Genomic DNA, 57,671 nt, shown 5'->3' with positions numbered 1-57,671 from the left:
TGGTCCAAAGTTGGATTTTGTCCAACTGGCGAGGTCAAAGAAATAGCTGGAAAAACAATCGTCATAGCAGAATATGCATTAGATGAATAATAATCAAAAAACTGCCTATTTCATAAAGAAAATAAGGCAGTTTTTTATCTGTCTGACAGTTAAAAAATGGAATTTTTTTAAAGGTGAAGTTTATGAGATTTTAGAATGTTTTGGAACATGTTGATGAGAAATTTCTTGTTTGATAGCACAGTCACAAGAACAATCATTGCAGGCACCTTTACTTTTGACCAAGCTACGGATAGCTAGGACGAACAATACAACAATGAGTGATATCAGGATGAAGTTAGCCATTCATTTGCTCCTTTTGAATGTTTTTTAGAGTGACGATGGGTAAGGCGGAAGCAGGTTTTCGAACGATACTATACACCATTGCAGATAGTAAAATCAGTGCAATACCGGTCCAAATAGTTGGTTGATGATGATAGAGAAAAACAGCTCCGAATTGATAAATGATGAGGCTGACAGCATAGGCTAGTCCTGTTTGGAAACCTACAGCAATCCAGGTCCATTTTGCATTTCCCATCTCACGATGTATGGCTCCAATAGCAGCAAAGCATGGTGCACAGAGCAAGTTAAAAATGAGGAATGAGTAGGCGGATAAAGCGGAATAATCTTGCTGGAGCAATACCCACAATTCACGATTGCTCTCGGAAGTTTCTCCCAGTTTGTAGAGAATACCAAAACTAGCAATGACTGTCTCTTTAGCTAGGAGACCAGTAATCGCTGCGATTGTAGCTTTCCAGTTCCCAAAACCAAGTGGTTGGAAGAAAAAGGCAAAACCATGGCCGATTGAAGCCAGGATGCTTTGATTTGTCTCGACTGGTGCCAAAGCCCAGCTGTATGAACTAGCAAACCAAATGATGATATTGGTTACGAAGATAATGGTCCCCGCACGTTTGATAAAGCTTATTGCCTTATTGGAAGAATAACGAAGAACGGTTTGAATTTGCGGAAGATGGTAGGAAGGCAATTCCATGATAAATGGACTCGCAAAGCCACCGAGTTGCTTTGTTTTTTTCAATGCCAAACCAGAAAGAATAATGGCTCCCATACCAACGAAATATGCGCTGGGTGCAATCCAAGGGTTGCCAGGGAAAAAAGCACCTGCAACGAGTGAAATAATCGGAAGTTTGGCTGAACAAGGCATAAAAGTAGCTGTCATAATGGTGATTTTTCTGTCTTGTTCATTCTCAATTGTTCGACTAGCCATTACTCCAGGAACACCACATCCTGTGGCTATCAGCATCGGGATAAAGGATTTACCTGATAGGCCAAACCGTCTAAAAATTCGGTCCATGACAAAGGCAATTCGACTCATGTATCCAATATCTTCTAAGATTCCTAGACAGAAGAAGAGTACAAAAATCTGTGGCACAAAGCCGAGTATAGCTCCACAACCAGCTACAATTCCATCAAGTACTAATGATTGTAACCAGCCAGCAATTCCAAAGGTATCAAGGAGATTTTGAATAATAACTGGAACAAATTGGCCAAACAATACATCGTTGACCCAGTCAGTCCCAATAGTTCCTACGGTTTGGATAGCAAGAAAGTAGGTTAGCCACATAACGAGTGCAAAAATAGGAAGTGCGAGAAAGCGGTTGGTTACAATTTGGTCCACTTTATCAGAAATATTAAGGCCGTTTCCAATTTCTTCTTGGACGGAGCTCGAAATGGTTTCAATTAATTGGTATCGCTGATTGACAATTATGGCTTCGATATCATCCGAATAGATTTTCTCCAAAATCATGATAATTTCAGATAAATCTGCTTTTTCAGTTTCTCCGAAATTGAGTTGATGTAAAATGTCTGGATCTTGTTCTAAAGACTTGATAGCATAAAAGCGTTGTTGTCTTGTAGGGATTGTTTGAGGTAACAATTCAATAACTTGAGCAATAGCTGCTTCAAATTGTTTCTCATATTGCGGAAAATAATGTGTGCTAGATTGTGTGCTCATTCTTTCAACTTCGCTAAGCAGTTGAGGGATTCCCATCTTTTTTAATGCACTAATTGATTGAATGGGGCAACCTAGCTGGTGAGATAACTGATCTACTTTAATACTCCGTCCCTGTTGTTTCAAAGTATCGGTCATATTCAGTGCAATAACAGTTGGGATACCCATCTCGAGTAATTGGAGAGTTAGATATAGATTGCGTTCCAGATTCGTTGCATCTACAACATTTAAAATGGCTGCTGGTTGAGCAGTTAGGAGGTAGTCTCTAGCAACCATCTCTTCGGAAGTGTAGGGTGAGAGGGAATAGATTCCGGGAAGATCTTGCAGATCCAAGTGTGGTCGTTTTTTTATGTTTCCTGATTTTCTTTCGACCGTTACACCTGGCCAATTTCCAACTCGTTGGTTGGTTCCTGTCAGTAGGTTGAAAAGGGAGGTCTTCCCGCTGTTCGGATTACCCACTAAGGCTATCTGTTTTTTCATTTATTCACCTAGCTTGCAACTTGAACGAGAATCATTTGTGCTTCCGATTTCCGGAGAGTTAAATGGTAGCCACGAAGTGTTATTTCTAATGGATCGCCTAAAGGAGCAACATTTTTTAGAAGAAGTTGTGTATGTTTTGTTATACCCATATCCATGAGACGACGGCGTAGAGCGCCTGTCGCACAGATTTCAATAACTTTAGCGCTGCTACCAATTGGAAGATCTGATAGGGCCAAGGATCGCCCTTGTTCTGATTTTTCTTCTAAAACCAAGCTATTGAGAACAGATTGATCCAAAGCTAAACGACTGGCTTTGACCTGGATAATTGCATTGTCCTTTGTTTTTGAAATGATTCGAATTTCTTGCCCTATCTTTAACCCAAGATGGTTCAAATGTTTGCGAACATCTTCTTGTAATTGAATGTCTTTTACAAGATAAATTTGTCCAATTTGCAGTGTTTGCATGTTCATTATGCATCCTTTGTGATTTTTATAACAATAATATAACACAAATACTTAAAAATGTCAGATAATTTTTAGATATATATTAGCTTTAATGATACTGGAATATATTTTGTTCACGTGCTTACTTCATCGCTTTCTTCATCGTGCTCTCTCTTAATCATTTTTTATAAAAATCCATTGACATATTTTGGAGGTATGATATACTAGTCAAGTACGCTGGTTTAGCTCAGTCGGTAGAGCGCATCCATGGTAAGGATGAGGTCGCCGGTTCAATCCCGGCAACTAGCATAAAATAATCCAAAAAACCCTTGATACACAGGGGTTTTTGTTATGCCTGCCCCAAATCTTTCGAATATCTTTTTGAACTTGTCATTACTCTTTTCTTTTAATGATTCCAGTTGATGGGCATAGACTTTGAGTGTTATGTTTAAATTTTCATGTCCTAATAATCGGGAAATGGAAATCAATTCGACTCCTTGAGTAATCAAGTATGATGCGTGGGTATGTCTTAGTGAGTCTATGTGGACATTTCGCCCAACTATTTTCTAAAGGCAATTCTATTAAATAGGGGGTAAATAGGGAATATTTTACCAACAAAACCCCTTGACATATATGTTTATTGTGTTAAAATAGTGGATAGAAAGCTGAAAGGAGTAAGACAAATGAACAAAAAACTTATTGTCAAACAAGCTGTTTTTTATTATATACTCCTTTCTAAGCGGGAAAACAGATTTTAGAAATCATTCATGAGTGTGGTCTCGATGAAGAGTAGAGGTTGAACGGCAGTTCAGCTAGATAAGTTTATTGACTTATTGAGTGATTTTTGAAAAACAACGGGTCTATTTTTGTGGACTAAAGCAAGCCTAGGAGGAGTGAAATGCTTCCCTGGGCTTTTTTGTGCGCTTAGAAAGGTAATACTCTTCGAAAATCAAAATTATCCGTTGTCAACTTGCCTTGATGAGTGAAAAGCTCCAGTGGAGCTTTTCAGCCTGTTACCTTGAAACAAGAAAGTAACAGAGTTCCATCTTCGACTTCGTATCCAAGGCTACTTTTGATTTTCATTGAGTATAACGTCTATCAATTGTTGCTTATTGAATAAAGTGGCAAATGGCAGGCTGGAGATTTGTAAAGGAGATATATGTTTCGATTAATTTTTGATTATATCAAGCGTCATAAGTGGCTCTATTTATTGGTTGCCGTGACCTTGATTATTTATGATGCCACGCTTTTGGTACCGACGCAAATGATTCAACGGATGGTTGATATACTAACAAAAAATGAATTAACGCAAGCAATTTTAGTTCAGGATATGACGCTCTTGTTGCTCGTGACTTTGCTGAACTATGCTATGGCATTTATTTGGCACCTTAAACTATTTCAGGCTTCCGTTAACTTCAAGTTTGATATGCAACAACGGGCATTCAAAAAATTGGTCACCATGCGAACACCATTCTATGAGAAATTTCGCTCAGGAGATGTAATGACCCGTTTTTCAACGGATGTGGATGGCTTGATGGAGATGGTCGGCTACGGTCTCATGATTGTCGTCTATGCAGGCGGCATGCTAGCCTTTATCATCCCAACCATGTTCTTCATTGACTGGAAGATTTCTACGGTTGCTTTGCTTCCGATGCTGTTCATGACACTTTGTATATTTTTTATCGGAAGAAAACAAGATAAGGCGATTGACGCGAATAGGGACGCTGTAGCTCAACTCAATAATGAAGTTTTGGAAGTCATCGAAGGGATTCGAGTGACTCGGGCTTATGGTAAGAAAGAGACTCAAAAAGCTCAATTCCAAGCACGCACCAAACAATTAGCACAAGGTGGTGATCGTATCACCTCACTTCAATCTATATACAATCCACTAGCGACTGTTTGTTTAGGTTTATCAACGATTATAGTACTTGTAATGGGAGCACAGGCCGTGAAGACAGGGCAATTAACACTCGGACAAATCATTGCACTGCAACTCTATGTCAGTTCGCTCTTAGAGCCCTTCTGGACACTGGCAGATTTTATCCTCGTTTATCAAACTGGCAAGACATCTTTCGAAAAATTGCAAGAGCTAATAGAGACTGGTGATGATTTGGAAGTGGATGGGGCTAAGGAAATAGCAGAGCTGGCGAGTATTGCTTTCAAGGATTACAGCTTCCGATATCCTCAGGCGGAAAGAGCCAGCCTACAGGACATTAATTGGACCCTACTAGCTGGACAGACCGTTGGAATCGTCGGAAAAACAGGATCTGGAAAAACGACCTTAGTCCGCCAATTCCTCCGTCAATATCCTATTGGTCAGGGTGATTTCACCATAAATAATCAATCAGTATTGGACTATAAACGCGCTAGCCTTGAAGAAAAAATTGGTTATGTTCCACAAGAACACATTCTCTTTTCTAAGTCTGTCGGAGAAAACATTGCACTCGGTAAAGTAGATAGTAGTTCTGAAGAGATTGAACAAGCCATTGTTACGGCTGCATTTGATCAAGATTTAAAACGGATGAGTGATGGGCTTAACACTATGATAGGTGAACGTGGGGTGTCTATTTCGGGTGGTCAAAAGCAACGGATTTCTATTGCGCGTGCATTCTTACGGGAGCCAGATTTGCTAATCCTAGATGATTCCTTATCTGCAGTGGATGCTCGGACTGAACGCCAGATTATCCAAAATATTCAAAAAGAACGTGCCGGTAAAACCAATGTCATCGTGACGCATCGTCTATCTGCTGTCAACCATGCTGATTGGGTGTTGGTTCTGGATGAGGGCCGTATCGTTGAAGAAGGGCGTCCCGCTGATTTGCTTGCCCAAAAAGGTTGGTATTATGAACAATACCAGCGACAACAAAGCCAGGAAGGAGGAGAGTAATGACTATTTTAGGATTTTTATTAAAACAAATCAAACGCATCAAATGGATATTTATTATAGCAGTAGTTTTCTATTTACTAGCTTCAACCCTGGTTCAATTGGCTCCTCTGTTGATTCAGCAGGCTATCGATGGGCCAATTACAGATTTGAGCAAGGGTTTGCCATTTGATGAAACTGTTTTTTTGACTCAGTCAGCTCAATATATGGGGATGACAGTCCTAGGAGCCATTGGTTTTTACCTGTCCATGCGCTTACTCATGCATTGTGCCAATCGGATTGCAGAAAATCTTAGAAATCAAGCCTATGATGTGATGCAGCGGTTGCCTATTTCATATTTTGATGATAAACCAGCAGGGAAGATTGCAACTAGAATTGTCAATGATACAGAGACACTGCGAACTCAATTTTATGGTACTTTAGTTTATGCCTTTAACAATTTCGTTCGACTGGTATTTACATATGCTGTTCTTTTCTACATGAATCGTAGTTTGGGTTGGCTGATGTTGCTGCTGATTCCTCTATATATTGGAATTCAATTTGCTTATAAAAAAATGACTGACAAGCCCATGAAGGACTTCTATGATGCCAGGAGTGATGTGAATACTCAGGTAAATGAAACCATGAACGGTGCTAGTTTGATTCAACTCTTTGGACAAGAAGAAAGAAGTATGCAAGAGTTTGAAGCTACTGCTGACAAGATGCGTCGTGCAGACAACAAGATGATTTGGGCTCAGTCTCTCGCAACTTGGAATTTGAGTGGCTTCTTACAAAATTTAGTGATTACAGGGATTTTGACGGTAGTTGGTTATCAATTTCTCAAGGGCCATCCTGGAGTTACAGCCGGGAGACTCTTTGTTTATGTTAATTACATTGAGGGAATCTTCATCGCATTAGGTGCCTTGGTTCAGCAATTTCCAAATATGCTTCGTTCTTTTGAAACTGGTAAGCGTCTAATGGCTCTTTTAGAAGAAGAGGCGGAACCTGATAGCGAGCATGATTTGGAAGTAAATCAAGGTCAAGTCGTGTTTGAAAATGTGAATTTTAGTTATGAAGAAAACAAACCAGTTTTGAGAGATATTTCTATTCGGGCTGAAAAAGGTGAAACAGTTGCTTTGGTGGGACATACGGGTTCTGGAAAGTCATCCATTATGAACCTCCTCTATCGTTTCTATGATCCACAGGCGGGTCGCGTATTGATTGATGGGAAAAATATTCGTGACTATTCTCGTGAAAGCCTTCGTAGTCACATGGGGATTGTTTTACAAGATCCCTATCTCTTTACAGGAACGATTGCAAGTAATGTTTCCATGAATGAGGAAACAGCAGACAAAACACGAATTTTGCAAGCCCTGGAAAAAGTTGGAGCAGGGCCGATGCTATCTCGTTTAGAGAAAGGGATTGATGAACCTGTAGTTGAGAAGGGAGCGGCCTTTTCAAGTGGAGAGCGCCAGCTGATTGCCTTTGCTCGGACGCTCTACTCTGATCCTAAAATCCTCATTTTGGATGAGGCAACTTCTCATATTGATACGGAGACGGAAGAAATTATCCAACATGCCATGGAAGTGGTGAAAGAAGGCCGAACAACCTTTATCATTGCACACCGACTCTCTACCATTCAAAAAGCAGATCAAATCTTTGTCTTGGATCAGGGTCGAATCATTGAGCATGGCAAACACGAAGACTTGATTGCGTTTGGTGGCACCTATTCTCAAATGCATGAGATTCAAGCAAGGGTGTAAGGACTAAAAATCTTTAGTTGGCAAAGACAGCCAGTCGAGGTGGGAATTTAGATCCTCAACCCAAATATGTTTATTCATTCAACTATGAAAGAATTGTCATACAACTCGAAATATCAAAGTGTTTCTACATTATGAAATCCAGTTTGGAACAACTGGATTTTTTTGAACCATTTTTTTAAAAGTGACAACCTAAAATGAAAAATAGATTGTAATGATAAATGATTTAATTATTTTTATCAATCTTATCATTTGATTTATTAGACGATCCGATAAATTTACATTATTTAATAAAAAAAATATATAGAAAAAAGTCTTTTAAAACAAGGGTTTTAGACTGTTTTTGTAAAAAAATATTAAAATAGTAGGCAGAAAACTTGCATAGTGCCAACTTAAATGATAAACTAACAATATAAAGTTAAACAAATGTTGTCACTCTTAATTATAAAACTACTTGAACGATTAAACAAGTGTTGGTTACTCTTAAAAGTGATAAATTGGTTTTTCTACTATTTTTAATTAAAGGAGAATACATTATGGGATTCATTTGGACACTTATCGTAGGTGGAGTAATTGGTGCAATTGCAGGGGCAATCACCAATAGAGGTGGCTCAATGGGCTGGATTGCCAATATTGTAGCCGGTCTCGTCGGTTCATCCATTGGTCAAGCAGTTTTTGGATCATGGGGTCCATCATTTGCAGGAATGGCACTTGTTCCATCGATTCTAGGTGCGGTTATCGTAGTAGCAGTTGTATCTTTCTTCGTGGGTCGTAAGGCGTAGACGAAGTAAGCACACAGTTTTAAAAGATATTAGATGTATTGAAAGAGGTTTATTATGGGATTCATTTGGACATTAATCGTAGGTGGAGTAATTGGTGCAATCGCAGGAGCGATTACAAATAAAGGTGGCTCAATGGGCTGGATTGCCAATATTGTAGCAGGACTGGTTGGTTCATCCATTGGTCAAGCAGTTTTTGGATCATGGGGTCCATCATTTGCAGGAATGGCACTTGTTCCATCGATTCTAGGTGCGGTTATCGTAGTAGCAGTTGTATCTTTCTTCGTGGGTCGTAAGGCGTAGACGAAGTAAGCACACAGTTTTAAAAGATATTAGATGTATTGAAAGAGGTTTATTATGGGATTCATTTGGACATTAATCGTAGGTGGAGTAATTGGTGCAATCGCAGGAGCGATTACAAATAAAGGTGGCTCAATGGGCTGGATTGCCAATATTGTAGCCGGTCTCGTCGGTTCATCCATTGGTCAAGCTCTTTTAGGTCATTGGGGTCCATCATTTGCAGGAATGGCACTTGTTCCATCCATTGTTGGAGCGGTAATCGTTGTAGCAGTTGTTTCCTACTTCGTGGGTCGTAAGGTGTAGACGAACTAAGCACACAGTTTTAAAAGATATTAGATGTATTGAAAGAGGTTTATTATGGGATTCATTTGGACATTAATCGTAGGTGGAGTAATTGGTGCAATCGCAGGAGCGATTACAAATAAAGGTGGCTCAATGGGCTGGATTGCCAATATTGTAGCCGGTCTCGTCGGTTCATCCATTGGTCAAGCTCTTTTAGGTCATTGGGGTCCATCATTTGCAGGAATGGCACTTGTTCCATCCATTGTTGGAGCGGTAATCGTTGTAGCAGTTGTTTCCTACTTCGTGGGTCGTAAGGTGTAAGCCTTCTAGAAAGAGTTGCCTATGACAAAGTTAGTTAAGTGGGGATATGTATTAGTGGCATTACCTCTGTTTGTTTTACTTGGCTTAATTGCCATCCGGTATTCGGAGGTTGTCACTTTGCCGAGTGAGGTAGCAGGATTCCTACCGCAATGGTATCTTCATGACCAATCTAATCATGTAATTTCACTATTCCTTTTCTGGGGATCACTTACTTTTATGCTTGCATTATTAATTGTCAGTCTAATATTCTTCTTGTGGCCAAAGCGTTATACAGAAATTGATTTGTCAGTTGAAAAGAATGGTAAGCTTTTATTGAAAAAATCTGCCATAGAAGGTTTTGTAAAATCAATTGTTTCAGAAAATGGAGTAATGGCTGATCCTTCAGTACATGTTTCTCTATATAAGAAACGCTTTAAGGTGAAAGTGGTAGGACAAATGCGTTCGAGAACTGCAGCTGTTCAACAAATGTCTAACTTGGAACAGGAGATTCGAGAAGGTTTAGAGAACTTTTTCGGCTTGACTCGTCCAGTACAATTCTCGGTTGCTGTTAACGAAATTCAAGATTCTAAGAGTAGACTGGTTTCTCGGGTAGAATAGTGGGGTGTGTATGAAAGAGATAAATCATTGGAAATATCCTATTTTGGGAGCTGGAACTGGTCTTTTATTGGCGGTACTTTTCCTTACCCTTGGGTTCCTTAAAACATTGCTTGTATTATTTTTAATGATACTTGGGGCACTGGTGGGTTCTCTCGTTCAACGATCAGGTATTTTAGAATATATTTTGAGAAAGTAATACAAAATTTTGGAGGATGAATATGACTGAACAAAAGAAAGTTTCTGTAATTCGTGGAGAATTAACATATGCTGATAAAGTCATTGAGAAAATGATTGGAATTGCCTTAGAGTCAGTAGACGGCTTGTTGGAGGTCAGTGGTGGATTTTTCGCAAACCTGAAAGATAAATTAGTCAATAGCGACCAGCCGACAACGGGTGTAAACGTTGAAGTTGGTAAAAAACAAGTTGCTGTAGACCTTTCTATTATTGCAGAGTATAAAAAACACTTACCAACTATCTATAAAGATATGAAAGCTATTATTGAGTCAGAAGTGAAAGCCATGACAGATTTGGATGTGGTTGAAGTGAACGTTGAAGTGGTTGATATCAAAACTCGTGAACAATATGAAGCCGATTCAGTAAGTTTAAAAGATAAAGTTACAGATGCTGCTAGTTCCGCAGTTGGATTTACGACAGCTCAAGTAGATAAAGCTTCAAAGGGTGTTGAAGACATTACAAGTGGCAAAGAACCACGTGTCATTTAAGTGAATAGAGGAGGAAAAAATTATGTCAGTAGATAAATTGAATGCAAAAAAAGATGAATTTGTTGGAACAGCAAAGAAAGTTGCTGGTAAAGTGACTGGAGATAAACACTTGGAAAATGAAGGTAAGATTGAAGAATTAGCAGGAAAAGCTGGTTCCATCTTAGCTGATGCAAAGGATACTGTAAAAGGTGCTCTTGATGGATTGAAGAATTCCAATAAGTAAGGATTACGAAAAAAGAAAGCAAGGTGTTACTCATGGCGGAAATTACAGAAGTAGAACAAACATTGATAAAGGGAACAGTGACATACGCAGATCAGGTCATTGAAAAAATGGTTGGTCACGCTTTGCAACATGTTCCAGGTTTATTGTCAATTAGTGGTGGATTTTTCACAGATATCAAAAATAAATTGATTAATAGCTCAGATGTCCGAGAAGGTATTAATGTAGAAGTCGGTAGCAAACAAGTTGCAACGGATTTGAAAATTGTGGTAGAATATGGAAAAGATATTCCTGAAATCGTCGAAACAATGAAGTCTATTATCGGTACAGAAGTGAAGAAAATGACCCACTTGGAAGTGGTTGAAGTCAATGTTGAAGTCGTGGATATAAAGACACGTGAAGAGTTTGAGGCAGAATCTGTGACCTTACAAGATCGTGTAGCTAGTGCTACTCAAGCTACAGGTGAGGTTATAGGCAATCAAGCTAGTAAAGCTGGCGATTTCGTCACGACTCAAACAGAAGTGGTAAAAGATAAACTTGAATCATCACGTGTTCAATAATCACGTGTTCAATAATCACGTACACATTTTCGTGCGATAAGAGACAACTAGCTAGGTAAAAGATGTGTTATCTAGCTAGACGATGGGAGTGAGATGATAGCATCTCGCTCTTTTTCTGTTTGTGAAAGGAGAACAAAAAAATGCCAAATCGTAAGATGGTAAAAACATCAAAATATCAGCAAATTGCAGTTGGAGTTGCTCAAAGAATCGTGAGCGGGGAGTATAAAGTGGGTGAACGAATCAAATCTCGTTCTACATTAGCCAGTATGTTTGCTGTTTCTCCTGAAACAACTCGGAAAGCTTTAAATATCTTGGCTGATTTGAATATTGTTTCCGTCAAACACGGTAGTGGAGCCATTGTCTTGTCCAAAGAAAAGGCTCAAGATTTTTTGGATAATTTTGAAATGACCAACTCATTGGTTACGCAGAAAGATAGAATTCTTGAGAAATTGGATCAACAGGAGCTCATGCTGAAAGAATTACGTGGTATGGTTTCTATTTACCTAGATCAGACCAAGCGTGTCCAAAAAAAGTATCCCCTTGACCCATATGGATTAAAGTTGACCTCGGATTCTGACTTATTGGGGAAACAATTAACAGAAATCCGAGTTTGGCATCATACAGGAGCTGTGATAGTAGGAATAGAAAGAAATGAAGACTTGCTAATTGCTCCCAGTCCGTATCAAACATTGGAAAAGGATGATTTGATTTATTTTGTTGGTGAGGAAGAAAGCTACACAAGGGTGAAGAATTTATTCAATTTGCATGAAAAACAAAAATCGGCGAAATAAGTTGATAGACCAGAAAGAAATTGTACATGAAAGCTTTAATTTTTGATGTAGATGATACCTTATATGATCAAATTCAACCGTATTATCAATTGATTAAAAACCAGTAGGTCTAGCGGGTATGAATTGTTCGGAATTATGGTTTACAGGAACTACCGATCCCATAGAAGTAGACGCGCTTGCTGTTGTCAATTAATTTTGCAATTTCTTCTAGCTTTTCTTCATCCACTAGGTTATTGGTAGCTGCCAATATTTGATCATAATCCATCAACACTTTCTTAGTTAGGCTACGCTGAATATGGTCGAAATGTTTTAACAAATACTGGTGATCTTTTTGATAGGTGAAAACAAATTCTCTATAACCTGAGAAACCGCATTTTTTAGCGAATCGTGTGAGCGCAGATGGTGAAAACGTGAAGAGTGGCTGTAGTGAACTCCATGTTAAATCTGCATCAACAGGATCCAATTGCGTGAAATAGCGGGCAATTTCTTGTTCCAACTCAGTCATTTCGTCCATGTTGGATTCAATAATGGCAATGATATTTTTTCCTGTTGCTATCATAGTGACTTACCCTTTAGTACGATGGTTTGTAATTAAAAATCCGCTTTATTCCCTTTTTTGGTATAATGGACTTGTATAGAAGGAATGTAATAAGATATATATTGAAATGGTAGATGAAACAGGAAAAGTTCCTGTGAAAATGCAAGAACAAATCATAGAATTGCTCCAATTTGCAGCTAAAAAAATCGGTAAACAAAACAAAGAAATGGCTGTGACATTTGTAGATAATGCCCGTGTGCATGAAGTAAATTTGGAATATCGAGGCATTGATCGCCCCACAGATGTGGTTAGTTTAGAGTACAAACCCGAATCAGAAATATCTGTAGCGAAAACTTCAAGATAGACAAAGATGCCACGAACAAGCTGTTTGATGCGATTGCAGCTTATTTTGGCAATGAGTATATGGAAGTTTTCGCTACAGATATTGGTGATTGGGTTATGGAACTGACCAATTCTGAAGGAATGACATACAAATTCAGAGGCTCTCTGTGTGCCGACTTCGACTATGAAGGTAAAGATTTATCCGACCTCGTCCGTGATACAGTGGGTATGGATGATTTGTATGTGTTTGATGGAAACTGCAAACCGGATGTGATAACAAAAGTCACCTTAGATTACCACAGGCTGACAAAAATTGAACCACGACACAAACCGGAAGATGCAGATTGGAAATTTGTAACCTGGGATTATACCGAGCATTTGTTTATCGACAGAGAAACGGAAACATTAGAGCATATTCAGAATATCGGTACAGGATGTAAGGTTTCACGTAAGTATGAAATCGAAGGCGGAATCGAGAGTCTGCTTGAGAATTTTGATGCAGAAGAGTTGTTTAGTCACATCGAAGGAAATCCTGATGATGTAATAGATACACCAAACGAAACCAAGGATTATACAATAACCATCGAGTATAAGAAAAATCCGAGCCGTACCATTGCGGGTAGCTACGATAAAAACGGTCTGCCGGAGGACTTCGCAGATTTTGCGGAAACGGTGTTTGAGTTCATTCGTTTCTATGGTTTAGGAGAAATACTTGACCCATCAGTTTATGGCAAAGTAAAACGGCGCAAATCAGAATACATCTTTTGCAGCGTTACTTTTGATGAAGGTTACAAGAGTTATTATTATCTGACAGATGATGATAGCATTGAAATTGGTGACTTCGTGCTTGTGCCTGCAGGTAAGGATAACCATGAGGCGGTTGTAGAGGTAGTGAATATTGAGTATTTCAGTGAAGAAAATGTGCCTCTACCTATTGAAAAAACAAAGAGAATCATCCGTAAGTGTACGGACGAGGATTTCGACCCGTCTGTAGCGTAAGCGGAAAATTTGAATTTGGTGGTGAGAAGATGAAGAAAAAATGCAAAATTTTTAGAATTATTAAATGGATAGCAGTAGTGATTTTATCATTGCTTACGGTGTTCTTTTTAGTTAGAGCAATCGGAAAGGCTATCTATAATCAAACTCCTGCTGGTGGTATCAATGAGTCAATGTATATTGATGTTAATGGGACAAAGCAGTGGATTAGTATTTATGGAGAGGATATAGATAACCCAGTCTTGTTATATTTACATGGAGGGCCCGGGTCTTCAACAAGTCATTTGGATTATGTGATTACAAGAAAATGGGCAGATGTATATACGATAGTAACTTGGGACCAGCGTAATTGTGGGAAAAGCTATAACATAGAGCAGAAGGATGTTACTTTGACAAAGGACTTGTTTTTAACTGACGGGAAAGAAGTTACAGAATATGTATTGGATTATCTATCAAAGGATAAATTGACCATATTAGGACATTCTTGGGGAAGTATATATGGGGCAAATTTGGTGCTTGAATACCCGGAGTATTATGAATGTTTTATTGGAGCAGGGCAACTTGTAGATTGCTTGGAGAATGAAGAAGCATTCAAACAAGAAGCCTATATATGGGCACAAAATGATGAGGAAATGCTGAATTTGGTAGACCAGTTGACACCAGATAATGAGACGGTAGAACATTTTTCTGTCAAAAACAAGATTATGCAAAAATATGGCTATGATACGATGGCAAATGGTGCTGATTATAATTTGATTTCAACGATAGTATTTAATCCATACTATTCCGTTAGCGATTGGATTCAATTCCTAAATACAGATATGAGCACCTATTTGGATTTTTATTCTTCTGATGAATTTGCAAGCTTTTCACTTAAGGATAAAGTTGAATATCAAGTGCCTTTTTATAATATAAACGGTGATAAAGATTATCAAACGAATTACAAATTGGCACAAGAATATTTCGAAGAAGTAAATGCACCGTATAAACAGATGTTTATAATGGAAAATATGACACATGGATTATTAGAGTCTGATTCAGAAGGTTTTTCTGAGATTGTGCATCAAATTGCAGAAATAGAAAAAGAACGCTAAAATTTCAGTTTTATGGATATGTTTCCACAAACGACTAAACAACGGAAAAGGCTATGGATATGTTCCCACGCTCGTAAAATCAGCAAAGACATTCAGCCTATCCTATCAAGCCATACTGACTTACCCTTTAGTACGATGGTTTGTAATCATTAAACTATAAAAATCCGCTTTATTCCCTTTTGTGGTATAATGGACTTGTATAGAAGGAATGTAATAAGATGTATATTGAAATGGTAGATGAAACAGGAAAAGTTCCTGTGAAAATGCAAGAACAAATCATAGAATTGCTCCAATTTGCAGCTAAAAAAATCGGTAAACAAAATAAAGAAATGGCTGTGACATTTGTAGATAATGCACGTGTGCATGAAGTAAATTTGGAATATCGAGGTATTGATCGCCCCACAGATGTGGTTAGTTTAGAGTACAAACCCGAATCAGAAATTGTCTTTGATGAAGAAGATTTGGTGGACAATCCTGAATTGGCTGAAATGATGGAAGATTTTGATGCCTATATTGGTGAATTGTATATTTCAATTGATAAGGCGCGTGAACAGGCTGAGGATTATGGACATAGCTTTGAGCGTGAAATGGGATTTTTAGCCGTACATGGCTTCTTACACATCAATGGTTACGATCATTATACGCCAGAAGAAGAAGCTGAGATGTTTGGTTTACAAGAAGAAATTTTAACTGCTTATGGACTTACGCGAGAATAATTCAAAAAATCGGTGGAAAAACCGAGAATTGATGTCGAGTCTGGATTTTGCTGTATCAGGACTCATAACCACTTTTAAAGAAGAGCGCAATATGCGTAAGCATGCTGTATCGGCTATATTAGTCATTTTGGCAGGCTTGGTTTTCCAAGTATCGGTGACAGAGTGGCTATTTCTTTTGTTGAGTATCAGCTTAGTTATCGCATTTGAGATTGTCAATTCTGCCATTGAAAATGTGGTGGACTTGGCTTCTGATTATCATTTTTCCATGCTGGCCAAAAATGCAAAAGATATGGCGGCAGGGGCAGTCTTGTTTGTATCAGGATTTGCATTACTAACAGGGCTCATTATTTTTGTACCTAAAATTTGGAATTTTATATTTTAAGAATGAAGGAGAATTCATGACATTTAAGTCAGGATTTGTGGCGATTTTAGGTCGTCCAAATGTAGGAAAATCCACTTTCCTCAACTATGTAATGGGGCAAAAAATTGCCATCATGAGCGATAAGGCTCAAACCACCCGTAATAAAATTATGGGGATTTATACCACGGATGAAGAGCAAATTGTTTTTATTGACACGCCAGGAATTCACAAGCCCAAGACAGCCCTAGGTGATTTCATGGTGGAATCAGCCTATAGCACTCTTCGAGAGGTAGATACAGTTCTGTTTATGGTACCCGCGGATGAAAAGCGTGGCAAGGGCGATGATATGATAATGGAACGGCTAAAACAGGCAAATGTTCCAGTTATCTTAGTGGTTAATAAGATTGACAAAGTCCATCCAGACCAACTATTAGAGCAGATTGATGATTTTCGCCATCAAATGGATTTCAAAGAAATTGTACCAATTTCGGCAACTCAGGGTAATAATGTCAATCGACTTATGGAAATTCTGAAGGAAAACCTGGACGAAGGATTCCAATATTTCCCTGCGGACCAAATCACTGACCATCCCGAACGTTTTTTGGTGTCTGAGATGATTCGTGAGAAAGTCTTGCATCTGACTCGTGAGGAAATTCCGCACTCAGTTGCCGTTGTCATTGAGTCCATGAAACGCGATGAATTTACCGACAAAGTCCACATTCGCGCGACGATTATGGTAGAGCGTGATAGCCAAAAAGGCATCATCATTGGTAAGCAAGGAGCTATGCTCAAGAAAATTGGCTCCATGGCCCGTCGTGACATTGAATTGATGCTTGGTGACAAAGTCTTCCTCGAAACCTGGGTTAAAGTCAAGAAAAACTGGCGAGACAAAAAACTCGACCTTGCTGACTTTGGGTATAACAAAAAGGAATATTAATAAGGTTCGGGGAACCTTATTAACCCGAGCCTAGAAATTGGAGAGCGAGGAAGGTTCGGAGGTTTGAAACCGTCTGGGAATAGACTGTTTCAGCTGGTCACCTAGAAATGCGAAAGTGACCATGTGAAAACCCAAACCTAGAGAAATTTGATAACTTGTCCATTCTCGCTTATACTCTGCTTTCAAATCTATTAATGAAAAGATAAAAACACCACTTTTGTGGTGTTTTCCGTCGTAATGGTATGGTAAATGAAGATTAAAACAGTTAATGAACAGACTCTTTCTATCTGGGCTTCTTTTGCTAGTCAGGTTTCTATTTTTGTTTTATTTTGTAATTTTGTTAGAAAGGACGAGTGTTGCGTACTTGAACCCGAGCTAAAAGCTCGGAAAATAGATAGAGCTCCTTGTGTGCAAGTCACACAGCGTCGCTCTCCTTTTATCTTGTTATCTTAATTTAGAAAGGAAAGCCGACTAGGTGTTGGAATTGAACCCGCCTACGACTCTTTGAAAAAAGACAACCGTGACCTAGATGCCGAAGCACCGTCGGTCAGGTTTCTATTTTTGTTTTATTTTGTAATTTTGTTAGAAAGGACGAGTGTTGCGTACTTGAACCCGAGCTAAAAGCTCGGAAAATAGATAGAGCTCCTTGTGTGCAAGTCACACAGCGTCGCTCTCCTTTTATCTTGTTATCTTAATTTAGAAAGGAAAGCCGATTAGGTGTTGGAATTGAACCCGCCTACGACTCTTTGAAAAAAGACAACCGTGACCTAGGTGCCGAAGCACCGTCGGTCAGGTTTCTATTTTTGTTTTATTTTATAATTTTGTTAGAAAGGACGAGTGTTGCGTACTTGAACCCGAGCTAAAAGCTCGGAAAATAGATAGAGCTCCTTGTGTGCAAGTCACACAGCGTCTCTCTCCTAATTTTCAGTCGCTTTTTACGCTCTTGGTATCGTATATTGCCTGAGTTACCTGAGGTGGAGACGGTTCGTCGTGGTTTGAATCGGTTGGTTAAGGGGAAGGTCATCACCAAGGTGAAGGTGACCTATGCTCCGATGGTTAAGACTGGTATAGACGTATTCTGTCAGGATTTAATTGGTCAAGAAATACAGCATGTGGATCGTCGTGGCAAGTATCTGTTAATCTATCTGACGGATTTTGTGTTGATTTCTCATTTGCGTATGGAAGGAAAATACAACTATTTTTCAGAAAATGTTCCGAAAAATAAGCATTTTCATGCCTTTTTTACATTTTCAGATGGGTCGACGCTGGTTTATCAAGATGTTCGTAAGTTTGGGACCATGGAATTGCTTGGGAAAGCGGATGTTGAGGCCTATTTTCTCAATCGAAATCTTGGCCCCGAACCGACAGAGGAAGATTTTGACTTGGAGGTATTCAAGACCAAACTGGCACGTTCCAAAAAACCTATTAAAGCCCATCTCTTGGATCAGTCTTTAGTGGCTGGTTTGGGCAATATCTATGTAGACGAGGTTTTGTTTAGAGCTAAGATTCATCCAGCTCAAGCTAGTTGTCGACTTACGGAGAGACAGGCAGAAGACCTGCGTCAAGCTGTAATTGCAGTGTTGCAATTAGGGATTGAAAAAGGTGGTTCTACGATTCGGACATACAAGAATGCCTTGGGGATGGATGGAACCATGCAAGAATATTTACAAGTTTATGGAAAGACAGGACAGGCTTGTCCTCGCTGCCAGACAGAGATTGTGAAAATCCAGTTAGGCGGTCGTGGAACACATTTCTGTCCCACGTGTCAGGTGAACAATGACTAAGGTAATTGGATTAACAGGTGGAATTGCGTCAGGAAAATCAACTATAACGGATTTCCTACGCCGACAGGGCTATCCGGTCATTGATGCGGATCAAGTGGTTCATGAATTGCAAGCAAAGGGTGGTAAACTCTATCAGGTTCTTGTCGCAGAGTTTGGTAACTCAATTCTAACGGCAGAAGGGGATTTGGATCGGAAAAAATTAGGTCAAGCAGTCTTTGAGAATGTTGGACTAAGAGCACATTTGTCTCTTTTGCAGGACAAGATTATCAGGGAGGAATTGCTGGCTAGAAGGGATGCTCTTAAGCAGACTGAGGAGGTAATTTTCATGGATATCCCTTTGCTGTACGAGGCGGATTATAGCGGGGAAGTGGATGAAGTCTGGCTGGTTTATGTCGATAAGGCGCAGCAGTTGGAACGGCTTATGAAGCGCAATGGTTTTTCTGTTCAAGATGCTGAAAATCGACTGAATGCGCAGCTTTCTTTAAAAGAAAAACGAGCGAAGGCTCAGGTATTAATTGATAATAGTGGTGTCGTCGAGGAGACATTAGCAAGGGTCGCACTACTTTTGGAGGATTTGCAGGATGGACGACAGTAGTAGTTATTGGAAACAGAATTTGAAGGTGGCTTGGTTGGGAAATTTCCTGACGGGAACGAGTTTTACCTTGGTTATGCCGTTTATATCAGTGTTCGTGGAAGAATTGGGTGTAGGGCCTGGTTTGGTGGAATATTATGCGGGGCTTGCTGTATCAACGAATGCTCTTGCAGCGGCCTTGATGGCACCGATTTGGGGGAGTTTGGCTGACCGCTATGGGCGCAAGCCTATGATGGTTCGGGCGGCTTTTGTTATGATCTTTACCATGGGTGGAATGGCTTTTGTTCCCAATGTTTTCTGGCTTCTTGTTTTACGTGTGTTAAATGGTGTCTTTACGGGTTATATCCCAAATGCGACAGCGCTAATTGCTAGTCAAGTTCCAAAAGATAAGACAGGTTATGCTCTAGGAACGTTATCAACTGGTGCTGTAGCCGGAAATTTGATTGGTCCGACTCTAGGTGGTGTCTTAGCTGAAATGTTTGGAGTCCATACTGTATTCTTGTTGGTTGGTCTTCTTTATGCTATAGTAGTAATATTGACTGTGTTCTATATCCGAGAGGATTTTGTACCAATTAAGAAGAGCGATGCCTTACCTGTCAAAGAAGTTTTTGCTCAGGTAAAAGACCGAAAAATATTAGTGGGACTCTTCGTGACCTCTATGGTTATCATTGCTGCGGCACAAGCAGTCGTTCCTATTTTGACTCTTTACGTTCGTCATTTGGGACAAACCGATAATTTACTCTTTGTGGCTGGTTTTATCATTTCTCTTCCTGGAATGGCATCTTTGGCGACATCGGGTTACCTTGGTAAGTTGGGTGACCGAATCGGCAATCATCGACTCTTGTTAATGGCTCTTACCTATAGTCTATTGATTAATGTTTTCTGTGTTTTTGCGGAAAATCCATTTCAATTAGGTTTGCTACGATTTTTGTATGGTTTTGGAACTGGGGCGCTCTTGCCATCTGTCAATTCATTACTGACCAAGTTGACCCCAAAAGAAGGTATATCAAGAATTTTTGCTTATAACCAACTTTTTAATAATTTGGGTTCTGTAGTTGGTCCGATGATGGGGTCGGCAGTCGCAGCCCATATGGGCTATGATTGGGTATTTTACCTATCCAGTGGATTGGTCCTCTTTAACCTAATCTGGTCTTTGACCAACTTTAGAAATTACTTGAAAGTAAGGGATATTTAGTGAGAGTTAAAATCAATTTACAATGTTCAGAGTGTGGTAGTAAAAACTATCTGACCAGTAAAAATGCCAAGACCCATCCTGATAAGATTGAGGTCCTAAAATACTGCCCAAAAGAGAGAAAAGTTACACTCCATCTTGAAACCAAATAAATTTTATGCTATAATGAATGGAGTTATTATAGAAAGAGAAAAAAATATGTATCAAGCATTATTAACCATTCTGTTGATTTTATCTGTTATTCTTATAGCCATGATTCTTATCCAACCAGCAAAAAACCAATCAAGTAACGTTTTTGATGCTTCAAGTGGAGCCCTCTTTGAGCGTGCAAAGGCGCGTGGTTTTGAAGCCGTTATGCAGCGTACTACAGCCATCCTTATCTTTTTGTGGTTGTTAGATGCTGTCGCGCTAGTAATCATTTCTAGTAAGTAGATAGACAGACTGGGACTTGTTCTTGGTCTATTTTTTTGGGAGTGGGCCAGAACTCGACAGATGTAAAGGAGTTCCCCTCACTTCCGTATTGATTGGTTCGGGCTTCTATGGTCACTTTCTTATTTTTAGGTGACCAGCTGAAACAGTTCACTGAACTGTTTCACTCCAAAGGATTGTTGGAGCAATCAACCACTGCGTCTTAATGATGACGCAAACTAAGAGAAATAGTGTTAGATTTTTATCCAGCACTTTGGTAAGTATAAATGAAAAACGAAATTATTAACTATATTAAAGAAGTTGGGCCTGTTACCATGGAGCAATTAGCGGATCAGTTTGGAGCTGGTTCTGCTAAGAGCTTTACCGATTTGGTCAAGCTAGTTTCTTCTATGGAAGGTCAGCGGAAACTGGTTTTCGACCAAGATGGAAGAATTGCTCTTCCAGCGCCCAAGGTTACTAGAAATAGAGTAATCTTGCAGGGCATTTTCCATGCCCACAAGTCTGGTTTTGGATTTGTGACCATTGATGAGGAGGAAGATGATCTCTTTGTCAGTCGTGACAATGTTAACTTTGCTATCGAGGGTGACAGAGTTGAGATTGCAATTAAAAAGGTTGCAGATCGTCTCAAGGGAACTGCCGCAGAAGCGGAAGTCATTGATATTTTAGAACATAGCCTGAAAACTGCGGTGGGCTTGATTGTTTTTGATGAAGACAGGCCCGAGTATTCAGGCTACATCAAGTCTAAAAACCAGAAAATCGCTCAGAAGATTTACATCAAGAAGTCACCTTTGGTATTGACCGGAACGGAAATCCTCAAAGTCGACATTGAAGCCTATCCAAATAAGAAACGGGACTATTTTGTTGCGACCATTCGGGATGTGGTGGGACATAAGGATGATGTAGGGATCGATGTCTTGGAAGTTTTGGAATCCATGGATATCGTGTCGGAATTCCCTGATGAAGTCTTGGCGGAGGCTGATCGAGCGCCAGAAAGTCCGTCTGAGAAGGACTTTGAAGGCCGTTTGGATCTGCGGGATGAAATCATCTTCACCATTGACGGTGCGGATGCCAAGGACTTGGACGATGCTGTCCATATCAAGCAACTCAAGAACGGTAATCTGGAACTGGGTGTCCATATCGCTGATGTCAGCTATTATGTCACGGAAGGCTCAGCCTTGGATCAAGAGGCCATCAAGCGTGGGACTTCTGTCTATGTGACCGACCGTGTGGTGCCAATGTTGCCAGAACGTTTGTCAAATGGTATTTGTTCCCTTAATCCAAATGTGGATCGCCTGACCCAGTCGGCTATTATGGAAATTGACCATAAGGGCAAGGTGGTTAAGCACTGGATTGGCCAGACAGTTATTAAAACCACCTTCCGCATGACCTATTCTGATGTCAATGACATGATTGCAGGAAATCAGGAAAAGCTTGCTACATACAAGGCGATCGTGCCAAGTGTTGAGCTCATGGTCAAACTCCATGAGACGCTGGAAGCCATGCGCTACAAGCGTGGGGCTCTGAACTTTGATACATCTGAAGCCAAAATCATCGTCAACAAGGATGGTCTGCCAGTAGATATTCAACTGCGTCAACGGGGTATTGCCGAACGGATGATTGAGTCCTTCATGCTGGCTGCCAACGAGTGCGTTGCCGAGCATTTTGCCAAGCTTGACCTTCCTTTCATCTATCGGATCCACGAGGAGCCTAAGTCAGAAAAGTTACAGAAGTTCATCGACTATGCGACAAGCTTTGGCTTGACGGTTTACGGTACGGCTAGCTCTATCAGCCAGGATGCCCTTCAAGATCTTATGGAGCGGGTCAAGGATGAACCCTATGCGGATGTCCTCAACATGATGTTGCTGCGTTCCATGCAGCAGGCGCGCTACTCAGAGCAGAACCACGGGCACTACGGACTGGGTGCGGAGTTTTACACCCACTTCACCAGTCCTATCCGCCGCTATCCCGACCTGCTGGTTCACCGTATGGTGCGGGAATATGGTCACAATCCTGCGGAAAAAGCAGAGCATTTTGAGCAGGTAATTCCTGAGCTTGCCAAGTCTTCGTCCAGTTTAGAACGCCGTGCTATCGATGCAGAGCGGGAAGTCGAAGCCATGAAGAAGGCAGAGTTCATGCAAGAATTTGTCGGGCAAGAGTTTGATGGTGTCGTGTCTAGCGTGGTCAAGTTTGGTCTCTTTGTTGAGTTGCCAAATACAGTTGAAGGACTGATCCATGTTACCAACCTCAACGAGTACTACCAGTTCCACGAGCGGACTCTAACCTTGCAGGGTGAGAAATCTGGTCGTGTCTTCCGTGTCGGTCAGCCAATCCGAATTAAGCTAACGCGGGCGGATAAGATGACAGGGGAAATCGATTTTGCCCACGTGCCGTCCGAGCTGGATCTTGTCGAGAAGAATCTAAAGGCGAAACGGAAAACAATGAGTCATTCAAACCGCGATCGTGATGATCGGTCAGGGCGAGGACGAGGCAAAAACCGTAAAAAGGAAGCTGTTGGTCGCGACAGCGGACGTCACAAGTCTGGAAAAGACAGCAAATCAAAGTCTGGAGCAACTGACAAGAAAAAGAAACCATTTTATAAAGAAGTGGCGAAAAAGGATAAGAAGAAAAGGAGATAGGTATGGCCAAGGGTGAGGGCAATGTGATTGCGCAGAATAAAAAAGCCCGTCACGACTATACCATTGTGGATACAGTGGAGGCGGGGATTGTCCTTACGGGGACAGAGATTAAGTCCATTCGTGCGGGGCGGATCAACCTTAAAGATGGTTTTGCCCAAATAAAGAATAGTGAGGCTTGGTTGGTTAATGTTCATATCGCTCCCTATGATGAGGGCAATATCTGGAACCAAGAGCCAACACGAACTCGCAAGCTTCTCCTGCGAAAGAAGCAGATTGCAGATTTGGAGAATGAAGTCAAGGGAACTGGGATGACCCTTGTTCCTCTCAAGGTCTATATCAAGGACGGCTTTGCCAAGGTCTTGATTGGGCTTGCTAAAGGGAAGCATGACTACGACAAGCGGGAGTCCATCAAACGCCGTGAGCAAGACCGTGATATTAAACGGACCATGAAGGCGATTAATAATCGATAAGAACTGGGAGAAATCCTGGTTTTTTTTTTGAAAATAAACCCTCATACTCTTCGAAAATCAAAATCAGACGTTGTTGACTTGATTTGATGAGTGTCAAGCTCCAGTGGATCCTAACAGCCAGTTCCCTTGAAATATAAAAAGGAGAATGTTCTGTCTATACAAGTTGAATCGAACTACGTTCGCCTATTTCCAACCTCTAAAGGTTCCCCGAACTTTAGAGCAAGTCAGATTTTGATTTCCATTGAGTATCAGAGCCAGAGTTTGGAGGCTATTTACATTGATTATCAGTCACAAATTTCAGACATTTTCTGAATCTTTGTGGTTGAATACGTGTAATACGTATGGTATAATAATCTTGTCAGGAGGTAAAAGCGCTATGCCTATGACACAAAAAGAAATGGTTAAGCTACTTACCGCCCATGGTTGGACAAAAACCAAAGGCGGTAAGGGGTCACACGTGAAACTTGAAAAAGCAGGCGAGCGACCCATAACCATTCCCCACGGTGAAATAAACAAATATACCGAAAGGGGTATCAAAAAGCAAGCAGGGCTGTTATAACAACAGCCTACCGCTTGTTTTCATTTGGAGGTAAACTATGCTTGTCACTTATCCAGCTTTATTTTATTTTGATGATACAGACGGAGCTAACGCGCCCTACTTTGTAACATTCCCTGATTTTGAGCATTCAGCAACTCAAGGCGAGGATATGGCGGACGCTATGGCAATGGCTAGCGATTGGTTAGGCATGAACTTAGCTGATTATATCGAGAATGGACGAGACATTCCTACCCCGTCTTCTATAAATACTTTGTCATTAGTAGATAATAACCCTTTCCATGATGAGGATTTTGAGATGGTTTACGATTCTAGCAAGTCTTTTATCTCCATGGTGATGGTGGATGTTGCAAAGTATTTGGGCAGTCAAGAGCCAGTAAAGAAAACACTCACTATCCCACGCTGGGCAGACACTCTAGGACGTGAACTAGGATTGAATTTCTCACAGACCCTCACGGATGCAATTGCAGATAAAAAGATCCATGCTTAACACTTGCTTCTGTTATTGCAAATGTTGAAACTGGACCTTTCTACTTCCATTGAGTATTAGTAGTTCTAATGAGTGGGATGGTTCCGTTTTTATCTTTCTACTAATTATACGAAAACCCCCAAAGTTTATGTAAACTTCAGGGGTTTTGTTCTATTTTCTTACTCCACTGTTACCATTGCTTTAATGGTTTTGCGGTTTGCCATATCTTTGTAGGCTTGGTCGATACTGTCTAGGCTGTAAGTCTGAGTAAAGACACGGCCTGGGTTAATGTCGCCTTTGAGAACTGCATCGAGCAGGATTTCTTTGTCATAGGTTGTGACGGAAGCAGATCCACCGCCGATGATGATATTTTGAGCAAAGGTTGAGCCGAGCGCGTGGTTATTGTAATGAGGAACGCCAACGAAACCAACACGGCCACCGTTATGTAGGACACCGAGGGCTTGTTCGATGGAGGCTTCTGTACCGACACATTCAAGAGCAGCATCAGCGCCACCGCCAAGAAATTCACGAACTTTAGCAATACCTTCTTCACCACGTTCTGCTACAATGGCAGTAGCACCTGATTCAAGAGCCATTTGCTGGCGGTCAGCATGGCGGCTCATCATGATAATCTGAGAAGCCCCGCGCATTTTTGCAGCAATAACAGCACATTGACCAACTGCACCATCACCGATGACAACAACCTTGTCACCAGGTTTGACATCTGCAACACGCGCAGCATGGTAGCCAGTTGGCATCACGTCAGCCAAACTAAGAAGAGATTTGATCATACCTTCAGAATAATCACTCGGTTGGCCAGGGATTTTTACAAGAGCCCAGTTGCCATAGTGGAAACGGATATATTGTGATTGGTAATTGTTGCCCCAGTTCGTATAACCAGGGTGGTTGTCACAAGTTCCGTCAAAGCCAGCACGACAGGCATCGCAATGCCCACACCCATGTGTAAATGGAACAATAACAAAATCACCAGGTACAAAGGTAGTGATATCTTCGCCAACCTCTTCTACAATACCAATGGCTTCATGCCCAGTATTGGTATCACCATGATCGTGATGAATATGTTCCCCATAGTTCCAGAGGTCTGAACCACAGACACAGGCGCGAACAACCTTGATAATGACATCATCTTTCGCTTGAATGCTTGGTTTCTCGATATCTGTAACTGTCATTTTACCAGCTTTTTCATAAATAGCAGTCTTCATATTGAATACCTTGTTCTACTTGTCTTAATAGTAGAACTCCTTCCTTGTCAATTAATAGCCAACCCAATGGGTTTTCTATTGAACAATTCTAGTATACACCTTGGAGTTGACTCCAAGTCAAGGGGAAAATTGCATTTGTTATCACTTGACTTTATGATACACTATCATTAACATAATAATTGATTTGTATAATCAATTGTCCAGTCACTGAATCTTACTTAAAAAACCATCCACTAGAGAAAAGGAGATAGGATGAAACAGTTAGTTCCCTATAAACGAATGCCAATTTGGAATCAGGAAACTGTTCCTCATTATTTTTTAACCAAGCATAATACCAAGATGGGTACCTGGACGAAGATCAAGGTTTTAAAAGGTCAACTCAAGTTTGAAGCTCTATCGGATGAGGGTCAGATTTTGGCTACATGGATCTACAGTCCAACCGATGATATTCCCTTTGTGGAACCGCAGGCCTGGCATCGTGTGACCCTATTGACAGAGGAAACGGAGTTTTTCTTGGAATTCTTCTGTCAGCCAGAAGACTATTTTGCTAAAAAGTATGACTATACGCGAACCCATTCAGAGGTCTTAGATGCTTTGAAGATAATTGAGCCTTGTAAGGTCTTAGATTTAGGCTGTGGGCATGGTCGAAATAGTCTCTATTTGGCTCAGCAGGGGTTTGAGGTAACAGCTGTAGATAAAGATGTACCGCGTATTCGGACACTCTTGCAGGTCAAGGAAGTGGAAGATCTGGAGCTTCAAGCTGGAACATATGACATCAATTCAGCCAGCCTGGAGCAGGACTATGACTGGATTATCTCAACAGTGGTCTTTATGTTCTTAGAGCGAAATCGGGTATCGGACATTATCCACAATATACAGGAGAGAACACGCACTGGAGGTTATAACTTAATTGTGGCGGCCATGGATACAGAAGATGCGCCATGTCCTATGAATTTCTCCTTTACTTTTGGAGCAGGTGAGTTGAAAGAATACTACCGTGACTGGGAACTGGTCAAGTACAATGAAGATTTTGGTCAACTCCATAAGCGGGATGAAAATGGCAATTTCCTTAAGATGCGGTTTGCGACCATGTTAGCACGAAAGAAATAGGGATGATCTCTATTTTTTTAATCAAAATCGTTTACAAATGTAATCAAAAAGTGTATAATATGATTACAAACGTAGTCAAAAGGAGAGCAGTATTATGAAAACATCTATCTATAATGTCAATGGGATGACTTGCGCAACCTGTGCATTAACTGTTGAAAAGGCTGTTGGAAAAGTAGCAGGAGTTTCCAAGGCTACAGTCAATCTTGCGACTGAAAAAGTAACTGTTGAATATGATGAGCAGGAAGTTGGAATGAAAGACTTGCAGATGGCTGTAGAAAAAGCTGGATATGAATTGGAAAATCCTTACCAGAGCCAAACGCTTGCTATTGAAGGAATGACTTGCGCAACCTGTGCCCTTACAGTGGAAAAAGCCTTGAATAAGCTAGATGGAATACAAAACGCCAGTGTGAATCTAGCAACGGAAAAAGCAACCATTCAGTATGATCCAGCCCATCTGAGCTTATCAGAAATCGAGACAGCTGTTGAAAAAGCAGGTTATAAAGCGGTGCTGCCAAAAACACAAGAGTCAGAAGCTCAACCGAGCGGAAAAGAACAACACAAAAATGATTTGTGGCGCAGATTTATCTGGTCTAGTGTCTTTACGCTTCCATTGCTTTACATCGCTATGGGTCCAATGTTACCAGGTGGTGGATTACCCTTGCCAGCTATCTTACACCAGCCACTAGTTTTTGCCCTAGTTCAGCTCATTCTTGTATTACCAGTCCTATATGTTGGTCGTGCATTTTATCAAAAAGGCTTTAGAACACTCCTAGCAGGACATCCCAATATGGATAGTTTGATAGCCGTCGGGACAAGTGCAGCCCTGGTTCAAGGGATCATTATGACGATTTTGATTGCTACCAATCAAGTGGATACCCAACATGGACATCCTGAGCTCTATTTTGAATCGGCAGCTGTTATTTTAACTCTTATCACTCTTGGAAAATACATGGAGGCATTATCAAAAGGGCGTACTTCAGAAGCCATCAGTAAACTGATGAACCTCGCCCCTAAAACTGCACGTGTTCTCCGTGAAGGTCAAGAAGTAACCCTGCCCTTAGACCAAGTCAAAGTAGGAGATGTCCTTCAAGTCCGCCCTGGTGAACAGATTCCAGTTGATGGGAAAATAGTAGAAGGCCAATCGACTGTTGATGAATCCATGCTGACAGGGGAAAGTTTGCCTGTTAAAAAAACTATTGGGGATACAGTCGTTGGTGCGACTCTCAATCAACATGGTGCTTTCCAAATGGAAGCGACAAAAGTTGGAGCAGATACCACATTGTCCCAAATTATTCGCTTGGTGGAAGAAGCACAGGGTTCAAAAGCTCCGATTGCGCAGTTGGCTGACCGCGTCTCAGCAGTCTTTGTTCCAATTGTAATGGGATTAGCCGTCCTTTCTGGCCTTGCTTGGTACTTCTTGGGACAAGAGCCCTGGATGTTCTCCCTTTCGATTACAATTTCTGTCCTTGTTATAGCCTGTCCATGTGCACTGGGACTAGCGACACCAACTGCTATCATGGTTGGAACAGGTAAGGGGGCTGAGAACGGCGTTCTCTTTAAGTCCGGACAAGCGATAGAAGTCCTTGAAAAAATTGATACCATCGTCTTTGATAAGACTGGAACCATTACTGAAGGGAAACCTGTCGTAACAGACATTCAGGTTTTCGGAAATTTCACAAATGAACAAGCCCTTCAACTAGCAGCAAGCAGTGAGCAATACTCCGAGCATCCATTGGCTCAAGCCCTCTTACGTTCAGCAGAAGAGAAATCAATTCCCTTACTTGCCAGCAAAGATTTCCAAGCACTTTCAGGTCGAGGCTTATCTGTGACAATAGCAGAGCAACACATTTTACTCGGAAATGCCAAATTAATGACAGAATCTGCTATTGAGATTGACCAGGCAGTAGCTGTCGCGGAAACATTCGCATCCGAAGCCAAAACGCCTGTTTATATGGCAGCAGATGGGGAACTAGTTGCCGTGATTGCCATCGCGGACCAAGTAAAACCCTCTAGTCAGGCCGCTATCCAAGCTTTGCATCAAATGGGATTGGAAGTGGTTATGCTGACAGGGGACAATGCCAAAACAGCTCAAGCCATTGCAGAGCAAGTCGGTATTGACAGAGTGATTAGTCAAGTTCTGCCAGAGGATAAGGCAGAACAGGTCAAACGCATCCAAGAATCAGGAAAACAAGTTGCCATGGTTGGTGACGGAATCAATGATGCCCCTGCCCTGGCCCAAGCTGAAGTTGGGATTGCTATCGGAACAGGAACAGATGTAGCGATTGAGTCTGCTGACCTCGTACTGATGCATGGAGATCTATTAGATGTACCAAGAGCAGTTCGACTCAGTCAATTAACGATTCGAAATATTAAGGAAAACCTATTCTGGGCGTTTGCATACAATGTCGTAGGAATTCCTATTGCTATGGGGGTCCTTCACCTATTTGGTGGTCCATTGCTCAACCCCATGTTGGCAGGAGCAGCCATGGCTCTCAGCTCAGTGTCAGTCGTCTTGAATGCTCTGCGATTGAAAAACACCCGAATTGATAGCCTCTAATGGATTGACGGTAATGATGTTATACATATGAAAATACCCCGCAGATGATTTTTTCGTCTGTAGGGTGTTTGATTTAGGATGTGTTTTATAAGGGATTTGTTGGGATTTAAATTCCGTTACGAATCCTCAGTTCTTTCTATGCTTATAATATTCCCAAACAAATTAGTGGCTAAAAATTCCTTAAACGCCTACAATGATAACAAAAGGAATGGAGAAAGCATATGACAACATTTATTGGACAAACTGTAACTTTGATTGGCCCCCGTTTGACAGTAGGGGATAAAGCACCTGACTTTGTGTTGATGGATAATGATTTACAGGCAAAACTTCTTTCAGACTTCGGTCAGAAAATAAAGGTGATTAGTGTCGTTCCATCGTTGGATACAGGTGTCTGTGATACACAAACTCGCCGGTTCAACCAAGAATTGGCACTCAATGAAGATACAGCTGTGATCACTGTTTCAGTGGATCTACCATTTGCTCAAAAACGCTGGTGTGGGGCAGCAGGCCTAGAAAATGCTGTGACCTTATCGGATTATTATGACCATGCATTTGGAAAATCCTATGGCGTGTTGATGGAAGAATGGCATTTGCTTGCAAGAGCTGTATTTGTCCTAGATAGTGACAATACCATTCTGTATGTTGAGTACGTGGACAATGTTAATACACACCCTGATTATGAATCCGTCATCGAAGTGGTGAAGGAATTGGGGTAAACGCTCAAACCAAGAAAAACGCTTGTTTTGTGACCGTACCAACTAAAGGTATAACTGTTTGACATGACAAAATAATCTCAATGTGCTACACTGAATGTGCTTGCTCAAGGCACTCAGGCTCATTTCCTTGTAGCTTTTGTTTTGCCAGGATAGGGAAAGGCCACTACTTAAACAGTTCTGCACTGAAAAGGATTAAGTAGTGGCTTCATTTTTTTCTAAAAAGATAGCTACTTGTTATAACGATGACGATTTTATGAAATAGCGAAGCGACCAAGCAAGCGTGGCGTGCCTATGACCAATTTCACTACGACCAAGTAAAAACCCAAATTACTCCTTCACGGAAATACGAGACTGGGTTGGTTGTTCTATCTTGTAATCGTTACTAAAGTCACAACCCTTGTAAATCGAAAGGTTGTCTTTTTTATGCTATAATTATGGGTAGAAAGAGGTGTCATATGACCTATATCCAAGTGAAAAATGAAGGCAAATTTTACCCTATGGGTGAAGCGCTGATTATGGCAAATAAAGATGTGACCTTTGATATAGAAAAGGGAGAATTAGTAATTATTTTAGGTTCGTCAGGAGCTGGTAAATCTACCTTGCTCAATATCTTAGGTGGAATGGATCAAGCAGACGAGGGGGAGGTCTTCATTGATGGTGTAGACATTGCCAAATTATCAAGCCATGAATTGACCAATTATCGGAGAGATGATGTGGGCTTTGTTTTCCAATTTTATAACCTAGTAGCTAATTTAACTGCCAAGGAAAATGTAGAATTGGCTGCGGAGATTGTGAAAGATGCTCTTGATGCTGAAGAAGTCTTGGAAAGAGTTGGCTTAGGAGATCGGAAGAACAATTTCCCTGCTCAATTGTCAGGAGGGGAGCAGCAACGTGTGGCCATTGCGCGTGCCGTGGCAAAGAATCCCAAATTACTGCTCTGTGATGAGCCAACAGGAGCATTGGATTATCAGACAGGAAAACAGGTCTTGCAAATCCTACAAGATATGTCTCGAAAAGAAGGCGCGACAGTTATCATTGTGACGCACAATGCGGCACTCGCTCCAATTGCAGATCGAGTGATTCGTATGCGGGATGCACGAATTCATTCAATTGAAATAAACCCGAGACCACAGGACATTAGCAGTCTAGAGTATTAGGAGAGACTATGAAAAAGACCATCTATTGGAAGGACATTCGACAATCCATGTTGTCCTCCAAAGGGCGATTTTTATCTATTTTTAGCTTGATGATGTTGGGTTCGCTGGCACTGACAGGATTGAAGGTAACTGCTCCAAACATGGAGCGGACTGCACAGGCCTATATAGAAGCCAATCGAACCATGGATTTGGCTGTAATGTCCGAACTTGGCATCACCCAAGACGATGTGAAAGAGCTCCAAACGATTGACAATGCAACAGTTGAGCCAGGGTATTTCAAGGATGTCGTCCTGGAAGAAGACCATCAGGCTGTTCGAGTGTTTTCAAAACCAGAAGAGTTATCCCAGTACACCTTAGTGGAGGGAAATTTTCCAACCGCTGAAAATCAGATTGCCTTATCTCCCTCACTTCAAGCAAGCTATCAGATTGGAGATACTTTTAGTATCAAAGAACCTGATAAAAATACTACTGTGCTAAAAGAAACAGCGTTCACAGTTGTAGGTTTTGTAGCTTCATCTGAGATTTGGGACAATGTCACCATGGGAATGGCTAGTAGTGGTACAGGACAGCTGACAGGCTATGGGGTGGTATTGCCATCTGTCTTCCAATCAGATGTCTATATGATTGCACGGATTTCCTATGATGATTTGGCAAAGCTTTCCTATGCCAGTCAAGCCTATACGGAAAAGCTGGAGGACCATAAAAAGCAACTGGAATCGCTTGTCGCTGATAATGATGAACAGCGAATTGCAAGCATTCAAGCAGATGGACAAGAGGGGATTTCAAAGGGAGAGCAAGAAATTGCCAAAGCCCAACAGGAATTAGCAGATGCCGAGAACGATATCCAAGAAGGCAATTCCCAGCTGGCAACAGGTCGGGAAAAATTTGCGCGTGGAAGGGCTAAAATCATACAGTCTGAATCCGAGCTGAGATTAGCATATGCAACTTTACTTGACACAAAATCTCGCTTGGAGGCCAGCAAACAGCAATTGGATGAATCCAAGAAAAAATTAGATCAAACCAAATCCTTTTTGGATGCAAGCGCAGCAGAGCTCTCACAATCTGCTCAGCAATTGGAAACAGCCCAACAAGAATTAGACAAACAAAATGCCCAATTAAGTGATCTAGGTGCCACCATTTCCTCAGGTAGAAATGCATGGTTTCAAGAGCAAAACGACCTGAATACCCAAGTGGAAAGCCAAGTGCAGGAAGGTGAGAGTTTATCCGACTATCCTGAATTGCTGGCGCGCCAAGAAGCCCTAGATGCTGAAAAGGCACGTCTGGATCAATTGGAAACCGAATTTGAGCAAGCTCATGCAGGCTATCAAGCTAGCTTTGACTTCTTACAATCGAAAAAAGCCGAATATCAAGCAGGACAAAAGCAATATGAAGCGTGGAATGTGGAATACCAATCAGGCCTTGCACACTATAATGCTGGGTTGACGGAATACGAAAATGGCTACGCTGCCTATCAAAGAGGTGTTGCTAATTATGAATGGGGTGTCCAACAATTGCAATCCTCAAGCCTGACCCTCAACCAAGAGGAACTCAGACTCAATCAGGCGGACGAAGCACTAAGCAAGGCAAGTCAAGAATTCTCCACTCAAAAAGCACAAGCTGAAAAAGAAATTACAGCAGCTCAGAGCGAAATTGAAGACGCTAAGACAGAGTTGAGTAAGATTGAAAAATCCAGTTATCAAGTCTACACACGCTCGACCTTGCCGGGCAGTGATGGCTATGTAACCTATCAAAATGCCACCAAATCCATCGCAGCAGTTGGAAATGTCTTCCCTGTCGTCTTATATTTGGTTGCTGCCTTAGTGACCTTTACCACAATGGCACGATTTGTAGATGAAGAACGCACCCAGTCTGGATTGTTTAAAGCCTTAGGCTACACCAATAAACAAATCATGGCTAAGTTTGTCTTGTACGGACTAGGCGCTGGGCTTGCAGGGGCAATCGTTGGTATCATCTTGGGAAACACAGTTCTATCTCCACTCATCTCTTCTATTATTACTGAGACAACGGTTATCGGCGCATCCACCCTATATTTCTACCCACTGTGGACCAGTCTAGCCATCGGCTTAACGCTCTTATCCGCGGTGCTGCCTGCCTATCTGGTCGCGCAACGCGAACTCTTTGAAAAGCCGGCCAGTCTCCTCTTACCCAAACCACCAGTATCAGGCTCAAAAATCCTTCTGGAGCGCTGGCGCTTTGTCTGGTCTCGCCTCAGTTTCACCCATAAGGTGACAGCTCGCAACATCTTCCGCTACAAACTGCGGATGCTGATGACCATCTTTGGCGTGGCGGGGACAGTTGCACTCCTATTTGGCGGCTTGGGCATCCGTTCCTCTATCTCTGGTGTCGTCGACCGACAGTTTGGCGACCTGATCCATTATGATATGTTGGTGGTGGAAAATAGCAAAGCTTCTGAGGAAGAACTAGATGGACTGTCTGATTTTCTACAGTCTGACCAAGTTCGTCAATCCTTACCTGTGGCATTTGAACAAATAACAGAAAAAATCACCTCAAATGACCAAGAAAAAACAGCATCCATCAGCCTCTATATCACGGATAGACCAGATATGGGACATTTGATAGAGCTTGAAACCAGTAAAGGAAGAGAACTCACTCTAACAGGACGAGGCGTGATTCTGACTGAAAAACTCGCACAATTATATGATGTCGCCCTTGGTGATAAGCTTAAGTTGACCCTCAATGACAAAGAAGTTGAAGTTCGAATAGATGGTATTGCTGACATGTATGCTGGACACTTTATTTTTATGAGGGATGAATACTATCAGGAGGTGACGGGTAGCAGAAAATTAGCAAACGCCTACCTAGTCGAACTCAAAAAAGATAATGCCCAACATGTACAAGAAGTATCCAGCCAATTATTGGATATGACTGCTGTCAAAAGTCTAGTACAGAATACATCTCTCATGGCCATGCTAACGACAATGGCAGCCTCTCTTCAGAGCGTCATGACCATTTTGGTGGTACTGTCCATCTTACTCGGACTGGTGATTCTCTACAATTTGACCATTATCAATATGTCAGAACGTATCCGAGAATTATCCACCATTCGCGTACTTGGATTTCATAATAAAGAAGTAACCCTCTACATTTATCGTGAAACCATAGCTTTGTCTACTATCGGGATTGTGGCTGGTCTAATTGGTGGCTTCTATCTCCACCGCCTCTTGCTCTATATGATTGGCTCTGATAGTATCCGCTTCAATCCAGAAGTAGGAGTAGAGGTCTATCTCATACCTATCTTAGCGATTGTGGGCATTCTAGCTTTCCTTGGTTGGTATGTCAACCACCAGTTGAGAAAGGTTGATATGCTAGAAGCACTGAAATCCATTGATTAATGTTAAACAGACAAGTACCTTTCCATTTGTCTCAAATGGTGGGTGCTTGTTTTTTTATATGTCGATTTCCTGTCATTTTTAACAGAAATACGCAAACGTTTTAAGAGGCTAGTTGTTCTCGTTCGGGAAAACAAAAATGTTGACGCTTTCATTACCAAAAAAACTTTATTTTACTTGAATAATAGGCCAAATTAGTGTACCATTATTCTAATAGACTTTTTATTATCGTATTAAAATAAATTGAGCTGGTGAATTTAGGAGTATTTATGGATTCAAGAAGAACTAAACGTAGTAAGAAGAACCCAGTTTTGACCCTGTTGAATTGGGGTCTTTTTGTAGTGTACAGCGTTTCCGCTGTTTTTTTAGCCTACAGTATTTATCGGTACCAGATTTTTAACTTTCGTAACCTCAATCACTTTTTAGTAGGGGCAATGGCTGTCCTAGGAGTGGTTGGGGTTTTCCTGCTTCTTAAGAAAAAGGCAAAAAAATGGACAACCGTCCTCCTCATTATTGGTATCGCCCTTTCTGGATTTGGTATCTGGGGAGTGCAAAGCTTGGTACAATTGGGCTCTACAGTCAATAAAAATGCTAGTTACTCTAGCTATGATATGGAAATCATTGTACCAGCAGACAGCACGATTAGCGATGTGAGCCAAGTAACGAGCTTGCTTGCTCCCGTTGACAATGACGGAGACAATATTACCAAGCTTTTAGATAGCTTACAGTCAGAAAAAAACGTTACATTGACACCAACTCCAACAGCCTCTTATATGGATGCTTATCAAGCCATGATGGCTGGCCAAGGAGATGCAATGGTCTTGAACAGTGTCTTCTTAGAAATGCTTCGTGCAGAAGATCCAGAGGTTGATTCGAAAATCAAGGTCTTGTACTCTGTGACCAATGAAATTAAAAACGAATCTTCAAGTACAAATCAAGAAACGGGTAATGCCATCAATATCTACATCAGCGGTATTGATACTTTTGGATCAATTTCATCCGTATCTCGATCTGACGTCAATATCATTATGACCATCAATCGGGATACCAAAAAGATATTGCTGACAACAACACCTCGGGATGCCTATGTTACCATTCCTGGAGCTGGTCAAAACCAAAAAGATAAGCTTACGCACGCTGGAATCTATGGTGTCGATACTTCCGTCCAAACCTTGGAACAACTTTATGGTATTGACATCCATTACTATGCCCGACTCAACTTTACTTCCTTCTTGAAGCTTATCGACGTTGTGGGTGGGGTTGATGTAGAAAATACACAAGAATTTACAAGTTTATATGGAAATTATTATTTCCCACTAGGACAGGTACATTTAGACTCTGATCAAGCTTTGGGCTTTGTTCGAGAACGGTACTCACTTGCCAATGGGGATAATGACCGGGGTAAGAACCAAGAAAAGGTGATTGCAGCTTTGATTAACAAGCTAACCCAGCCTGAAAACCTGCTTCATTATCAGGATATTATGCAGTCGCTTTCTGACTCTATCCAGACTGATATGCAGTTGGAAACCATGATGGAGTTGGTCAACCAACAGTTGGAAACTGTTGGAAACTTTACTGTAATTTCACAAGCTGTAAGTGGAACAGGAAGTACTGGAGTTCTTCCATCCTATGCCATGCCTGGATATGCCCTCTACATGATGGAGCTCAATCCAGATAGCCTGGAACAAGCAAAAGCAGCAATCAATGCGACCTTAGCAGGTCAATAAAACGATAGAAATGGAATAATTTTGGAGCAATGATGAATAACCAAGAAGAAAATACAATTGAAATTGATGTCTTATCACTATTGAGAACGATTTGGAGAAAGAAATTCCTGATTCTCTTAACAGCTATATTGACAACTGGCTTAGCATTTGCCTACAGTGCGTTTTTAGCGACTCCTCAGTATGATTCAACCACACGTCTCTATGTAGTCAATCAAAGTGGTGATAACGGAGCTGGTATCACTAACCAAGACTTACAAGCAGGTAGTTTCTTGGTACAAGACTATAAGGAAATCATCCTATCTCAAGATGTTTTGAAAAATGTGACCACTACTTTAGGAATTACTGACGATATTAAAGAAAAAATTACTGTTAACATCCCAGTCGATACCCGTATCTTATCCATCACCGTCCGTGATAGTGATCCTAATCAAGCGGCAACCATCGCTAATACGCTTCGTGATGAGGCAGCTAAAAAGATTATTGAGGTGACCAAGGTAAGTGATGTGACTACTTTGGAAGCAGCACTGCCAGCAGAAAACCCATCGACACCGCAAACGAAACGTAACCTTGTCTTAGGCTTTATTGTAGGTGCCTTCCTTGCAACTGCCTTGGTGCTTGTCCTCGAAGTGCTGGATGATCGTGTGAAACGACCACAAGATATCGAAGAAGGCTTAGGGATGACCTTACTAGGTGTGGTTCCACAGGCAGAGAAATTGAAATAGGAGAGAAACATGGCTACTTTAGAATTAGCAAGTAATAAACGTGGATTAGTCAAAAAGACCGAGGAATACTTTAACGCCATCCGAACCAATATCCAGTTGAGTGGTTCAGAATTAAAGGTCATCGGGATAACTTCAGTCGAGTCAAATGAAGGAAAGAGTACGACTGCAGCCAGCCTAGCGATTGCCTATGCACGCTCAGGTTATAAAACCATTTTGTTGGACGCTGATATTCGTAATTCAGTCATGTCTGGTTTCTTCAAGCCTGCGACAAAAATTACGGGTCTGACAGACTATCTGGCGGGAACAACTGACCTGTCACAGGGATTATGTGATACAGATGTTCCGAACTTAACAGTCATCGAATCTGGTAAGGCTTCACCGAACCCTACAGCCTTGTTGCAAAGCAAAAATTTCGATAATCTAATCACAACGCTCCGTCGCTACTATGATTATGTCATTGTCGACTGCCCACCTTTGGGATTGGTCATTGATGCAGCCATCATTGCACAGAAGTGTGATGGTATGGCCGTTGTCGCAGAGGCTGGTCGTGTCAAACGGTCAGGGGTTAAGAAAGTAGCAGAACAACTAGAGCAAACTGGTGCGCCATTCTTAGGTGTTATCTTGAATAAATATGATGTGGCTACTGAAAAATATGGAGCCTATGGTAATTACGGTAACTATGGTAAAAAAGCCTAGTAGTCATCATAATCAATTCCAAAATGTAGGAGCAACGAAATGATAGACATTCATTCCCATGTCATATTTGATGTGGATGATGGGCCGAAAACACTTGAGGAGAGCCTTGCATTAATTGATGAGGCACGTCGTCAGGGTGTTCGCATGATTGTTGCGACCTCTCATCGACGAAAAGGGATGTTTGAAACGCCCGAGAAAATCATCATGGCCAATTATCTAGAGCTAAAAAAAGTAGTAGCCGAACGTTTTCCAGAATTGACTCTTTGTTATGGTGGTGAACTCTACTACACAAAGGATATTATTGGCAAATTGGATGCCAAGAAACTACCAACCCTGAATGGTACGAAACAGGTATTGGTAGAATTTAGTATGAATACCGCTTGGAAAGAGATCCAAGAGGCAGTCAATGAAATCATATTGTTAGGATTAACTCCTGTAATTGCCCATATCGAGCGTTACGACGCCTTGGCATTCAAGGGAGAAAGGGTGGCCGAACTCATCGATAAAGGGTGCTTTACTCAGGTGAATAGCAATCATGTCTTAAAACCAAACTTGTTTGGAGATGTTGCCAAACCCTTTAAAAAACGCGTGCAATACTTTTTAGATAATGATCTGGTAACCTGTGTGGCAAGCGATATGCACAATCTCTCCAAACGAAAGCCTTATATGCAGGAGGCCTTCATACACATTGAAAAAGAATATGGAAGAGATCGTGCACGGGCATTGTTTAAGAAAAATCCTTTGATGCTACTCAAAAATTAGGATATAAAATTGAAATAAACGCGAAATCTTGCCTTTCGATATTTTAGTGGAGATGAAAAAGTAGTCAATGGTATAGAAAGATACCCATTGATGTAGGAGATGAAATGGTAAATATTAATGAATACCGACAGTTTAGACTGGCGCTTTTAGAAATGATAGGGGTAGTAGTGGCTGTCTCCATTACCACCCACTTGCCCACCTCAAAGATGAATCAGATAGGGACACTATTGATTATTGCCCTGCATTTTGTAGCTTTTTATTTCTCTCGAATGTCATCAGAATTTGAGAGTAGGGGCTACTTAATAGAGTTTGAACGGGTCGCTAGGTACGTTTTGATTTTCGACATACTCCTCATTTCTTTTTCTTTTTTGTTGGGAGATAGTTTTATCATTACGAGACGTGGGTTGGCTTTATTTACCATTCTTACCTTTATCATCGTTTACATTATCAACTGCACTGTGCGTAGATACAAATATCTCTTCCTTATGACTGCTGAACAACAGAAGAATACATTGGTCATTACCACTACTGAAAGATTGCGATTAATGGAGGGTTTCTTTGAGTCAGATCAACTTCCTACAAAATATTTGGCGGGTATTGTAGTCATTGGAGACGGTGATGTGGCGTTTCCAGAGGGAGTTCCAGTAGTTCCTTTTGATGATGCAATAGAGTTTGCGACTCATGAAGTTGTCGACCATGTGTTTATCAACTTACCGAGTGAACATTATGATTTCAAACATCTTGTTTCCGATTTTGAAGTCATGGGTATTGATGTGAGTGTAGATATTAACTCATTTGATTTCAGGGCTTTAAAAAATAAAAAAATCAAACAAGTTGGAGACCATAGCATCGTGACTTTTAACTCCAATTACTACAAACCTAGCCATATCTTTCTTAAGCGCATGTTGGATATCTTTGGGGCTTTGATTGGTCTTCTAATTTGTGGTCTGGTCGGGATTGTCTTAGCCCCCATCATTCGGAAAGATGGAGGACCGGCCATTTTTGTTCAGAAACGAGTAGGGAAAAACGGTCGTATCTTTAATTTTTATAAATTCCGTTCTATGTATATAGATGCAGAAGAACGGAAAAAAGAACTGATGTCTCAAAACCAGATGCAGGGTGGTATGTTTAAAATGGATAATGACCCACGGATTACTCCAATTGGTCAATTTATCCGAAAAACAAGTCTAGATGAATTGCCACAGTTTTATAATGTACTAGTTGGTGATATGAGCTTGGTAGGTACTCGTCCACCTACAGTGGATGAATTTGAAAAATATACCCCAAGTCAAAAACGACGCCTCAGCTTCAAACCAGGAATTACAGGTTCATGGCAAGTTCCTCTATTTTCAGATAATGGAGTACTTCAATCAGCAAAGGGGGTGGTATGAATGGTTCCAATAGATTCAGCAGTTAAAGACACTAAAGATAATTCTAAAGTTTTAAATGATGTTGTTGCGATTGAATCTGTTATAGTACCAGTTAACAACAATGTAAAAAAATCAAAAGCAATTTTGCATAAAATTGAAAGAGCTTCATATTTTAGCATTAAAAGAATCTTCGACATAATTTTCTCATTGCTTGGCATTATAGCATTAATTCCAGTAGCAATAGTAACTAAAATATGTTACATAGCAACAGGAGATAAAAAATCAATATTTTATAAACAAAAGAGAATCGGAAAAAATGGTAAACCGATATATATATATAAAATTAGAAGTATGGTATGGAATGCAGATGAAGTGTTAAAAGAACTTTTAAAAGACCCTAAGTATAAAAAAGAATGGGACTTAAATCATAAATTTGAAAATGATCCAAGAATAACAAAAATGGGAAATATTTTAAGAAAAACATCATTAGATGAATTGCCACAATTCATCAATGTAATTAAAGGTGATATGTCTATGATAGGACCTCGACCTTTAGTTGAAGGAGAGCTTGATGCTCATAAAGGAAATCATGCAATATATGAAAGTGTTCGCCCAGGCATCTCGGGGTGGTGGGCCGCTAACGGAAGGTCAGCTACTACTTATGAAAGAAGACTTGAATTAGAATATTTCTATTGTAAAAATTGTAATTTAATATTAGATATTAAGTGTGTATTCTTAACAATAGCAGCAGTGTTATTTAAAACAGGTGCAAAGTAGTATCAAACTATAATGAGGGATAATGTATTTTATCTCTTTTTTTAGCATATTTTTATTTCATATAAAAAATTATTATATTAAATGTAGTGGATGGATATGAAAAAATATAAATTAAAACTTGATATATATGAATTAAAAATAATAATCAATTCCTTAAATGAATTTAGAAATAAACTTATAAGAGAAAATGAAAATACAGATGGAATTGATGAATTATTAATTAAGTATATGGAAATTTTAGACTAGCAAATGCTAATTCTTTTTTTGTACATGCCATCTATAAATGATGGCTAAATTTAAGGAAAGGAGATGAAGAATATGGCACAATGTGAAATAATTGCTATTTCAAACCAAAAAGGTGGTGTTGGTAAAACAACTACAACATTTAATCTTGGTGCAGCACTTGCAAGTCAAGGTAAAAAAGTTTTACTTATTGTTGCAGATTCTCAAGGTAATTTAACAACATATATGGGGTGGATAGAAGACGAAATTCCTGTGACTCTTAATGAAGTACTGCTAAATACCTTGAGTGACAAAAAGATAGATTTTGAAAAATGTATTAAATATCATAATGAAAATTTAGATTTAATACCAAGTGATATTCATTTATCTAGTATTGAAATGACGCTTGTTGGAGCAATGAGTTGAGAATATACTTTGAGACATTCAATTCAAAGTATAAAAGACCAATATGATTATATTTTAATAGATACTCAGCCTTCACTTGGAATGTTACCAATTAATGCACTTGCTTGTGCACTCCCAAATTTCAAGTTGAAATTAGCCACCCATAAGAAATTCACTCGGCGACTTGTAGTCCAAGCATTTTTTAGGGTAATTATTAATCCAATTTTCGATAAAAGCGACTTCATTCAGAGTCGTTTTCTTGGTTCCTTTTGGTAACCATCTCCGAATCAATCGATTGTGATTTTCATTCGTTCCCCTCTCCCATGAAGAGTAGGGATGTGCATAGTAGATATGTTCCTCAGGAAAGACCTCAGCCAGACGACTAAATTCTGTACCATTATCTGCAGTTATAGACAGGATATGATGTTCCCTCAAGATTCCCTCCAGTGCTTGATTGACTGATTCAGTGGTTTTGTTAGGTATCAGACGGATGATTTGGTGTCTACTCCGACGGTCGGTTAAGACTAAAAGGCAATGATTTTTCACTCTGGTTAGTAGAACTGTATCAATTTCATAATGACCATTTTCTAAGCGAAGATTAATAACTTCAGGTCGATCTTCAATTGATTTGCCTGCTGGTTTAAAGTTAGGACTGGCTTGCTTCTTGACACTTTTCCCTTTTCTAGGGTAAAGCATGTCTGCTTTCGTCAATCCTAAATGACCATTATGAAACCAATAGTAAATGGTTGAAATGCCCACTTTCATTTTCTTCTTCTTAACCATCATTTCAGGAGAAAACTTTTGCTTAGCATAGTGTAAAATTTTCTCTTTCATTTCCTTCGTTAGGATTATTTTTTTTACCGATCGTTTTCGATTAGTTTGGTATACCGTTTGTGCATAGTCGGCAGAATAGACTTTTTTGTACAGCCCTTTTCGCACTTGTTGTAAAGTTGTCCCACGTTTGACTTCATTATTAATCGTCTGAGGAGCCTTTCCAAGCAACCCTTCAATTTCACGATTGGACATATTTTCATTTTTTCATCGTTCAATCAGGCGACGGTTATCCATTGTCAAATGTTTCCCTTTTGGTGTATACTGTTCTTGCATCTCTGTGCCTCTTTCTTGTGTTTGTGGTGAACTACAAGTATAGCACAGAGGTGTTTTCTTATACCTTAACATCGATTTTCTTTGACAACAGGAACCCTTGAACCTGTTTTGTCAGCTAAACCAAGGCTACTATTAGCCTTGGCTACTTAGCCTAACAGCTCCAAGCCTGTTATCAAATGAAATTACAGGCTTACTCAAAGATAGTGAAACAAATATTTTTGAACAAGGCGAGGTGGCTAACTTCATTATAGAACTTTCAGACAAAATTTACTATGCAAAATTGAGCAAAAAAATGGCTGAAAAAGTTGAAACTTTAGTTCTTTTGGTGTATAATATTATAGTATTGTCGAGTTTCTTTCAGATGAACATTATATTTGAAAGACAAAACAGATTGATTTAAAAATATAGAATAGATTATACAATAGAGTTAGTTTGAGTATTTATCATTGCATTGTATAGTGCATTTTTTTTTTTAGGAGAAGTGAATTTTGTGGAAAAAAATGAGCCGATAAGAGTGGTACAAATTATAGGAAAATGGCTTGGTGGTGGAGTGGAATCTGTCGTAATGAATTATTATAGACATATTGATAGAACTAAAATTCAGTTCGATTTTATATGTGATGAAGATTCTACGAATATTCCATATGGAGAAATAGAAAAAATGGGTGGTAAAGTTATTTTAATACCGCCATATCAAAAAGTTTTTAAGTATCATATAAAACTAAAAGAAGTTTTAAAATCTGGTGGATACAAAATAGTTCACTCGCATATTAATACATTATCAGTTTTTAGTTTGTTTGCTGCTAAGTGTGCTGGAGTTCCAGTAAGAATTGCACATAGTCATAGCACGACAAATAAAAAAGAAAAAAAGAAGAATTTATTGAAGCAGGTATTAAGACCATTTAGCAAAGTATTTGCAACAGATTATATGTGTTGTTCAGAACTTGCTGGCAGATGGTTGTTCGGAAACAAAGAATATGACAATGGTAATGTTTATCTTTTAAACAATGCAATTGATTTAGATAAATTTAAATATGATGAAGAAAAAAGAAAAAAGAAAAGAAAAGAATTAAATATAGAAGATGATACTTTAGTAATTGGTCATGTTGGTAGATTTGTTGAACAAAAAAATCATAGATTTTTAATTGATATATTTAATGAAGTACATAAACAACAAGAAAATTCTATTTTATTACTTGCAGGACAAGGTCCTTTAATGGAAGAAATGAAAGAGAAGGTCAGAGATTTAGGATTAGAAAAAAATGTCAAATTTTTAGGACAAAGATACGATATAAATGAATTATATCAAGCATTTGATGTATTTTGCTTACCATCATTGTATGAAGGACTGCCAGTTGTTGGAGTTGAAGCACAAGCAACTGGACTATTATGCATATTTTCAGATGATATGACAAAAGAAACAAAAGTGTTGGACACTACTGAGTTTTTATCACTAAATCAAAGTGTAGAAGAGTGGGCTTATACTATAATAGAAAAAATCAAAAAATTTAAACGATTAAATCCCAAAAAAGAAATATCTGATAAGGGATTTAATATAGATACTGAAACCCAAAAAATCTTTAATTTTTATGAATGGAGAAAACTATGAAAAAGTGTTTAATTATATGTTGGTATGGAAAAATTCCAGATTATTATGAATTATGGAAATGTAGTTGTAAAAATAATCCAAATTATGATTTTTTTATTTTCACAGATCAAAATTTAAAAAGTGATATGAAAAATCTGAAAATAATTAATATAAAGTTTGAACAGATAAAAAAACTTATTGAAAAAAAACTTGAAATAAAAGTTAGTTTTTCTAAACCATATAAGTTTTGCGATTTCAGACCAGCATATGGCGTAATTTTTGAAGATTATATCAAAGATTATGATTATTGGGGGCATTGTGATTTAGATCAAGTGTTTGGCAAAATTTCAAATTTTATACCAGATAAAACTATTAAACAATTCGAAAAAATTAATCGCTTTGGGCATTTTGTTTTATATAAAAATACGGAAGAAATGAATTATATTTTCAGAAAAAGTGGTGCTGTTTTTGATTGGAGAGAAGTATTTGAAAATGAAGAAAATTACGCGTTTGATGAATATACTGGTATAAATAAAATAATTGATAAAAATAATGTTTTACAGTATTCGTCAAATGAATATGCTGACATTGACAAGAGACATAAGCGTTTTAAAACAATAAATCACCAGAATTGGAAAAAACAAATTTTTGTACTAGAGAATGGCGATATTTATAGATATGTATATATAAACGGGGTTATTGAAAAGAAAGATGTATTTTTTTACTTACATTTTCAAAAGAAAAAGCCTATAATTGATAAAAATATTGATTATAACAAAAAAATTGTAATGGGATGTAATAAATTTTCAAATGTTGATAAGATAACTTATGAAACTTTTGATGAATTTAACACATCAAAAAGTACTATAGCTGAAAATATAGAATTAATTAAGTATTATTATTGTAAAGTGATTGAGTTTTTAGAGAGTACTAGGGCAGAAAAAAGAATTAAAAAAATGCAAAAAGGAGTATGATTATGCAGATTTTAGTTTATGGAATCAGTAATCAAAAGGGTGGAATATCTGAGTTTATGATGAACCTAAATAAGAATATGCTGAACAAAGATATTTCATTTAATTATATAATAAAAGGTAAAGATAGTGTATATGCTCCATTAATTAACAAAATGAATGGTAAGGTATTTTATTATAATTACAGAAATAAGATTGAACGTTTGACTAATCTTTATAAAATTATAAAAAAAGAAAGAAGCAAAACTAATATTTTTTATTATAATACAAGTGGAACATATTTTGTTTTTCCAATTATTTTTGCAAAATTACTCGGATATAAAATAATATCACACGCTCATGGTGGAAAAGATAGAAATATAAATAAAGCTTTTGAGTTATTAAATATAATTAATAGAAACTTATTAAATATTGTTTCTTCAGTAAAGTTTACTTGTTCAGATGTTGCAAAAGAGTGGGTTTACGGAAACGCTAAAAATGTTATTCAAGTTAATAATGCGATTGACCAAAATATTTTTTTTTATGATAGCAATTTAAGAAAAGAAATTAGGAAGTTGCTAGGAGTGTCAACGAAAGATATTGTAATGATTAATGTTGGAAGAGTAGAATATCCTAAAAATCAAAAATTCTTAATAAATCTCATGGTTAAACTAAATAAATCAGAAAAAAACTTTAAATTACTATTAGTTGGAAATGGTACTGACCTTGAGAATTTAAAAAAATATGTAAGAGATAAGAAAATAAATAATATATGTTTTTTAGGACAAAGAACTGATGTAAATAACTTATTAAATGCGTCAGATTTGTTATTACTTCCAAGTTTTTATGAAGGATTTCCAATTGTGTCAGTTGAAGCACAGGCAACGGGATTGCCATGTATTCTGTCAAATACTATAACTAAAAGTTCTAATATAACTAATTTAGTAAGTTTCTTGTCTTTAAATGAAGAAGACTGGATAAATAGTATAATGAACTTTAAAGTTAGTAAAAGGACAGATATGAATCATATTTTAAAGGAAAATGGCTTTGATGAAAACTCAATATGTGAAAAGGTTTATGATCAAATAAATAAGATTTACGAGGGAAGTTATGATAATTAAATTTGCCTTAATTCTAGCAATAGTTATAGCAATGTTTTTAGCATCTACAAAAATGTCTTATCGTAATATATGGGTGTTAAATCTTTTATGTTGTATAATACTTTCTATTTTTGCTTACCATTTAGTTCCATTAAAGTCATTAGATATTTATAGATATTATACTCAAATAGAAATTGCTAAACAAAGTGGTTTAGAATTTTTATTAAAACATAACGATTATAGTGCTTTACCAATTGCTGGATTATATGTTTCGATATTTGTGATATTAAATAATAAATTTTTATTGCCAGCAGTTACGTGCTTTATATATTATTTTTTTATATCGAATATTATGATTAAATATTCAAAAAATAATAAAAAGAGTAAATATGGATTAATGATAGCATTAATAGCATTTTATTTGATTAGTAATTATTTAGGTGTAATATCAGGAATTAGAAATCCCATGGCAATATCTTTGTTTTGTTATATTTTATACAAGGATCTCGTCATGAGTGCAAGCTTTAAAAAGTGCCTTTTGGGATATATACTATTATGCTTTTTTCATCCATCTGTAATTATCTTGTTAATAATTAGGCTACTTTTATTGTTAAGCAAAAGGCATGATAAAATTATTTGCATGTTATTGCTACTTTGGACATTGATGAAAACAAATTTGTTAACAATTTTGCTAAAAGTTACCAATAATAGTTATATTTTGCTATTGAGTCAGAAATTAACATCATATGATTCCACTGAAGCAAATGCAGTTGCAAATGTTTCACTATATACTGTGGTTTATTCGATATTCTATATAAGCAGCGTGGTTATATATTTTATTTATAAAGCTAAGTGCACTAGAAATGAGAATAATAGAAATGAAAAGTATGATAGATTTCTTAAATTTCTATTATGCTTTTGTATAGGCTCAATATTTGAGTATCATATGTTTGTTAGGTTTTCACGAAGTGTCTTAATGCTATTATCATTGCCTATTATAAATATAATATCATGTGAAAAGTTTAACAGTAAAAATAAATTACTCGTCCTATTTTTAGTATTAATTGAATCTTTGATATTTTTACTATTTTATATGACGGGGCAATATACATCAATAAGTTTTTTTTATGGCGGTGAAAAATGAATGAGAAAATATGCGTTGTAGTACCAGTGTATAATGTAGAAAAATATGTAAAGAAATGTATAGAAAGTATTATTGCACAATCATATTCCAATATTGAAGTTATCATTGTAAATGATGGATCAACAGACAACTCATTAAAAGTGTGTATTGAAAGTTCGAAAGATGATAAAAGATTTAAAGTGGTATCGAAAAAAAATGGTGGATTGAGTGATGCAAGAAATTATGGAATGAAATTTTGTACTTGCAAGCTAATTACTTTTATTGATAGTGATGACTATATATCAAAAGATTATATTAAAAACTTATATGAATTAATGTTAAAATATAACGCTGATATTTCATGTACTAACTATATAAATTCTTATGAAGATAATAGTTTTGGGAAAAAAATCAAACATAATCGTGAAAAGGTATTTAGTTCGCAAGATGCCATTATTGATGTTTTATATCAAAAAAACATTGCAAATAGTGCATGGGGAAAATTATACAAATATGAATTATTTAAGGGAATATTATTTCCTAAAGGAAAGTTATGTGAAGATTTGGGAACTTTTTATAAGTTGTTTGAAAAAGCATCCATTATTGCTTATTCTACTTCACAAGATTATTTTTATTTACAAAGAAAAACGAGTATAATGGGATCTGAATTCAACGAAAAAAAATTAGATGCATTAGAATTTGCAAATGATATTTATAAAAAATATTCAAAAACAAAAATAAAAAAATCAGCTGAATCAAGAATTTGTGCAGAATGTGTAAATTTATTAAACCAAATTCCAAAAGAGTATGAAATGGTGAAAGATAAAGTAATGCTACATTTAAAAAAACATTATAAAAATGTTATATTGGACTGTAATGTGAAATTTATATTAAAAATTAAAATTTTATTGCTGATTATGGGAGTAAAACAATGAATATAAAAGATATAAGAAAAGAAATAAAAAACGATAAAAAAAATTATTTAGGGAAAAAATCTTTTATTTATGTGATTATTGGACACCAAAATTATATTTATTATAAGGCTTTGAAATATAATAGGCTATATAGATTTTACAAGTTAAACCATAAAGGCATAATCAATAAAATCCAATATATATATATTACAAAAAAGAAAAATTTATATTGTAACAAGTATGGATTAGAAATTAATGGAGCTAAAATTGGAAAAAACTTTACTATTTTCCATAGCAATATAATTATAAATGAAAACAGCACACTTGGAGATAATTGCTATTTACATGGTAACAATTGCATAGGTAATAACGGCATTAACAATATGTGCCCACAAATTGGAAATAATGTAGATATAGGTTATGGTACAGCAATCATAGGTAATGTTAGGATTGGAGACAATATAGTTATTGGTGCTAATTCAATCGTAAATAAAGATTTGTTAGAAAGCAATGCAATTTATGCTGGCTGTCCAGCCAAATTAGTTAGGAGTAAAAATGAAGTCGATAATTAGAAGTATTAAACATATTTTATTGAATATATATGATTCAATTTTTGCTAGAAAAAATTTTCAGAATAATTCGTTAGATAATGCTGTTCTTGTTATGCTTGCAGCAGATTATAATAATTTAGGAGATGTTGCAATTACTTATGCTCAAAAAAATTTTTTGCAGAATGTTTTTAAAGATAAAAATATAATTGAAATTCCAGTAAAAGATACTGTAAAATTTTTTATTGATATGAAGAAAAAAGTAACTTCTAATACACTTATAACAATTATTGGTGGAGGAAATACAGGTGATAGATATGAGTTGATAGAAAGGTATAGAAGATTTATCATAAGAAATTTTAAAAATAATAAAGTTATTATTTTTCCACAAACTATTGATTTTTCAGATACAAAGTATGGAACATACTCATTAAAAAGAAGTATTAAAGACTATTCTAGAAATAAGAATATGATAATATGTGCTAGAGAAAGTAAAAGTGAAGAAATTTATAAAAAATTATTTTCTAATAAAGTTATTTTGACTCCTGATATAGTATTTTCATTAGAATGTGATAATAACTTTAAACGTGAAGGAATGTCATTAATGTTGAGAGACGATGGAGAAAAAATTCTAAAAAACGATGATGAGACAAAATTGATAAAAAAGCTTTCAAAAATTTATGGGAATGTATTAATAAGTGATACCTGTATAAAAAATTTTGAATATGAAAATAGATATGAATTATTATTTAAGAAAATAGATGAGATAGCTTCAAAAAAGTTTGTGATAACAGATAGATTACATGGTATGATTTTTTGTTATATAACCAAAACACCATGTATTGTAATGCCAAATAATAATCATAAAATATTAATGACATATGAAAATTGGCTAAAAGATTGTAACTATATTAAATTAATTAGAAAGTTTAGTTTAGATGAAATAATAAAGAATATCGAAATATTAAACTCTTTAGATGAGTTTTTCTTTTCAAAAACTATTAATGAAAAGCAAGAAAATCTGAAAATTCTTTTAAGACAATTTAATGATAACGAAATGTAGAATTTAAGGAGAAAATAATGGAAAAAGATAAAGAGTTAATAAAAAATACTATCATAATTTTACTTGGAAAATTTTGCACGCAATTTTTATCTTTTTTCTTGCTTCCTTTATATACAAGCATACTTTCAGCTAATGAATATGGAATTTATGATCTAATAGTTACGTATGTAGCTTTGTTTGTTCCTGTTATTTCGCTACAAATGGAAATGGCTATTTTTAGAGAATTGATAGATGTTCGTAGTAATTATGAGAAAACAAGTAAAATTATATCATCTGGAATATATAGTGTAGTATTACAATTTATTATTTGCCTTATAGGTTATTATTTAATATCTATATTTATAAATATTCCATATAAAAATTATATAATTCTAAATATTTTAGCTGTAATGGTATCTAGTGTATTTATGCAGATAGCAAGAGGATTAGGAAAAAATGTTGAATATTCTATATCTAGTGTTATTGCTGGTGTATCTACAATTTTATTGAATATTTTATTTTTAGTTGTACTAAAGTTTAATGTAGATGGTATGATTATTTCAACAATTTTATCAAATATTTTTGCTGCCATATATATATTTACAAGTTGTGAATTATATAAAAAAATTAAATATTCAAGTGTTAGTAAACAAACAATACACAAACAATTAAAGTACTCATTACCACTTGTGCCAAATGGATTAATTTGGTGGACCATAAATGTATCGGATAGGACAATAATTTCTATTTTTTTAGGAGCAGGAGCAAATGGAATATATGCTGTTTCTAATAAATTTTCTTCTATACTAATGCAAATATTTAATATTTTTAACTTATCTTGGACAGAGTCAGCTTCATTACATATAAATGATGAAGACAAAAATGAATTTTTCTCTGGTGTATTCAATAAAACATTGAAATATTCATTAGTAGTTTGTCTTTTAATAACTGTAGCATTACCATTTTTGTTTAATACATTAATAAGCAAGAGTTATAGTGAGGCATATATATATATTCCAATCCTTTTAGTTGGAATGATATTTAATATTATAGTTTCATTTTTAGGAAGTATATATGTAGCAAAAAAATTAACAAAAGAAGTTGCTAAGACATCCTTTGGTGCTGGTGTATTAAATATATTAATTAATGTGTTTTTAGTTAAATATATTGGGATATTTGCAGCGGCTATAAGTACAGTATTAGCATTTTTGATTATGAGTATTTTTAGAATAGTTGATGTTCAGAAATATGTAAAGTTAAAAATAAACTTTAAAGAATTTAGTATTGTACTTTTATTGTTTTTAATTTCTTTACTATTATATTATTTTAATAATACATTGATTTCTGCCATTTATTTAGTTTTAGTTATTGTATATGTTTTTATTGATAATAAAAACTATATAAATATGATTTTAAAGAAGATTAAAAATTGGAAAAAGCAAGCATAAAAAAAATAATGAGTTGGATTTTTTTATTCTATGGACAGGATTGATATTATTTATGTCTAGTATGGATACGAATGAATCAAACGGAAAGAGCAAAACAATCATTAACGAAATTGTTAACGATGTTGTTGAAAAATCAGTAGAAACTACTAATGGACTGGGTATAACAGATAAACATCCAAGTGAAAATATAATGAATCAGGTTATTGAAAAATTAAATTATCCATTAAGGAAAGCTGCTCATGCAAGTGAATATTTTATATTTACAATACTTATATTAATTGCATTAAAAAATAGTGGTGTTAAAGGAAATAGAAAGTTTATAATTGCTCTAGTTATTTGTTTTATTTATTCCTGTACTGATGAGTATCTTCAAACTTTTGTCAATGGGAGAACTGGACAATTCTCTGATACGCTTATAGATACTTTTGGTGGATTTATTAGTTGTTTAATGTATACTTTTATGATGAAAATAAATAAGATTAGAAAGAAGTACATTTGAGTTGTGTTTCTTTTTTTGGCTCTTTGTCAACTGTAGTGGGTAGATGAAAAGCTAACACCTAGAGAGGACGAACTTCGTTCTCTCTTTCTTTATCTCTTTCTTGTTTTTAGGAGATAAGCTGAAAAGGGCTCTCCCCAGCCCTTTTCACTGTTCAAAGCAATCAAAATCCGTTTTTTAAAGTTTTCAAAGTTCCTGAAACCAAAGGCATTTCTCTTAATAACTTTGATGAGATTGTTGGTAGCTTCCAGTTTGGCGTTAGAATAAGGTAAATCCATGGCGTTTACAACCTTGTCTTTATCCTTTAGAAATGTCTTCAATACCGTCTGGAAAATAGGATTAACAGTGGCTATTTCCTGTTCGATGAGGTCAAAGAAATGGTCTGAGTTCTTCTCTTGGAAATGAAATAAGAGAAGCTGATAGAGTTCATCAGAGTAGGATAGGAGTTTTTCTTGGATTTCCTTGTTAGTCAAATGCATTCGAAACATAGGGCGATAAAATCGTTTATCGCTGAGTTTACGGCTATCTTGTTGTATCAATTTCCAGTAACGTTTCAATGCTCGGTATTCGTGCGATTTTCTGTCGAATTGATTCATAATTTGAATACGGACACGGTTCATAGCACGACTAAGGTGTTGCACGATATGAAAGCGATCGAGTACAATTTTTGCATTGGGGAGTGAAACAGTCTGGGAATAGACTGTTTCAGCCTGAGCTCAGAAATAGAAGAGCGAAGGGGTTAGCAAGTTGATAATAGGGACTAAACATATCCATGGTAATCACTTTGACCCGATTTCTAACCTTTCTAGGATAGCGTAGAAAGTGGTTTCGGATGGTTGCTTGAGTTCTTCCGTCCAGAATGGTTATGACATTTAGGGAATTGAAATCTTGAGCGATGAAGCTCATCTTTCCTTTCTTGAAGGCAGCTCAAACAGTCTATCCCCAGACTGTTTGACTCCCAGCTCATCACCTCAGGTAAGGTATTCCAATCCGTTTCAAACTTGAACTCATTTAGCTTTCTTATAACTGATGATGTTGAGATAGATAGCCTGTGTGCAATATGTTTCATTGCTTGATTTTCGATGAGTAATTGTGCGATTTTCTGGTTAACAGCGACAGAGATTTGGTGGTTCTTCTTGACAAGAGGAGTTTCAGCGACCGCCATTTTTCCGCAATCTTTACACTTGAAACGACGCTTTCGAAGACGGATAAGTAAAGGGTAGCCAGCAGTTTCTAGGTAGGGGATTTTAGAGGCTTTCTGGAAGTCGTATTTTGCCATTTTTCCCTTGCAGGAAGGGCATTTAAGGGCTGTGTAATCCAAGTGACCGTGGAGTTCTAAGTGAGTTCCCATATCATATTCATCAGTGATAAGGATATTTTGGTCTTTAATTCTAAGAAAATTTGTGATAAGATTTAGTTGTTCCATATGAGTCTTTCTAATGATTTAGTTGAACGCTTTTCATTATAGGTCATATGGGACTTTTTGTATATACTCAAAAAACTCTATAATCTCTACAATGGTTTTACCCACTACAGAAATTATAGAGCCGAAAAAACTAGAATTCTAGTCTTTATGATTAGGATTCTTTTTTATGGCTCATACCTTTTCGAAGGACAATATTATTTTATACAAGATTTTTATGAGTGAAGTAGCATGTTGACGAATAGGTGTGCTTTTGTAGGTTATAGGATGATAAATGTTGTATTTTGGACTGCTATCCCCACTATGGTATAATCTTCATATGAAAAAGATTAGTGATTTAGGTTTAACGGGTCGAAAGCTGGTTGGCGAGGGGCTGATTCTTGTCATCATTGGTATTTGCTTTCTGATTGCTGGCTGGCAATTTCCAGGGTTGATTTTGCGTTTTATTCACGCTGGGTTATTCTTCTTAGCTCTTTATGAATTGAGCATGATTTTCTTCAGAAAGAAGAAGTCAAATGAAAGTATTTTAGCTTTGGTGGGCAAGGCTGTTTTGTTTGGCGTTCTAGCTAGTATTGACTTGGCCGTTCAGATTCCCTTGTATTTTGCGGCGATATTTATTGGTATATACCAGCTGTTTACAGCGGTGATTAACTTTATTACCTATTATTTGTATCGAAAAGATCAGGTTGAACCGAGGCTTCGTTTTTTGATGGATGGGATTTGGTTATCTGTCTTGGGGACAGCTTCCCTTTTTGTATCTGGCACACAATTGGTTGTACAGACCTTGGTCATTGGTGTTTATTTGATCCTCTATGGTATGACCAATTTGCGGGATGGTTTATTGTTTGAAGAAGCAGTCGAGCAGCAACGTCCCAAGCGTCATCTTCGAGTGACACTTCCCTTGTTCATGGCTGCACTCATTCCTCGACTGACCTTGCAACGGATCAATGATTTTCTAGCAGACAATAAAGGTCAGACGCCACAGTCCGTTTATAATGGTCACAAAGACATTGCGACAGTACCCTCACTAGAAGTCTTCATTCATGTGGGTGAGGAAGGCTTTGGTGTGGTAGGGCATGTGGATCTGAGTTATAAGGGACGGGTCTATGGCTACGGCTCTTATGATGTCTTGTCGGAACGTCTGGGTGGGGCGATTGGTGATGGTGTTTTATTTAAAGCTGAGCGCCAATCCTATATTGACTTTTGTACCCAAGAGGGGATGACCATACTTGGTTACCAGATGGTGTTGAGTCCTGAGCAAGAGGCAGCTATTGAAGAACGGTTGGATGAGATTGACAAGCTGTTGGTGCCTTGGAATCCAAGTTCTGAAAAAGTATCAAAAACCACAGATGGACAAGCGATTGAAATGTACGCCTATCGAATCAAAGAAGAAATCGGTGCTGAGTTATTTAAATTTAGAAAATCGAAATTCAAAACCTATTTTGTCCTATCCACCAACTGTGTCCTCTTGGCAGACTCAGTCATTGGACAAGCGGGCACGGACATCCTAGGCATTCGAGGGTTTATCGCCCCTGGTACCTATCAAACCTATCTGGATCAAGAATATGAAAAACCACATAGTATGGTTGTTGCTAAGAACATATATTATCGCAAAGAAAAATCCTAGTATTTACTAGGTTTTTCTATTTGATCAGGCGTCCATATACCGCAAAATCCCTGATTTCATGCTATAATAGTTCTATGGATAAAAACAAGTTATTATTAATTGATGGCTCTTCTGTAGCTTTTCGTGCTTTCTTTGCACTTTATCATCAAATCGATCGCTTTAAGAGTCCGACTGGTCTTCATACCAATGCGATTTATGGTTTCCATCTCATGTTGGACCATATGATGAAGCGGATTGAGCCGACTCACATTTTGGTAGCATTTGATGCAGGGAAGACAACTTTCCGAACAGAGATGTTTGCGGACTATAAGGCAGGTCGTGCCAAAACTCCAGATGAGTTCCGTGAGCAATTTCCCTTTATCCGCCAGATGCTAGATGCCATGGGGATTAAGCACTATGAGTTGAGCCAGTACGAAGCCGACGATATTATCGGTACTTTGGATAAAATGGCAGAGCGGACAGACATTCCTTTCGATGTGACCATTGTCAGCGGTGATAAAGACTTGATTCAGCTGACGGATGAAAACACTGTTGTGGAAATTTCCAAGAAAGGGGTTGCCGAGTTCGAAGAATTTACCCCTGCCTACCTCATGGAAAAAATGGGCATCACGCCAACACAGTTTATTGACCTCAAAGCCCTCATGGGAGATAAGTCCGATAACATTCCTGGTGTGACCAAAATCGGTGAAAAGACAGGTCTGAAGCTTCTAACCGAGTTTGGTTCCTTGGAAGGAATTTATGACCATATCGATAGCATGAAGGCTTCCAAAATGAAGGAAAACCTGATTGCGGATAAGGAACAAGCCTTCCTATCTCGAACCCTTGCAACCATCGATACGCAGGCACCGATTGAAATTGGTTTGGATGACATTGTTTACCAAGGTCCACGGATTGAGGAGTTGGGTCAGTTTTATGATGATATGGGCTTCAAACAGTTACGGGCCCAGCTAGGCACGACGAACATGCAAGAGGAAGAAGTACTGGATTTTCAAATCGTATCCGAAGTCAGCTCTGCTATGTTCAAAAAAGACCAATTCTTTTACTTTGAAATCTTGGGGGAGAATTACCACCGAGAAGAGGTAGTTGGTCTGGCTTGGGGGGACAAGGATGGTATCTATGTTGGTGGACCTGAGCTCTTGGATAGTCCGGTATTGAAGGATTTTCTGGAACACCAGCCTATCAAAACCTATGATTTCAAGCGTGGCAAGGTTTTGCTTGCGCGTAAAGGGATTGATTTACTCCCTGCAACCTTTGATAGCCGACTCGCCAAGTATTTGCTTTCAACAGTTGACGACAATGCGTTGACAACCATCGCCCATCTCTATGGACAGACCAGCTTGATTCCTGACGAGGCCATATACGGCAAAGGTGCGAAGTTGGCTCTGCCTGAGCGTGATGTTTTCTTCCCGCACTTGGCCCGCAAGGTGCAGGTCTTGATGGAGACAGAAGCACCGATGTTGGCCAAGTTAGAGGAAAACCAGCAGTCCGATCTTCTCTTTGAGATGGAGTTGCCGCTTGCTAATGTCTTAGCCAAGATGGAAATTGCTGGAATCAAGGTAAAAGTTGAGACCTTAAAAGCCATGCAGGCTGAAAATGAAGTCTTAATTGAGCAGTTGACCAATGAAATCTATGAGTTGGCTGGTCAAGAATTTAATATCAATTCGCCTAAGCAATTAGGGACTATTCTCTTTGAGGATATGGGCTTGCCCTTGGAATACACCAAGAAAACCAAGACAGGCTATTCTACAGCGGTGGATGTCTTGGAACGGTTGGCACCAATCGCTCCAATTGTTTCAAAAATTTTGGACTACCGTCAGATTACCAAGCTTCAGTCTACCTATGTGATCGGCTTACAGGATGCCATTTTAGGAGATGGTAAGATTCATACCCGCTATGTGCAGGATTTGACGCAGACAGGTCGTCTCTCATCGACGGATCCCAACCTGCAAAATATTCCTGTTCGTCTAGAACAAGGTCGTTTGATTCGTAAGGCATTTGTTCCTTCGCTTGAAAATAGTGTCCTCTTGGCATCGGACTATTCACAGATTGAATTGCGTGTATTGGCCCATATTTCCCAAGACCAACACTTGATTGAAGCCTTCCAACAGGGTGCTGACATTCATACGTCAACAGCCATGCGTGTTTTTGGGATTGAAAAGGCAGAGGATGTGACGCCAAATGACCGTCGGAATGCCAAGGCTGTCAACTTTGGTGTTGTTTATGGAATTTCTGATTTCGGTCTTTCCAACAACCTT

56 protein-coding genes, 1 tRNA gene and 3 pseudogenes (1 of these 60 only partly in view) are annotated in these 57,671 nt (G+C 38.2%); 52 read left to right on the top strand and 8 right to left on the bottom strand.

Features of this window, described 5'->3' with window-relative positions:
• Nucleotides 1-180: 180 nt before the first annotated feature.
• From D2A30_07575 to D2A30_07565, 3 genes are read right to left on the bottom strand one after another with little or no spacing between them, the layout of a single operon-like run.
• Nucleotides 181-342, bottom strand: coding sequence for a FeoB-associated Cys-rich membrane protein (locus D2A30_07575; protein ID ULL21440.1), 162 nt, complete (start codon nucleotides 340-342; stop codon nucleotides 181-183).
• Nucleotides 335-2,485 (bottom strand): ferrous iron transport protein B, encoded by a 2,151-nt coding sequence (feoB, locus tag D2A30_07570; protein ULL21439.1) that lies wholly within the window; start codon nucleotides 2,483-2,485, stop codon nucleotides 335-337. Before feoB ends, D2A30_07575 begins: the two co-directional genes overlap by 8 nt.
• Before the next feature lie 8 nt (nucleotides 2,486-2,493).
• Nucleotides 2,494-2,955, bottom strand: coding sequence for a ferrous iron transport protein A (locus tag D2A30_07565; GenBank protein ID ULL21438.1), 462 nt, complete (start codon nucleotides 2,953-2,955; stop codon nucleotides 2,494-2,496).
• Nucleotides 2,956-3,164: 209 nt separating this feature from the next.
• Between D2A30_07565 and D2A30_07560 the strand changes: the two genes are divergently transcribed.
• Nucleotides 3,165-3,237, top strand: a tRNA-Thr gene (locus D2A30_07560).
• On the opposite strand, the gene D2A30_07555 is transcribed toward D2A30_07560, so the two are convergent.
• A complete protein-coding gene (locus D2A30_07555) occupies nucleotides 3,219-3,491 on the bottom strand; it encodes a recombinase XerC (protein ULL21437.1) in 273 nt (90 codons plus the stop codon). The genes D2A30_07560 and D2A30_07555 overlap by 19 nt on opposite strands.
• Before the next feature lie 596 nt (nucleotides 3,492-4,087).
• Here D2A30_07555 and D2A30_07550 point away from each other — a divergent pair.
• The 12 genes from D2A30_07550 to D2A30_07495 all read left to right on the top strand — a co-directional run bounded on the left by D2A30_07550 (nucleotide 4,088) and on the right by D2A30_07495 (nucleotide 12,123).
• Nucleotides 4,088-5,815 (top strand): ABC transporter ATP-binding protein, encoded by a 1,728-nt coding sequence (locus D2A30_07550; protein ID ULL21436.1) that lies wholly within the window; start codon nucleotides 4,088-4,090, stop codon nucleotides 5,813-5,815.
• Nucleotides 5,815-7,554 carry an ABC transporter ATP-binding protein gene (locus D2A30_07545; protein ULL21435.1) on the top strand — a complete coding sequence of 580 codons (1,740 nt, stop codon included), beginning with the start codon at nucleotides 5,815-5,817 and terminating at the stop codon, nucleotides 7,552-7,554. The genes D2A30_07550 and D2A30_07545 overlap by 1 nt, the downstream gene beginning before the upstream one ends.
• A 533-nt stretch (nucleotides 7,555-8,087) precedes the next feature.
• Nucleotides 8,088-8,333 carry a GlsB/YeaQ/YmgE family stress response membrane protein gene (locus tag D2A30_07540; protein ID ULL21434.1) on the top strand — a complete coding sequence of 82 codons (246 nt, stop codon included), beginning with the start codon at nucleotides 8,088-8,090 and terminating at the stop codon, nucleotides 8,331-8,333.
• A 54-nt stretch (nucleotides 8,334-8,387) separates the two neighbouring features.
• Nucleotides 8,388-8,633, top strand: a complete 246-nt coding sequence (locus D2A30_07535; GenBank protein ULL21433.1) for a GlsB/YeaQ/YmgE family stress response membrane protein — start codon at nucleotides 8,388-8,390, stop codon at nucleotides 8,631-8,633.
• 54 nt (nucleotides 8,634-8,687) lie between these two features.
• Nucleotides 8,688-8,933 carry a GlsB/YeaQ/YmgE family stress response membrane protein gene (locus tag D2A30_07530; protein ID ULL21432.1) on the top strand — a complete coding sequence of 82 codons (246 nt, stop codon included), beginning with the start codon at nucleotides 8,688-8,690 and terminating at the stop codon, nucleotides 8,931-8,933.
• Nucleotides 8,934-8,987: 54 nt separating this feature from the next.
• The gene (locus D2A30_07525; protein ULL21431.1) at nucleotides 8,988-9,233 is read left to right on the top strand and encodes a GlsB/YeaQ/YmgE family stress response membrane protein; all 246 of its coding nucleotides are present in this window, start codon (nucleotides 8,988-8,990) and stop codon (nucleotides 9,231-9,233) included.
• Between the two features lie 21 nt (nucleotides 9,234-9,254).
• A complete protein-coding gene (gene amaP / locus D2A30_07520; protein ULL21430.1) occupies nucleotides 9,255-9,830 on the top strand; it encodes an alkaline shock response membrane anchor protein AmaP in 576 nt (191 codons plus the stop codon).
• 10 nt (nucleotides 9,831-9,840) lie between these two features.
• Nucleotides 9,841-10,026 (top strand): DUF2273 domain-containing protein, encoded by a 186-nt coding sequence (locus D2A30_07515; GenBank protein ULL21429.1) that lies wholly within the window; start codon nucleotides 9,841-9,843, stop codon nucleotides 10,024-10,026.
• Between the two features lie 22 nt (nucleotides 10,027-10,048).
• Nucleotides 10,049-10,552: an Asp23/Gls24 family envelope stress response protein gene (locus D2A30_07510; GenBank protein ULL21428.1), complete on the top strand. Its 504-nt coding sequence runs from the start codon at nucleotides 10,049-10,051 to the stop codon at nucleotides 10,550-10,552.
• A gap of 22 nt (nucleotides 10,553-10,574) precedes the next feature.
• Nucleotides 10,575-10,775 (top strand): CsbD family protein, encoded by a 201-nt coding sequence (locus D2A30_07505; protein ID ULL21427.1) that lies wholly within the window; start codon nucleotides 10,575-10,577, stop codon nucleotides 10,773-10,775.
• Between the two features lie 32 nt (nucleotides 10,776-10,807).
• Entirely contained in the window at nucleotides 10,808-11,332 is a 525-nt protein-coding gene (locus D2A30_07500; protein ID ULL21426.1) for an Asp23/Gls24 family envelope stress response protein, read from the top strand.
• Between the two features lie 140 nt (nucleotides 11,333-11,472).
• Nucleotides 11,473-12,123: a GntR family transcriptional regulator gene (locus tag D2A30_07495; protein ID ULL21425.1), complete on the top strand. Its 651-nt coding sequence runs from the start codon at nucleotides 11,473-11,475 to the stop codon at nucleotides 12,121-12,123.
• 133 nt (nucleotides 12,124-12,256) lie between these two features.
• Here the strand turns inward: D2A30_07495 and D2A30_07490 are convergent, their stop codons facing one another.
• A complete protein-coding gene (locus D2A30_07490) occupies nucleotides 12,257-12,682 on the bottom strand; it encodes a MurR/RpiR family transcriptional regulator (protein ID ULL21424.1) in 426 nt (141 codons plus the stop codon).
• A 94-nt stretch (nucleotides 12,683-12,776) separates the two neighbouring features.
• Here D2A30_07490 and D2A30_07485 point away from each other — a divergent pair.
• The 15 genes and pseudogenes from D2A30_07485 to D2A30_07415 all read left to right on the top strand — a co-directional run bounded on the left by D2A30_07485 (nucleotide 12,777) and on the right by D2A30_07415 (nucleotide 25,256).
• A pseudogene (locus D2A30_07485) lies at nucleotides 12,777-13,001 on the top strand (rRNA maturation RNase YbeY).
• An 83-nt stretch (nucleotides 13,002-13,084) separates the two neighbouring features.
• On the top strand, nucleotides 13,085-14,002 hold the full coding sequence (locus D2A30_07480; protein ID ULL21423.1) for a hypothetical protein: 918 nt from the start codon (nucleotides 13,085-13,087) through the stop codon (nucleotides 14,000-14,002).
• A gap of 29 nt (nucleotides 14,003-14,031) precedes the next feature.
• A complete protein-coding gene (locus tag D2A30_07475) occupies nucleotides 14,032-15,093 on the top strand; it encodes an alpha/beta hydrolase (protein ID ULL21422.1) in 1,062 nt (353 codons plus the stop codon).
• 218 nt (nucleotides 15,094-15,311) lie between these two features.
• On the top strand, nucleotides 15,312-15,809 hold the full coding sequence (gene ybeY, locus D2A30_07470) for an rRNA maturation RNase YbeY (GenBank protein ULL21421.1): 498 nt from the start codon (nucleotides 15,312-15,314) through the stop codon (nucleotides 15,807-15,809).
• Entirely contained in the window at nucleotides 15,790-16,191 is a 402-nt protein-coding gene (locus D2A30_07465; protein ID ULL21420.1) for a diacylglycerol kinase family protein, read from the top strand. The genes ybeY and D2A30_07465 overlap by 20 nt, the downstream gene beginning before the upstream one ends.
• A 16-nt stretch (nucleotides 16,192-16,207) precedes the next feature.
• Nucleotides 16,208-17,107 carry a GTPase Era gene (locus tag D2A30_07460; protein ULL21419.1) on the top strand — a complete coding sequence of 300 codons (900 nt, stop codon included), beginning with the start codon at nucleotides 16,208-16,210 and terminating at the stop codon, nucleotides 17,105-17,107.
• Between the two features lie 956 nt (nucleotides 17,108-18,063).
• Nucleotides 18,064-18,891 (top strand): DNA-formamidopyrimidine glycosylase, encoded by an 828-nt coding sequence (mutM, locus tag D2A30_07455; GenBank protein ULL21418.1) that lies wholly within the window; start codon nucleotides 18,064-18,066, stop codon nucleotides 18,889-18,891.
• Nucleotides 18,884-19,486 (top strand): dephospho-CoA kinase, encoded by a 603-nt coding sequence (locus tag D2A30_07450; GenBank protein ID ULL21417.1) that lies wholly within the window; start codon nucleotides 18,884-18,886, stop codon nucleotides 19,484-19,486. Before mutM ends, D2A30_07450 begins: the two co-directional genes overlap by 8 nt.
• Entirely contained in the window at nucleotides 19,473-20,678 is a 1,206-nt protein-coding gene (locus D2A30_07445; GenBank protein ULL21416.1) for an MFS transporter, read from the top strand. The genes D2A30_07450 and D2A30_07445 overlap by 14 nt, the downstream gene beginning before the upstream one ends.
• The gene (rpmG, locus tag D2A30_07440) at nucleotides 20,678-20,827 is read left to right on the top strand and encodes a 50S ribosomal protein L33 (GenBank protein ULL21415.1); all 150 of its coding nucleotides are present in this window, start codon (nucleotides 20,678-20,680) and stop codon (nucleotides 20,825-20,827) included. The genes D2A30_07445 and rpmG overlap by 1 nt, the downstream gene beginning before the upstream one ends.
• A 46-nt stretch (nucleotides 20,828-20,873) precedes the next feature.
• Nucleotides 20,874-21,107, top strand: a complete 234-nt coding sequence (gene secG / locus D2A30_07435; GenBank protein ID ULL21414.1) for a preprotein translocase subunit SecG — start codon at nucleotides 20,874-20,876, stop codon at nucleotides 21,105-21,107.
• Nucleotides 21,108-21,370: 263 nt separating this feature from the next.
• Nucleotides 21,371-23,740: a ribonuclease R gene (rnr, locus tag D2A30_07430; protein ULL21413.1), complete on the top strand. Its 2,370-nt coding sequence runs from the start codon at nucleotides 21,371-21,373 to the stop codon at nucleotides 23,738-23,740.
• A gap of 2 nt (nucleotides 23,741-23,742) precedes the next feature.
• Nucleotides 23,743-24,210 carry an SsrA-binding protein SmpB gene (smpB, locus tag D2A30_07425; protein ULL21412.1) on the top strand — a complete coding sequence of 156 codons (468 nt, stop codon included), beginning with the start codon at nucleotides 23,743-23,745 and terminating at the stop codon, nucleotides 24,208-24,210.
• Nucleotides 24,211-24,559: 349 nt separating this feature from the next.
• A complete protein-coding gene (locus tag D2A30_07420; GenBank protein ULL22013.1) occupies nucleotides 24,560-24,769 on the top strand; it encodes a type II toxin-antitoxin system HicA family toxin in 210 nt (69 codons plus the stop codon).
• A 37-nt stretch (nucleotides 24,770-24,806) separates the two neighbouring features.
• Nucleotides 24,807-25,256 carry a type II toxin-antitoxin system HicB family antitoxin gene (locus tag D2A30_07415; GenBank protein ID ULL21411.1) on the top strand — a complete coding sequence of 150 codons (450 nt, stop codon included), beginning with the start codon at nucleotides 24,807-24,809 and terminating at the stop codon, nucleotides 25,254-25,256.
• A 158-nt stretch (nucleotides 25,257-25,414) separates the two neighbouring features.
• Here D2A30_07415 and D2A30_07410 read toward each other — a convergent pair whose 3' ends face one another.
• Nucleotides 25,415-26,458, bottom strand: a complete 1,044-nt coding sequence (locus D2A30_07410; GenBank protein ULL21410.1) for a Zn-dependent alcohol dehydrogenase — start codon at nucleotides 26,456-26,458, stop codon at nucleotides 25,415-25,417.
• A 252-nt stretch (nucleotides 26,459-26,710) separates the two neighbouring features.
• On the opposite strand from D2A30_07410, the gene tehB reads away from it, so the two are divergent.
• From tehB to D2A30_07345, 13 genes are all read left to right on the top strand, one after another.
• Entirely contained in the window at nucleotides 26,711-27,568 is an 858-nt protein-coding gene (gene tehB / locus D2A30_07405) for an SAM-dependent methyltransferase TehB (GenBank protein ULL21409.1), read from the top strand.
• A gap of 94 nt (nucleotides 27,569-27,662) precedes the next feature.
• A complete protein-coding gene (locus D2A30_07400) occupies nucleotides 27,663-30,125 on the top strand; it encodes a Cu(2+)-exporting ATPase (GenBank protein ULL21408.1) in 2,463 nt (820 codons plus the stop codon).
• Between the two features lie 221 nt (nucleotides 30,126-30,346).
• Nucleotides 30,347-30,841, top strand: coding sequence for a thiol peroxidase (locus tag D2A30_07395; GenBank protein ID ULL21407.1), 495 nt, complete (start codon nucleotides 30,347-30,349; stop codon nucleotides 30,839-30,841).
• A 455-nt stretch (nucleotides 30,842-31,296) separates the two neighbouring features.
• Nucleotides 31,297-31,998, top strand: a complete 702-nt coding sequence (locus D2A30_07390) for an ABC transporter ATP-binding protein (GenBank protein ULL21406.1) — start codon at nucleotides 31,297-31,299, stop codon at nucleotides 31,996-31,998.
• Between the two features lie 8 nt (nucleotides 31,999-32,006).
• A complete protein-coding gene (locus D2A30_07385) occupies nucleotides 32,007-35,372 on the top strand; it encodes an ABC transporter permease (protein ULL21405.1) in 3,366 nt (1,121 codons plus the stop codon).
• Between the two features lie 266 nt (nucleotides 35,373-35,638).
• Nucleotides 35,639-37,096 (top strand): LytR family transcriptional regulator, encoded by a 1,458-nt coding sequence (locus D2A30_07380; protein ID ULL21404.1) that lies wholly within the window; start codon nucleotides 35,639-35,641, stop codon nucleotides 37,094-37,096.
• A 32-nt stretch (nucleotides 37,097-37,128) separates the two neighbouring features.
• Nucleotides 37,129-37,818, top strand: a complete 690-nt coding sequence (locus tag D2A30_07375; GenBank protein ID ULL21403.1) for a capsular biosynthesis protein CpsC — start codon at nucleotides 37,129-37,131, stop codon at nucleotides 37,816-37,818.
• 9 nt (nucleotides 37,819-37,827) lie between these two features.
• Nucleotides 37,828-38,514 carry a tyrosine-protein kinase gene (locus D2A30_07370; GenBank protein ID ULL21402.1) on the top strand — a complete coding sequence of 229 codons (687 nt, stop codon included), beginning with the start codon at nucleotides 37,828-37,830 and terminating at the stop codon, nucleotides 38,512-38,514.
• Nucleotides 38,515-38,553: 39 nt separating this feature from the next.
• Complete coding sequence (locus D2A30_07365) at nucleotides 38,554-39,276, top strand: tyrosine protein phosphatase (GenBank protein ULL21401.1); 723 nt, start codon at nucleotides 38,554-38,556, stop codon at nucleotides 39,274-39,276.
• A gap of 104 nt (nucleotides 39,277-39,380) precedes the next feature.
• On the top strand, nucleotides 39,381-40,667 hold the full coding sequence (locus tag D2A30_07360; protein ID ULL21400.1) for a sugar transferase: 1,287 nt from the start codon (nucleotides 39,381-39,383) through the stop codon (nucleotides 40,665-40,667).
• Complete coding sequence (locus tag D2A30_07355) at nucleotides 40,668-41,423, top strand: sugar transferase (GenBank protein ID ULL21399.1); 756 nt, start codon at nucleotides 40,668-40,670, stop codon at nucleotides 41,421-41,423.
• 309 nt (nucleotides 41,424-41,732) lie between these two features.
• Nucleotides 41,733-42,071, top strand: a complete 339-nt coding sequence (locus D2A30_07350) for a hypothetical protein (GenBank protein ULL21398.1) — start codon at nucleotides 41,733-41,735, stop codon at nucleotides 42,069-42,071.
• A gap of 9 nt (nucleotides 42,072-42,080) precedes the next feature.
• Nucleotides 42,081-42,326 (top strand): hypothetical protein, encoded by a 246-nt coding sequence (locus D2A30_07345; protein ULL21397.1) that lies wholly within the window; start codon nucleotides 42,081-42,083, stop codon nucleotides 42,324-42,326.
• Here D2A30_07345 and D2A30_07340 read toward each other — a convergent pair.
• Nucleotides 42,204-43,157 (bottom strand): annotated as a pseudogene (locus tag D2A30_07340) (IS30 family transposase). The gene D2A30_07345 and the pseudogene D2A30_07340 overlap by 123 nt on opposite strands.
• Nucleotides 43,158-43,647: 490 nt before the next feature.
• Here D2A30_07340 and D2A30_07335 point away from each other — a divergent pair.
• From D2A30_07335 to D2A30_07295, 9 genes are read left to right on the top strand one after another with little or no spacing between them, the layout of a single operon-like run.
• Nucleotides 43,648-44,766: a glycosyltransferase family 1 protein gene (locus D2A30_07335; protein ID ULL21396.1), complete on the top strand. Its 1,119-nt coding sequence runs from the start codon at nucleotides 43,648-43,650 to the stop codon at nucleotides 44,764-44,766.
• Complete coding sequence (locus D2A30_07330) at nucleotides 44,763-45,719, top strand: hypothetical protein (GenBank protein ID ULL21395.1); 957 nt, start codon at nucleotides 44,763-44,765, stop codon at nucleotides 45,717-45,719. Before D2A30_07335 ends, D2A30_07330 begins: the two co-directional genes overlap by 4 nt.
• Entirely contained in the window at nucleotides 45,716-46,816 is a 1,101-nt protein-coding gene (locus D2A30_07325) for a glycosyltransferase (protein ULL21394.1), read from the top strand. The genes D2A30_07330 and D2A30_07325 overlap by 4 nt, the downstream gene beginning before the upstream one ends.
• On the top strand, nucleotides 46,806-47,939 hold the full coding sequence (locus D2A30_07320) for a hypothetical protein (GenBank protein ULL21393.1): 1,134 nt from the start codon (nucleotides 46,806-46,808) through the stop codon (nucleotides 47,937-47,939). The genes D2A30_07325 and D2A30_07320 overlap by 11 nt, the downstream gene beginning before the upstream one ends.
• Nucleotides 47,936-48,853 carry a glycosyltransferase family 2 protein gene (locus tag D2A30_07315; GenBank protein ULL21392.1) on the top strand — a complete coding sequence of 306 codons (918 nt, stop codon included), beginning with the start codon at nucleotides 47,936-47,938 and terminating at the stop codon, nucleotides 48,851-48,853. Before D2A30_07320 ends, D2A30_07315 begins: the two co-directional genes overlap by 4 nt.
• Nucleotides 48,850-49,404: a poly-gamma-glutamate biosynthesis protein gene (locus D2A30_07310; protein ULL21391.1), complete on the top strand. Its 555-nt coding sequence runs from the start codon at nucleotides 48,850-48,852 to the stop codon at nucleotides 49,402-49,404. The genes D2A30_07315 and D2A30_07310 overlap by 4 nt, the downstream gene beginning before the upstream one ends.
• A complete protein-coding gene (locus D2A30_07305; GenBank protein ULL21390.1) occupies nucleotides 49,388-50,443 on the top strand; it encodes a hypothetical protein in 1,056 nt (351 codons plus the stop codon). Before D2A30_07310 ends, D2A30_07305 begins: the two co-directional genes overlap by 17 nt.
• Before the next feature lie 17 nt (nucleotides 50,444-50,460).
• Entirely contained in the window at nucleotides 50,461-51,870 is a 1,410-nt protein-coding gene (locus tag D2A30_07300; GenBank protein ID ULL21389.1) for a hypothetical protein, read from the top strand.
• Between the two features lie 52 nt (nucleotides 51,871-51,922).
• Nucleotides 51,923-52,369: a hypothetical protein gene (locus D2A30_07295; protein ID ULL21388.1), complete on the top strand. Its 447-nt coding sequence runs from the start codon at nucleotides 51,923-51,925 to the stop codon at nucleotides 52,367-52,369.
• A gap of 89 nt (nucleotides 52,370-52,458) precedes the next feature.
• On the opposite strand, the pseudogene D2A30_07290 reads toward D2A30_07295, so the two are convergent.
• Nucleotides 52,459-53,792 (bottom strand): annotated as a pseudogene (locus D2A30_07290) (transposase).
• Between the two features lie 271 nt (nucleotides 53,793-54,063).
• On the opposite strand from D2A30_07290, the gene D2A30_07285 reads away from it, so the two are divergent.
• Nucleotides 54,064-55,416 (top strand): hypothetical protein, encoded by a 1,353-nt coding sequence (locus D2A30_07285; protein ID ULL21387.1) that lies wholly within the window; start codon nucleotides 54,064-54,066, stop codon nucleotides 55,414-55,416.
• Between the two features lie 74 nt (nucleotides 55,417-55,490).
• A protein-coding gene (gene polA / locus D2A30_07280) for a DNA polymerase I (GenBank protein ID ULL21386.1) crosses the window boundary here: on the top strand, nucleotides 55,491-57,671 show its 5' portion. The gene runs 456 nt beyond the window's last position; the window shows 2,181 of its 2,637 coding nt (coding positions 1-2,181); it begins with the start codon at nucleotides 55,491-55,493; its stop codon lies beyond the right edge, outside the window.

Origin of the sequence: Streptococcus suis (assembly GCA_022354845.1) — a bacterium.
Lineage (GTDB): Bacteria > Bacillota > Bacilli > Lactobacillales > Streptococcaceae > Streptococcus > Streptococcus suis_AA.
This window is presented reverse-complemented; position numbering and strand designations above follow the sequence as displayed.

Bases quoted from the DNA above. Each gene is read 5' to 3' on its own strand.
- D2A30_07575 (ULL21440.1), bottom strand. From the start codon at position 342: ATGGCTAACTTCATCCTGATATCACTCATTGTTGTATTGTTCGTCCTA.
- feoB (ULL21439.1), bottom strand. From the start codon at position 2,485: ATGAAAAAACAGATAGCCTTAGTGGGTAATCCGAACAGCGGGAAGACC.
- D2A30_07565 (ULL21438.1), bottom strand. From the start codon at position 2,955: ATGAACATGCAAACACTGCAAATTGGACAAATTTATCTTGTAAAAGAC.
- D2A30_07550 (ULL21436.1), top strand. From the start codon at position 4,088: ATGTTTCGATTAATTTTTGATTATATCAAGCGTCATAAGTGGCTCTAT.
- D2A30_07545 (ULL21435.1), top strand. From the start codon at position 5,815: ATGACTATTTTAGGATTTTTATTAAAACAAATCAAACGCATCAAATGG.
- D2A30_07540 (ULL21434.1), top strand. From the start codon at position 8,088: ATGGGATTCATTTGGACACTTATCGTAGGTGGAGTAATTGGTGCAATT.
- D2A30_07535 (ULL21433.1), top strand. From the start codon at position 8,388: ATGGGATTCATTTGGACATTAATCGTAGGTGGAGTAATTGGTGCAATC.
- D2A30_07530 (ULL21432.1), top strand. From the start codon at position 8,688: ATGGGATTCATTTGGACATTAATCGTAGGTGGAGTAATTGGTGCAATC.
- D2A30_07525 (ULL21431.1), top strand. From the start codon at position 8,988: ATGGGATTCATTTGGACATTAATCGTAGGTGGAGTAATTGGTGCAATC.
- amaP (ULL21430.1), top strand. From the start codon at position 9,255: ATGACAAAGTTAGTTAAGTGGGGATATGTATTAGTGGCATTACCTCTG.
- D2A30_07515 (ULL21429.1), top strand. From the start codon at position 9,841: ATGAAAGAGATAAATCATTGGAAATATCCTATTTTGGGAGCTGGAACT.
- D2A30_07510 (ULL21428.1), top strand. From the start codon at position 10,049: ATGACTGAACAAAAGAAAGTTTCTGTAATTCGTGGAGAATTAACATAT.
- D2A30_07505 (ULL21427.1), top strand. From the start codon at position 10,575: ATGTCAGTAGATAAATTGAATGCAAAAAAAGATGAATTTGTTGGAACA.
- D2A30_07500 (ULL21426.1), top strand. From the start codon at position 10,808: ATGGCGGAAATTACAGAAGTAGAACAAACATTGATAAAGGGAACAGTG.
- D2A30_07495 (ULL21425.1), top strand. From the start codon at position 11,473: ATGCCAAATCGTAAGATGGTAAAAACATCAAAATATCAGCAAATTGCA.
- D2A30_07490 (ULL21424.1), bottom strand. From the start codon at position 12,682: ATGATAGCAACAGGAAAAAATATCATTGCCATTATTGAATCCAACATG.
- D2A30_07480 (ULL21423.1), top strand. From the start codon at position 13,085: ATGGAAGTTTTCGCTACAGATATTGGTGATTGGGTTATGGAACTGACC.
- D2A30_07475 (ULL21422.1), top strand. From the start codon at position 14,032: ATGAAGAAAAAATGCAAAATTTTTAGAATTATTAAATGGATAGCAGTA.
- ybeY (ULL21421.1), top strand. From the start codon at position 15,312: ATGTATATTGAAATGGTAGATGAAACAGGAAAAGTTCCTGTGAAAATG.
- D2A30_07465 (ULL21420.1), top strand. From the start codon at position 15,790: ATGGACTTACGCGAGAATAATTCAAAAAATCGGTGGAAAAACCGAGAA.
- D2A30_07460 (ULL21419.1), top strand. From the start codon at position 16,208: ATGACATTTAAGTCAGGATTTGTGGCGATTTTAGGTCGTCCAAATGTA.
- D2A30_07450 (ULL21417.1), top strand. From the start codon at position 18,884: ATGACTAAGGTAATTGGATTAACAGGTGGAATTGCGTCAGGAAAATCA.
- D2A30_07445 (ULL21416.1), top strand. From the start codon at position 19,473: ATGGACGACAGTAGTAGTTATTGGAAACAGAATTTGAAGGTGGCTTGG.
- secG (ULL21414.1), top strand. From the start codon at position 20,874: ATGTATCAAGCATTATTAACCATTCTGTTGATTTTATCTGTTATTCTT.
- rnr (ULL21413.1), top strand. From the start codon at position 21,371: ATGAAAAACGAAATTATTAACTATATTAAAGAAGTTGGGCCTGTTACC.
- smpB (ULL21412.1), top strand. From the start codon at position 23,743: ATGGCCAAGGGTGAGGGCAATGTGATTGCGCAGAATAAAAAAGCCCGT.
- D2A30_07415 (ULL21411.1), top strand. From the start codon at position 24,807: ATGCTTGTCACTTATCCAGCTTTATTTTATTTTGATGATACAGACGGA.
- D2A30_07410 (ULL21410.1), bottom strand. From the start codon at position 26,458: ATGAAGACTGCTATTTATGAAAAAGCTGGTAAAATGACAGTTACAGAT.
- tehB (ULL21409.1), top strand. From the start codon at position 26,711: ATGAAACAGTTAGTTCCCTATAAACGAATGCCAATTTGGAATCAGGAA.
- D2A30_07400 (ULL21408.1), top strand. From the start codon at position 27,663: ATGAAAACATCTATCTATAATGTCAATGGGATGACTTGCGCAACCTGT.
- D2A30_07395 (ULL21407.1), top strand. From the start codon at position 30,347: ATGACAACATTTATTGGACAAACTGTAACTTTGATTGGCCCCCGTTTG.
- D2A30_07390 (ULL21406.1), top strand. From the start codon at position 31,297: ATGACCTATATCCAAGTGAAAAATGAAGGCAAATTTTACCCTATGGGT.
- D2A30_07385 (ULL21405.1), top strand. From the start codon at position 32,007: ATGAAAAAGACCATCTATTGGAAGGACATTCGACAATCCATGTTGTCC.
- D2A30_07380 (ULL21404.1), top strand. From the start codon at position 35,639: ATGGATTCAAGAAGAACTAAACGTAGTAAGAAGAACCCAGTTTTGACC.
- D2A30_07375 (ULL21403.1), top strand. From the start codon at position 37,129: ATGAATAACCAAGAAGAAAATACAATTGAAATTGATGTCTTATCACTA.
- D2A30_07370 (ULL21402.1), top strand. From the start codon at position 37,828: ATGGCTACTTTAGAATTAGCAAGTAATAAACGTGGATTAGTCAAAAAG.
- D2A30_07365 (ULL21401.1), top strand. From the start codon at position 38,554: ATGATAGACATTCATTCCCATGTCATATTTGATGTGGATGATGGGCCG.
- D2A30_07360 (ULL21400.1), top strand. From the start codon at position 39,381: ATGGTAAATATTAATGAATACCGACAGTTTAGACTGGCGCTTTTAGAA.
- D2A30_07355 (ULL21399.1), top strand. From the start codon at position 40,668: ATGGTTCCAATAGATTCAGCAGTTAAAGACACTAAAGATAATTCTAAA.
- D2A30_07350 (ULL21398.1), top strand. From the start codon at position 41,733: ATGAAGAATATGGCACAATGTGAAATAATTGCTATTTCAAACCAAAAA.
- D2A30_07330 (ULL21395.1), top strand. From the start codon at position 44,763: ATGAAAAAGTGTTTAATTATATGTTGGTATGGAAAAATTCCAGATTAT.
- D2A30_07325 (ULL21394.1), top strand. From the start codon at position 45,716: ATGATTATGCAGATTTTAGTTTATGGAATCAGTAATCAAAAGGGTGGA.
- D2A30_07320 (ULL21393.1), top strand. From the start codon at position 46,806: ATGATAATTAAATTTGCCTTAATTCTAGCAATAGTTATAGCAATGTTT.
- D2A30_07315 (ULL21392.1), top strand. From the start codon at position 47,936: ATGAATGAGAAAATATGCGTTGTAGTACCAGTGTATAATGTAGAAAAA.
- D2A30_07310 (ULL21391.1), top strand. From the start codon at position 48,850: ATGAATATAAAAGATATAAGAAAAGAAATAAAAAACGATAAAAAAAAT.
- D2A30_07305 (ULL21390.1), top strand. From the start codon at position 49,388: ATGAAGTCGATAATTAGAAGTATTAAACATATTTTATTGAATATATAT.
- D2A30_07300 (ULL21389.1), top strand. From the start codon at position 50,461: ATGGAAAAAGATAAAGAGTTAATAAAAAATACTATCATAATTTTACTT.
- D2A30_07295 (ULL21388.1), top strand. From the start codon at position 51,923: ATGTCTAGTATGGATACGAATGAATCAAACGGAAAGAGCAAAACAATC.
- D2A30_07285 (ULL21387.1), top strand. From the start codon at position 54,064: ATGTTGTATTTTGGACTGCTATCCCCACTATGGTATAATCTTCATATG.